This is a genomic window from Pseudomonas sp. IB20 (assembly GCF_009707325.1).
GTDB lineage: Bacteria > Pseudomonadota > Gammaproteobacteria > Pseudomonadales > Pseudomonadaceae > Aquipseudomonas.
Genome location: NZ_CP046103.1, coordinates 4,174,744 through 4,232,414, shown reverse-complemented (window position 1 = coordinate 4,232,414; position 57,671 = coordinate 4,174,744). Strand labels below are relative to the sequence as shown.

General features: G+C 60.9%; 47 protein-coding genes, 2 tRNA genes and 2 pseudogenes (2 of these 51 only partly in view). 29 read left to right on the top strand and 22 right to left on the bottom strand.

Annotated elements, in window-relative coordinates; translation table 11 throughout:
• Positions 1-1,479, top strand: the 3' portion of a protein-coding gene (gene guaA / locus GJU48_RS19700; RefSeq protein WP_094949445.1) for a glutamine-hydrolyzing GMP synthase. It extends 99 nt beyond the left edge of the window; only the last 1,479 of its 1,578 coding nucleotides appear in the window; its start codon lies off the left edge, out of view; the stop codon is at positions 1,477-1,479.
• A gap of 255 nt (positions 1,480-1,734) precedes the next feature.
• Here the strand turns inward: guaA and GJU48_RS19695 are convergent, their stop codons facing one another.
• Positions 1,735-1,920, bottom strand: a complete 186-nt coding sequence (locus GJU48_RS19695; RefSeq protein ID WP_256671162.1) for a hypothetical protein — start codon at positions 1,918-1,920, stop codon at positions 1,735-1,737.
• Between the two features lie 20 nt (positions 1,921-1,940).
• Entirely contained in the window at positions 1,941-2,645 is a 705-nt protein-coding gene (gene treR, locus GJU48_RS19690) for a trehalose operon repressor (protein ID WP_094949447.1), read from the bottom strand.
• Between the two features lie 253 nt (positions 2,646-2,898).
• Between treR and treP the strand changes: the two genes are divergently transcribed.
• From treP to GJU48_RS19665, 5 genes are all read left to right on the top strand, one after another.
• Entirely contained in the window at positions 2,899-4,341 is a 1,443-nt protein-coding gene (gene treP, locus GJU48_RS19685) for a PTS system trehalose-specific EIIBC component (RefSeq protein ID WP_094949448.1), read from the top strand.
• Positions 4,342-4,456: 115 nt separating this feature from the next.
• On the top strand, positions 4,457-6,103 hold the full coding sequence (gene treC / locus GJU48_RS19680; RefSeq protein WP_094949449.1) for an alpha,alpha-phosphotrehalase: 1,647 nt from the start codon (positions 4,457-4,459) through the stop codon (positions 6,101-6,103).
• A 72-nt stretch (positions 6,104-6,175) separates the two neighbouring features.
• Entirely contained in the window at positions 6,176-7,396 is a 1,221-nt protein-coding gene (locus GJU48_RS19675; protein ID WP_094949450.1) for a maltoporin, read from the top strand.
• A 165-nt stretch (positions 7,397-7,561) separates the two neighbouring features.
• On the top strand, positions 7,562-10,093 hold the full coding sequence (gene ptsP / locus GJU48_RS19670; protein ID WP_094949451.1) for a phosphoenolpyruvate--protein phosphotransferase: 2,532 nt from the start codon (positions 7,562-7,564) through the stop codon (positions 10,091-10,093).
• Between the two features lie 2 nt (positions 10,094-10,095).
• The gene (locus GJU48_RS19665) at positions 10,096-10,374 is read left to right on the top strand and encodes a PTS transporter subunit EIIB (RefSeq protein WP_094949452.1); all 279 of its coding nucleotides are present in this window, start codon (positions 10,096-10,098) and stop codon (positions 10,372-10,374) included.
• A gap of 134 nt (positions 10,375-10,508) precedes the next feature.
• On the opposite strand, the gene mltF is transcribed toward GJU48_RS19665, so the two are convergent.
• Positions 10,509-11,969: a membrane-bound lytic murein transglycosylase MltF gene (gene mltF / locus GJU48_RS19660; protein ID WP_094949453.1), complete on the bottom strand. Its 1,461-nt coding sequence runs from the start codon at positions 11,967-11,969 to the stop codon at positions 10,509-10,511.
• Between the two features lie 286 nt (positions 11,970-12,255).
• On the opposite strand from mltF, the gene purL reads away from it, so the two are divergent.
• From purL to GJU48_RS19645, 3 genes and pseudogenes are all read left to right on the top strand, one after another.
• On the top strand, positions 12,256-16,152 hold the full coding sequence (gene purL, locus GJU48_RS19655) for a phosphoribosylformylglycinamidine synthase (protein ID WP_094949454.1): 3,897 nt from the start codon (positions 12,256-12,258) through the stop codon (positions 16,150-16,152).
• Positions 16,153-16,156: 4 nt separating this feature from the next.
• Positions 16,157-16,468: a Nif3-like dinuclear metal center hexameric protein gene (locus GJU48_RS19650; RefSeq protein WP_094949455.1), complete on the top strand. Its 312-nt coding sequence runs from the start codon at positions 16,157-16,159 to the stop codon at positions 16,466-16,468.
• A gap of 232 nt (positions 16,469-16,700) precedes the next feature.
• Positions 16,701-16,796 (top strand): annotated as a pseudogene (locus GJU48_RS19645) (IS3 family transposase); the annotation flags it as partial.
• A 108-nt stretch (positions 16,797-16,904) separates the two neighbouring features.
• Here the strand turns inward: GJU48_RS19645 and nagE are convergent.
• The 7 genes from nagE to GJU48_RS19610 form a co-directional block, all read right to left on the bottom strand.
• Positions 16,905-18,611: an N-acetylglucosamine-specific PTS transporter subunit IIBC gene (gene nagE / locus GJU48_RS19640; protein ID WP_094951931.1), complete on the bottom strand. Its 1,707-nt coding sequence runs from the start codon at positions 18,609-18,611 to the stop codon at positions 16,905-16,907.
• Between the two features lie 27 nt (positions 18,612-18,638).
• Positions 18,639-21,149: a phosphoenolpyruvate--protein phosphotransferase gene (gene ptsP / locus GJU48_RS19635; protein ID WP_094951932.1), complete on the bottom strand. Its 2,511-nt coding sequence runs from the start codon at positions 21,147-21,149 to the stop codon at positions 18,639-18,641.
• 29 nt (positions 21,150-21,178) lie between these two features.
• Positions 21,179-22,201: an SIS domain-containing protein gene (locus GJU48_RS19630; protein ID WP_094951933.1), complete on the bottom strand. Its 1,023-nt coding sequence runs from the start codon at positions 22,199-22,201 to the stop codon at positions 21,179-21,181.
• On the bottom strand, positions 22,182-23,288 hold the full coding sequence (gene nagA, locus GJU48_RS19625) for an N-acetylglucosamine-6-phosphate deacetylase (protein WP_094951934.1): 1,107 nt from the start codon (positions 23,286-23,288) through the stop codon (positions 22,182-22,184). The genes GJU48_RS19630 and nagA overlap by 20 nt, the downstream gene beginning before the upstream one ends.
• Positions 23,289-23,298: 10 nt before the next feature.
• Entirely contained in the window at positions 23,299-24,057 is a 759-nt protein-coding gene (locus GJU48_RS19620) for a GntR family transcriptional regulator (protein ID WP_094951935.1), read from the bottom strand.
• Positions 24,058-24,320: 263 nt separating this feature from the next.
• Positions 24,321-24,824, bottom strand: a complete 504-nt coding sequence (locus tag GJU48_RS19615) for a L,D-transpeptidase family protein (protein ID WP_094951936.1) — start codon at positions 24,822-24,824, stop codon at positions 24,321-24,323.
• Positions 24,825-24,864: 40 nt separating this feature from the next.
• On the bottom strand, positions 24,865-25,413 hold the full coding sequence (locus GJU48_RS19610) for an NUDIX hydrolase (protein ID WP_094951937.1): 549 nt from the start codon (positions 25,411-25,413) through the stop codon (positions 24,865-24,867).
• Positions 25,414-25,558: 145 nt separating this feature from the next.
• Here GJU48_RS19610 and GJU48_RS19605 point away from each other — a divergent pair, with 145 nt between their 5' ends.
• The 5 genes from GJU48_RS19605 (at position 25,559) to purT (ending at position 28,816) form a co-directional block, all read left to right on the top strand.
• A complete protein-coding gene (locus tag GJU48_RS19605; protein ID WP_094951938.1) occupies positions 25,559-26,161 on the top strand; it encodes a CoA pyrophosphatase in 603 nt (200 codons plus the stop codon).
• A 36-nt stretch (positions 26,162-26,197) separates the two neighbouring features.
• On the top strand, positions 26,198-26,722 hold the full coding sequence (locus GJU48_RS19600; RefSeq protein WP_094951939.1) for a gamma carbonic anhydrase family protein: 525 nt from the start codon (positions 26,198-26,200) through the stop codon (positions 26,720-26,722).
• Positions 26,719-26,934 (top strand): DUF1289 domain-containing protein, encoded by a 216-nt coding sequence (locus GJU48_RS19595; RefSeq protein ID WP_094951940.1) that lies wholly within the window; start codon positions 26,719-26,721, stop codon positions 26,932-26,934. Before GJU48_RS19600 ends, GJU48_RS19595 begins: the two co-directional genes overlap by 4 nt.
• A 163-nt stretch (positions 26,935-27,097) precedes the next feature.
• Positions 27,098-27,565 carry a VUT family protein gene (locus GJU48_RS19590; RefSeq protein WP_056858699.1) on the top strand — a complete coding sequence of 156 codons (468 nt, stop codon included), beginning with the start codon at positions 27,098-27,100 and terminating at the stop codon, positions 27,563-27,565.
• Between the two features lie 69 nt (positions 27,566-27,634).
• Positions 27,635-28,816, top strand: coding sequence for a formate-dependent phosphoribosylglycinamide formyltransferase (purT, locus tag GJU48_RS19585; protein ID WP_094951941.1), 1,182 nt, complete (start codon positions 27,635-27,637; stop codon positions 28,814-28,816).
• A 121-nt stretch (positions 28,817-28,937) separates the two neighbouring features.
• Here the strand turns inward: purT and GJU48_RS19580 are convergent, their stop codons facing one another.
• The 3 genes from GJU48_RS19580 to GJU48_RS19570 form a co-directional block, all read right to left on the bottom strand.
• Positions 28,938-30,248 (bottom strand): MFS transporter, encoded by a 1,311-nt coding sequence (locus GJU48_RS19580; protein ID WP_094951942.1) that lies wholly within the window; start codon positions 30,246-30,248, stop codon positions 28,938-28,940.
• Between the two features lie 370 nt (positions 30,249-30,618).
• Positions 30,619-31,857, bottom strand: a complete 1,239-nt coding sequence (locus tag GJU48_RS19575; RefSeq protein ID WP_094951943.1) for a transporter associated domain-containing protein — start codon at positions 31,855-31,857, stop codon at positions 30,619-30,621.
• A 12-nt stretch (positions 31,858-31,869) separates the two neighbouring features.
• Positions 31,870-32,682, bottom strand: a complete 813-nt coding sequence (locus tag GJU48_RS19570) for a cytochrome C assembly family protein (protein ID WP_094951944.1) — start codon at positions 32,680-32,682, stop codon at positions 31,870-31,872.
• Between the two features lie 234 nt (positions 32,683-32,916).
• Here GJU48_RS19570 and ffh point away from each other — a divergent pair, with 234 nt between their 5' ends.
• The 12 genes and pseudogenes from ffh to GJU48_RS19510 all read left to right on the top strand — a co-directional run bounded on the left by ffh (position 32,917) and on the right by GJU48_RS19510 (position 42,717).
• Positions 32,917-34,293 carry a signal recognition particle protein gene (ffh, locus tag GJU48_RS19565; protein ID WP_010207982.1) on the top strand — a complete coding sequence of 459 codons (1,377 nt, stop codon included), beginning with the start codon at positions 32,917-32,919 and terminating at the stop codon, positions 34,291-34,293.
• Between the two features lie 250 nt (positions 34,294-34,543).
• Positions 34,544-34,795, top strand: a complete 252-nt coding sequence (gene rpsP, locus GJU48_RS19560) for a 30S ribosomal protein S16 (RefSeq protein WP_003238923.1) — start codon at positions 34,544-34,546, stop codon at positions 34,793-34,795.
• A gap of 5 nt (positions 34,796-34,800) precedes the next feature.
• A complete protein-coding gene (gene rimM / locus GJU48_RS19555) occupies positions 34,801-35,337 on the top strand; it encodes a ribosome maturation factor RimM (RefSeq protein WP_094951945.1) in 537 nt (178 codons plus the stop codon).
• A complete protein-coding gene (trmD, locus tag GJU48_RS19550; protein ID WP_016977714.1) occupies positions 35,319-36,092 on the top strand; it encodes a tRNA (guanosine(37)-N1)-methyltransferase TrmD in 774 nt (257 codons plus the stop codon). The genes rimM and trmD overlap by 19 nt, the downstream gene beginning before the upstream one ends.
• Positions 36,093-36,137: 45 nt before the next feature.
• Complete coding sequence (rplS, locus tag GJU48_RS19545) at positions 36,138-36,488, top strand: 50S ribosomal protein L19 (RefSeq protein ID WP_003175895.1); 351 nt, start codon at positions 36,138-36,140, stop codon at positions 36,486-36,488.
• Positions 36,489-36,569: 81 nt separating this feature from the next.
• Positions 36,570-36,983: an acyl-CoA thioesterase gene (locus GJU48_RS19540; protein ID WP_094951946.1), complete on the top strand. Its 414-nt coding sequence runs from the start codon at positions 36,570-36,572 to the stop codon at positions 36,981-36,983.
• A gap of 139 nt (positions 36,984-37,122) precedes the next feature.
• Positions 37,123-38,019: a site-specific tyrosine recombinase XerD gene (gene xerD, locus GJU48_RS19535; protein ID WP_094951947.1), complete on the top strand. Its 897-nt coding sequence runs from the start codon at positions 37,123-37,125 to the stop codon at positions 38,017-38,019.
• 152 nt (positions 38,020-38,171) lie between these two features.
• Positions 38,172-38,909, top strand: a complete 738-nt coding sequence (locus tag GJU48_RS19530; RefSeq protein ID WP_094951948.1) for a thioredoxin fold domain-containing protein — start codon at positions 38,172-38,174, stop codon at positions 38,907-38,909.
• Between the two features lie 122 nt (positions 38,910-39,031).
• A complete protein-coding gene (locus GJU48_RS19525) occupies positions 39,032-40,336 on the top strand; it encodes a homoserine dehydrogenase (RefSeq protein WP_094951949.1) in 1,305 nt (434 codons plus the stop codon).
• A 60-nt stretch (positions 40,337-40,396) separates the two neighbouring features.
• On the top strand, positions 40,397-41,806 hold the full coding sequence (gene thrC, locus GJU48_RS19520; RefSeq protein ID WP_094951950.1) for a threonine synthase: 1,410 nt from the start codon (positions 40,397-40,399) through the stop codon (positions 41,804-41,806).
• 139 nt (positions 41,807-41,945) lie between these two features.
• Positions 41,946-42,293: pseudogene (locus GJU48_RS19515) on the top strand (hypothetical protein); the annotation flags it as partial.
• A 139-nt stretch (positions 42,294-42,432) separates the two neighbouring features.
• Positions 42,433-42,717: a DUF3509 domain-containing protein gene (locus tag GJU48_RS19510; RefSeq protein WP_094951953.1), complete on the top strand. Its 285-nt coding sequence runs from the start codon at positions 42,433-42,435 to the stop codon at positions 42,715-42,717.
• Positions 42,718-42,899: 182 nt separating this feature from the next.
• Here the strand turns inward: GJU48_RS19510 and GJU48_RS19505 are convergent, their stop codons facing one another.
• Together GJU48_RS19505 and GJU48_RS19500 are read right to left on the bottom strand one after the other, a co-directional pair.
• Positions 42,900-43,784 (bottom strand): TIGR02285 family protein, encoded by an 885-nt coding sequence (locus GJU48_RS19505; protein WP_094951954.1) that lies wholly within the window; start codon positions 43,782-43,784, stop codon positions 42,900-42,902.
• Positions 43,784-44,983 (bottom strand): CaiB/BaiF CoA transferase family protein, encoded by a 1,200-nt coding sequence (locus GJU48_RS19500; protein WP_094951955.1) that lies wholly within the window; start codon positions 44,981-44,983, stop codon positions 43,784-43,786. The genes GJU48_RS19505 and GJU48_RS19500 overlap by 1 nt, the downstream gene beginning before the upstream one ends.
• Before the next feature lie 148 nt (positions 44,984-45,131).
• Here GJU48_RS19500 and GJU48_RS19495 point away from each other — a divergent pair, with 148 nt between their 5' ends.
• Positions 45,132-45,674 (top strand): YaeQ family protein, encoded by a 543-nt coding sequence (locus GJU48_RS19495; RefSeq protein WP_003193952.1) that lies wholly within the window; start codon positions 45,132-45,134, stop codon positions 45,672-45,674.
• Between the two features lie 174 nt (positions 45,675-45,848).
• Positions 45,849-47,558 carry a single-stranded-DNA-specific exonuclease RecJ gene (gene recJ, locus GJU48_RS19490; RefSeq protein WP_094951956.1) on the top strand — a complete coding sequence of 570 codons (1,710 nt, stop codon included), beginning with the start codon at positions 45,849-45,851 and terminating at the stop codon, positions 47,556-47,558.
• Between the two features lie 125 nt (positions 47,559-47,683).
• On the opposite strand, the gene GJU48_RS19485 is transcribed toward recJ, so the two are convergent.
• The 4 genes from GJU48_RS19485 to GJU48_RS19470 form a co-directional block, all read right to left on the bottom strand.
• Entirely contained in the window at positions 47,684-48,970 is a 1,287-nt protein-coding gene (locus tag GJU48_RS19485; RefSeq protein WP_094953857.1) for a virulence factor family protein, read from the bottom strand.
• Positions 48,970-51,612, bottom strand: coding sequence for a bifunctional lysylphosphatidylglycerol flippase/synthetase MprF (gene mprF, locus GJU48_RS19480; RefSeq protein WP_094953856.1), 2,643 nt, complete (start codon positions 51,610-51,612; stop codon positions 48,970-48,972). The genes GJU48_RS19485 and mprF overlap by 1 nt, the downstream gene beginning before the upstream one ends.
• A 279-nt stretch (positions 51,613-51,891) precedes the next feature.
• Positions 51,892-51,968: transfer RNA gene (locus GJU48_RS19475), tRNA-Met, on the bottom strand.
• Between the two features lie 194 nt (positions 51,969-52,162).
• A tRNA-Met gene (locus GJU48_RS19470) sits at positions 52,163-52,239 on the bottom strand.
• A 280-nt stretch (positions 52,240-52,519) separates the two neighbouring features.
• Here GJU48_RS19470 and dinB point away from each other — a divergent pair.
• Complete coding sequence (gene dinB / locus GJU48_RS19465; protein ID WP_094953014.1) at positions 52,520-53,578, top strand: DNA polymerase IV; 1,059 nt, start codon at positions 52,520-52,522, stop codon at positions 53,576-53,578.
• 124 nt (positions 53,579-53,702) lie between these two features.
• Here dinB and GJU48_RS19460 read toward each other — a convergent pair whose 3' ends face one another.
• The 3 genes from GJU48_RS19460 to GJU48_RS19450 all read right to left on the bottom strand — a co-directional run.
• The gene (locus GJU48_RS19460; protein WP_094953013.1) at positions 53,703-54,656 is read right to left on the bottom strand and encodes a hypothetical protein; all 954 of its coding nucleotides are present in this window, start codon (positions 54,654-54,656) and stop codon (positions 53,703-53,705) included.
• A 20-nt stretch (positions 54,657-54,676) separates the two neighbouring features.
• On the bottom strand, positions 54,677-56,392 hold the full coding sequence (locus GJU48_RS19455; RefSeq protein WP_094953012.1) for a proline--tRNA ligase: 1,716 nt from the start codon (positions 56,390-56,392) through the stop codon (positions 54,677-54,679).
• Between the two features lie 74 nt (positions 56,393-56,466).
• On the bottom strand, positions 56,467-57,671 hold the 3' portion of the coding sequence (locus GJU48_RS19450) for an AmpG family muropeptide MFS transporter (RefSeq protein ID WP_155296071.1). It continues 358 nt past the right edge of the window; only the last 1,205 of its 1,563 coding nucleotides appear in the window; its start codon lies off the right edge, out of view — the gene reads right to left on this strand; its stop codon occupies positions 56,467-56,469.

Genomic DNA, 57,671 nt, shown 5'->3' with positions numbered 1-57,671 from the left:
TGCGAACTGCATCCGTTCGACATGGATGACGAAGCGATCCGCGAATTCGCACCTAAAGGCGTCATCCTCGCCGGTGGCCCTGAGTCCGTGCACGAAGCCAACAGCCCGCGCTGCCCGCAAGCCGTATTTGACCTGGGCGTGCCCGTCTTCGGTATCTGCTACGGTATGCAGACCATGGCCGAGCAACTGGGCGGCAAGGTTGAAGGTTCCGAACTGCGTGAATTCGGTTACGCCCGTGTCGACGTGGTCGGCAAGAGCCGCCTGCTGGATGGCATCGAAGACCACATCGACGCCGACGGCCTGTTCGGCCTCGACGTGTGGATGAGCCACGGTGACAAGGTCACCAAGATGCCGGAAGACTTCCACATCCTGGCCAGCACCCCGAGCTGCCCGATCGCCGGCATGTTCAACGACGAGCGCGGCTACTACGGCGTGCAGTTCCACCCGGAAGTGACCCACACCAAGCAAGGCGGGCGCATCCTGTCGCGCTTCATCCTCGACATCTGCCAGTGCGAAGCGCTGTGGACCCCATCGAAAATCGCTGAAGACGCCATCGCCAACGTGCGTGCCCAAGTCGGCACCGACAACGTGCTGCTCGGCCTGTCCGGCGGCGTTGACTCCTCCGTGGTTGCCGCGCTGCTGCACAAAGCCATCGGCGACCAACTGACCTGCGTCTTCGTCGACAACGGCCTGCTGCGCCTGCACGAAGGCGAGCAAGTGATGGCCATGTTCGCCGAGAACATGGGCGTCAAGGTGATCCGCGCCAACGCTGAAGATCAGTTCTTGAACAACCTGGCCGGCGAGTCCGACCCAGAGAAGAAGCGCAAGATCATCGGCCGCACCTTCATCGACGTATTCGATGCCCAGGCCAAACACCTGGACAACATCAAGTACCTCGCCCAGGGCACCATCTACCCCGACGTGATTGAGTCGGCCGGCGCCAAGAGCGGCAAGGCCCACGTGATCAAGTCCCACCACAACGTGGGTGGCCTGCCTGAGGAAATGAACCTCAAGCTGGTAGAACCGCTGCGTGAACTGTTCAAGGACGAAGTCCGCCGTCTGGGCCTGGAACTCGGCCTGCCGTACGACATGGTCTACCGCCACCCATTCCCAGGCCCGGGCCTGGGCGTGCGTATCCTGGGTGAAGTGAAGAAGGAATACGCCGACCTGCTGCGTCGCGCCGACCACATCTTCATCGAAGAACTGCGCAAAGCCGACTGGTACCACAAAGTCAGCCAAGCCTTCGTGGTGTTCCAGCCGGTGAAATCGGTTGGCGTTGTAGGCGATGGCCGTCGTTACGCCTGGGTTGTGGCCCTGCGTGCGGTGGAAACCATCGACTTCATGACCGCGCGTTGGGCGCACCTGCCGTATGAGCTGCTGGAAACTGTCAGCGGCCGTATCATCAATGAGATCGAAGGTATTTCGCGCGTTACTTATGACGTGTCGAGCAAGCCGCCGGCGACGATTGAGTGGGAATGATGGGACGTCCGGCATTGCCCGGCACTATCTAGCAAGAAATGCCCTGGAGCCCGCGTAATTGCGGGCTTTTGGCTTTTTGGGGCTCCCCTGGCTCGCCGATGCTGGCGGTCGAGAAGGCGCAACTGCCCAGCGCTGCTATCGCCGACATCCCTGCGGTGCCATACAGTCCGCATAGATCGCTCAATCCTAACGGATTACCGGCGGCCTTCGCACACCGGTGATTCTCCGATGCGGCCTTCCTTGCACAGGTCAATGTTATCTTACGAGTCTTTCATGTTCGTGCGCAAGTTCGCCGAATTCGCCCACAGGCTCAGCCTTCAGGAACAGGTCTGCTCCACCGTCCTGGTGCAGCCGAAACACGTCCGCCCGCGATTCGCCGATGGCTTGTTGCTCAATCAGCGCCTGCGGGAACTGTTCGCGCCACTTGCTGGGGATATTCACGGTGTTTGCCCTTTTTCGCCTCAGCGCCGCGCGATGTCCGAAAAGTAAAACTTATCCAACGTATGCCGTGATTCGGTGTACTCGAACTGCCGCCCATCCTGCAAAAACGTCTGGTTGCTCACCACGATCACATGGCTTTGGCCATCGAGGTCCAGGTGTGCCTGGTCGTCTTTGCTGCGCGGCAGGGCTTCGATGGTACGTTGGGCGAAGCTGATGTGCAGCTGCAGCGTTTGCTCGATAAACGCGTAGATCGACTGCTCGGCGATGTCGCGGTCAAGGCCTGGGATCAGCTCGGCGACGAAGTGGTTGATGTCGAGGATCACCCGTTTGCCGCCGATGCGCCGTACCCGTTTGATGCGGGTGATCAGGGTGCCGGGTTCGGCTTCGATGTGTTGCAGCAGCGAGCCTTCAAGCGGGAATTGGCTGAAATCGACGACTTCAGTGCGTACGTCATCGCCCAGGTCGGCATGGGTTTCGTGGAAGCTAACGATGCCGCCCAACTGGAACTCGATGGGGTTGGGCGACAACACAAAGGTGCCCTTGCCGTGGATTTTTTGCGCAAACCCACGTTCCTGCAACTGCTCGATCGCACGACGCACGGTGCCACGGCTGGCTTGGTAGGCATCCATCAGTTCGGTTTCGGAGGGAAGGCGCGTGCCGCGTTGCAGGCGTTCGGTGGTGATGCTGGCAAGCAGATCCGTATAGATCTGGTTGTATTTGCTCATGGTTTGGCTCTATGCCCGACTTGATGAAGGTGGACTGCGCAGTTCAAGGCAGGAACCTTAGTGGCAGAGGTGAAGTTTGTCCATTGGACCCACATGGAAGAAAGGGAAATATCTGACTCAAAATTCAGAAATATAAACAATTTGTTACTCGTACAGACGAGTTGTTGATTTAACTCGTACAGACGAGTACTTTTGGCCTCGGCGTGCTGCCAATGACTGCCCCCAAATAAAAAAATTAAAGTGGAAACCAAGCATGAGCCACGACTATTCGACTATTGCCCACCAGATTCTCGAGAACCTCGGGGGCCGCGACAACCTTGAGCAAGCTGCCCACTGCGTGACCCGCCTGCGACTGGCGCTCAAGGACCCGAGTCTGGTCAACAGCAGCGCGTTGAACCAGGTCGACCTGGTCAAGGGCTCGTTCTTCACTGGCGGCCTGTTCCAGGTAGTGATCGGCCCTGGCGAGGTGGAAAAGGTCTACGCCGCCCTGCGCGAACAGACCGGCCTTGCCGCCGCCACCATCGCTGACGTGAAGAAGAAGGGCGCCGACAAGACCAACGCCATGCAGCGTCTGGTGCGCGTATTTTCCGATGTGTTCATGCCGATCCTGCCTGCGCTGATCATCGCCGGCCTGCTGATGGGCATAAACAACCTGATGGGCGCCCAGGGCATGTTCATCGAGGGCAAGACGCTGCTGGAGGCGTATCCGAACCTGGATGGCCTGTGGAGCCTGATCAACCTGATGGCCAACACCTCGTTCGTGTTCCTGCCGGCGCTGGTGGGCTGGTCGGCGGCCAAGCGGTTTGGCGGCAGTGAAATCCTCGGCATCGTGCTCGGCCTGATGCTGGTACACCCCGACCTGCTCAATGCCTGGAACTACGGCAAGGCGGTGGCCGGCCTCGACGGCCAGAGCCTGCCGTACTTCGATATTTTCGGCTGGTTCAAGATTGAAAAAGTCGGTTATCAGGGGCAGATCCTGCCGATCCTGATGGCGGCGTATGTGATGAGCGTCATCGAAAAATGGCTGCGGGCCCGCGTGCCTAACGCGATTCAACTGCTGGTGGTGCCGATCACCACCATCGTCGTGACCGGCGTGCTGGCACTGGCGATCATCGGCCCGATCACTCGTCACCTGGGCATCCTGATTACCGAAGGCGTGGTCACCTTGTTTGACCTAGCACCCATGGTCGGCGGTGCGATTTTCGGCCTGCTGTACGCGCCGCTGGTGATCACCGGCATGCACCATATGTTCCTCGCTGTGGACCTGCAGCTCATCTCTACCCAGGGCGGCACCTTTATCTGGCCGATGATCGTCATGTCCAACTTGGCCCAGGGCAGCGCCGCACTTGGCGTGTTCTACATGACCCGCAATGCGCGGGACAAAAGCATGGCCTCGACCTCGGCGATTTCCGCCTACTTCGGCATCACTGAGCCGGCGATGTTTGGCGTGAACCTGCGCTTCAAATTTCCGTTCTACGCCGCCCTGTTGGGGTCGGCACTGGGCAGCATTTTCCTGTCGCTGAACAAGGTGACCGCCTCGGCCATCGGCGTGGGTGGCTTACCGGCGTTTATCTCAATCCTTCCGCAGTACATCCCGGTTTTTGTCATCGGGATGGTCATTGCGATTGTGGTGCCGTTTGTTCTGACCTGTGCGTTAAGCATGAAAATTGTGCGGCCGGGGTATCGCGTCGCCTGACCGACCGCTTTCGCGAGCAAGCCCGCTCCCACATTTGATCGCATTCCAAGCTGAAGGAGTCTCCATGCAAAACGCAACCCGTCATTTGATCGCATTCCAAGCTGAAGGAGTCTCCATGCAAAACTGGCAACACTCGGTGATCTACCAGATCTACCCTAAAAGCTTCCATAGCCACGCGGGTAACGCCACCGGTGACCTGCTGGGCATCGTGGACAAGCTCGATTACCTCAAGTGGCTGGGCGTGGATTGCCTGTGGATCACCCCGTTCCTGCGCTCGCCGCAACGCGACAACGGCTATGACATCAGCGACTACTACGCCATCGACCCCAGCTACGGCACCATGGCCGACTGCGACCTGCTGATCAGCGAGGCGGCCAAGCGCGGCATCAAGCTGATGCTCGACATTGTGGTCAACCACACCTCCATCGAGCACGAGTGGTTCCAGCAAGCGCGCAGCAGCCTCGACAACCCGTACCGCGACTTCTACATCTGGCGCGACCAGCCGAATAACTGGGAATCCAAGTTCGGCGGTTCGGCCTGGGAATACGAGGCGCAAACCGGCCAGTACTTCCTGCACCTGTTCGACCACACCCAGGCCGACCTGAATTGGGACAACCCCAAGGTGCGCGCCGAAGTGTTCAAGCTGATGCGCTTCTGGCGCGACAAAGGCGTGGGTGGTTTCCGCTTGGACGTGATCAACCTGATTTCCAAACCCGCCGATTTCCCCGAAGACAACACCGACGGCCGCCGCTTCTACACCGACGGCCCGAACGTGCACGAATACCTGCAGGAAATGCACCGCGAAGTCTTCGAGGGGCACGACCTGATCAACGTCGGCGAGATGTCGTCCACCAGCCTGGAACACTGCATTCGCTACTCCAATCCGGCGTCGAAAGAGCTGTCGATGACCTTCAACTTTCATCACCTGAAAGTGGATTACCCGAACCTGCAAAAGTGGGTGAAGGCCGACTTCGATTTCCTGCAACTCAAGCAGATTTTTTCCGATTGGCAACTGGGCATGCAGGCCGGTGGCGGCTGGAATGCGCTGTTCTGGTGTAACCACGACCAGCCGCGGGTGGTCTCGCGTTTTGGTGACGACGGCGAGCACCGTGTGGTCTCGGCCAAGATGCTTGCCACCGCGCTGCACTTCCTCCAAGGCACGCCGTATGTGTACCAGGGCGAAGAGCTGGGCATGACCAATCCGGGCTTCGACAGAATCGAACAGTACCGCGATGTCGAGACCCTGAACATCTTTCGTCTCAAGCGCGATGCGGGTGAATCCGAGGCGTCGAGCATGGCGGCGATCATGCAGAAGTCCCGCGACAACGGCCGCACGCCGATGCAATGGAGCAGCAACGCCAACGCCGGTTTCAGCACGGGTGAACCGTGGATCGGCATCCCGGCGAATGCGCAGCAGATCAACGTCGAGAGCCAACTGGATGACCCGGACTCGGTGTTGCATCACTACCGCGCGCTGATCGCGCTGCGTCGCCTTGAGCCGCTGATCCAGGAAGGCGTTTATCGCCAGTTGCTACAAGACCATCTCCAGGTTTGGGCGTACGTGCGCGAAGGGCAGGGCGAGCGCTTGCTGGTGCTGAATAACTTTTATGCCAAGCCCTGCGAAATCCAACTGCCCCAAGGCGTCATCGACGCGACGAGCGAGCAACGCCTGCTGATCAGCAACTACCCCGACTGCCCGGTGCGTACGCGCACGGTGGTGTTGCGACCTTACGAATCGTTTGTGCTGCACCTCAAGGATTGAGGCCCGCTGTAACCCCCGTATGAGCGTGCGGGGGCGCTTGAAAAAACCATAATAAAAATACCGGAGTGCTTCATGAAAACAACAATAAAGCTGGGCCTCATTGCATCATGTCTTAGCGCACCTTTTGCCGCTCAGGCCCTCGAGTTTGCTGGTTACTTGCGCAGCGGCGCGGGCACTTCAACGGGCAGCGGCAAGCAGCAATGCTTCCAACTGCCGGGGGCGCAATCCAAATACCGCTTGGGCAACGAATGCGAGCAATACGCCGAACTTGAATTGCGCCAGGACCTGCTGACCCTCGACGACGGCTCGGTGCTCAGCGTCGATGCCATGGCATCGCTGTACAACAAGTACGACCGTGCCCTGAAATTCCAGGGCGAAGACAACGGCTCGGCACGCATGCCGCAGATGTATGCGCAGTGGTCCAACCTGCCCAGCCTCAATGGCGGCTCGGTGTGGGCCGGGCGGCGTTACTACAAACGTAACGACATCCATATCTCCGACTTCTACTACTGGAACCAGAGCGCCACCGGCGGCGGTGTCGAGGACGTAAAAATCGGCGACCTCAAATACAGCTACGCCCTGTCGCGCAAAGACAACCTGTACCAGAAGGAATACGCCACCCGCCACGACTTCAACGTCGCGGGCTTCAAGACCAACCCCGGCGGTGAGCTCGAGTTGGGCTTGAGCTACATTGAAAAAGCCGGCGGGCGTGATGCCAACAGTGGCTGGGCGATCACGGCGCAGCATGTGCAAAAAGCTTTCCTTGGCGGTAAAAACAAATTCGCCTTGCAGTACGGCGAAGGCCCCGGCACCGGCTTGGGCTACACCGGTAATACGGCCCTGGATAACAGCAGCAAAAGCTACCGCGCCGTGGAGTTTTTTGACTGGCAGATCACCCCGCGTTTCGGCGGGCAGGTCGAGGCGGTGTACCAGAAAGACATTCGCCCAGGCAGCCAGGACCAGACCTGGATGTCCATCGGTGTGCGCCCGGCGTATGCCATCAGCGAACAGTTCAAGCTGGTCACCGAACTTGGGCATGATCAGGTCGACGCTGCCGGCGGTACGCGCAAGCTGAGCAAATTTACCTTTGCCCCGACCTGGTCGCCTAAAGGCCCAGATTTCTGGGCACGGCCGGAAGTGCGTTTGTACTACACCTATGCAACCTGGAACGAAGCGGCCAAGCGTGCGGCAAATGAACTGGCGGCGGGCTCGGCGTTGTCCGACACCGGCGCCTACGGCACGGCGCGGCATGGCTCGAACGTGGGTGTGCAGGTCGAATACTGGTGGAAATAAACACGGACTCACTGTGGGAGCTGGCTTGCCTGCGATGCGAGCGACTCGGTTTTTCAGTGACACCGAGGTATGACACCGAGGCGATGCTATCGCAGGCAAGCCAGCTCCCACATTGGACCGTTGTTGGCCCTATGATTTTTACAGAACAAAACAGCAGGTGAAGTCATGACCACAACTCAACCCCTGGAACTGCTGGCGCCGCTGTCCGGTGTGCTGCTGGCGCTGGATCAGGTGCCCGACCCGGTGTTCGCCAGTCGCATGATCGGCGACGGCCTGTGCATCGATCCCACCTCGCAGACCCTTTGCGCGCCGTTGGCCGGGGTGATCAGCAGTATCCAGGACAGTGGTCATGCGGTCAGCGTTACCGACGACAACGGCGTCCAGGTGCTGATGCATATCGGCCTGGACACCGTAAACCTGGCGGGCCAGGGCTTCACGCCGCTGGTGAAGGAAGGCCAGCGGGTGGAGGTCGGGCAGCCGCTGATTGAATTCGATGCTGACTACGTGGCGCTCAATGCACGCAGTTTGCTGACCTTGATGTTGGTGGTCAGCGGCGAGCCGTTTACGCTGCTGACGCCGGACGGTGCTCTGGTGGATGTGGGCCAGCCGCTGCTGCGTGTGTCACCTGGCGAAGCTGCTGCAACAGTGGATGAGGAGGAGGGCGATGCACTGTTCTCCAAACCGCTGACCTTGCCCAACGCCAACGGCTTGCACGCGCGTCCTGCGGCGGTGTTTGCCCAGGCGGCGAAGGGGTTCAGCGCGAGCATTTACCTGCACAAGCAAACCCAGAGCGCCAACGCAAAATCCTTGGTGGCGATCATGGCGTTGCAAACCGTGCAGGGCGATTCCTTGCAGGTGAGCGCGGCCGGCGACGATGCCGAAGCGGCAATCAACGCGCTGGTGGCGCTGTTGGCCGAGGGCTGTGGCGAGACAATCGCGCAAACGCGTGAAGTGGTCAAACCTGTCGCGCCGGTATCGTCGGCCACCTTGTTGCGCGGCGTGTGTGCGTCGCCGGGTTCGGCGTTTGGCCAGGTGGTGCAAGTGGCTGAGCCGGAACTGAACATTACCGAAGCCGGGAGTGGCGAGGCGATTGAGCGTGCCGCACTGGCGCGTGGCCTGTTGGCGGCCGCCGAGGCGCTGCAAGCCTTGCAAGCCAAAGCGGCCGGCAGTGCCCAGGCGGAGATTTTTCGCGCCCATCAAGAACTGCTCGAAGATCCAACCTTGCTCGAGCAAGCCCATGCCCAGTTGGCTAATGGCAAAAGTGCTGCTTTTGCCTGGAACCGGGCCACGGTGACCACTGCCACCTTGTTCCAGGGCCTGGGCAATGCACTGCTCGCCGAACGTGCGGCGGACTTGGCCGATGTGGGCCAGCGCGTGCTCAAACTGATCCTCGGTATCCAGGACCGGGCATGGGATTTACCCGAGCAGGCCATCCTGATCGCCGAGCAACTGACCCCGTCGCAAACCGCCAGCCTGGATACGCGCAAGGTGCTGGGGTTTGTCACCGTCGGCGGCGGGGCGACCAGCCATGTCGCGATCCTCGCTCGCGCGCTCGGCCTGCCGGCGATTTGCGGTGTGCCGGTGCACGTGCTGACGCTGGCCAATGGCAAACAAGTCCTGCTCGACGCCGACAAAGGTGAGCTGCACCTGGTGCCGGACCTGGCTGAAATCGAAAAACTGCAGGCTGCCCGCTATCAGCAAATGCAGCGCCGTCAGCGTGAAGTGGCGCAAGCCGCCTTGCCGGCCACCACCCGCGACGGCCATCACGTCGAGGTCACGGCCAACGTCGCGTCGTTGCAGGAGGTCGAGCAATCCCTGGCCTTGGGCGGTGAAGGCGTCGGCCTGTTGCGTTCGGAGTTCCTCTACCTGGACCGCAACCGCGCACCCAGCCCCGAGGAGCAGGCCGGCACTTACACCGCCATCGCCCGCGCCCTGGGCACCGAGCGTAATTTGGTGGTTCGCACCCTGGACGTCGGTGGCGACAAGCCGTTGGCCTATGTACCGATGGAAAGCGAAACCAACCCGTTCCTCGGCTTGCGCGGTATTCGGCTGTGCCTGGAGCGCCCGGAGCTGCTGCGCGAACAGTTCCGCGCGATCCTCGCCAGCGCCGGTTTCGCACGGCTGCATATCATGTTGCCGATGGTCAGCCTGTTGTCGGAGCTGCACCTGGCGCGCAAGATTCTTGAGGAGGAAGCGCTGGCGCTGGGGCTCAAGGAACTGCCAAAGCTGGGGATCATGATCGAGGTGCCGTCTGCGGCGCTGATGGCCGACGTTTTTGCCCCGCATGTGGATTTCTTCTCCATTGGCACCAATGACCTGACCCAATACACCCTGGCCATGGACCGTGACCATCCACGTTTGGCGAGCCAGGCCGACAGCTTTCACCCGTCGGTACTGCGCCTGATTGCCACCACCGTCAAGGCCGCGCATGCCCATGGCAAGTGGGTCGGTGTGTGTGGTGCGCTGGCGTCCGAAGCGCTGGCGGTGCCGGTGTTGATCGGGCTCGGCGTGGATGAATTGTCGGTCAGCGTGCCGCTGATCCCGACCATCAAGGCCACCGTGCGCGAGCTGGACCTGGCCGACTGCCAGAGCATCGCCCGCCAGGTGCTGGGCTTGGAAGAAGCCGCCCAAGTACGCGAGGCCCTGCGCCTGTACCACGCGGCCACTGTTGAAACCTCACCTGTTGTGGAGCACTGAGCATGTTCGAGAAATTGCAGCGGGCGTTCTGGAAAGCCCTGACCCCGGACTTGATTGCCGAGACGGCGGGGACGGCGACCCCGAGTCTGTTGTCGGCCGATGTACTGAAGGCATTGGGCGGCGCGGATAACCTCAAGTCACAACAACGCGTGGCGCTGACGCGGGTGCGTGTGCAATTGCAGGATGCGGGGCGGTTGGATGAACCGGGACTCAAGGCGGCGGGTGTGCCGGGTGTGATGGTATTGACCGGTGGGGTCGTTCATTTGATCACCGGTCTCTAAGCCAAGAGCAGATCTAAATGTGGGAGCGGGCTTGCTCGCGAAGAGGGAGTGTTAGTCACCAGATGTATCGACTGACCCACCGCTTTCGCGAGCAAGCCCGCTCCCACATTAGTTTTGTGATGTTTGGGAGAGCGCTACAGCTTCGGGTTATCTTCCGGCGGCTTGGTCTTATCCACACCCGGCACATGCAAGTTGCCTTCGACCACCTGGTTGCCTTCCAGCTGCGGCTGGGTCACCCAGGTGAGGATGTCGTAGTAACGCCGGATGTTCGCCACAAAGTGCACCGGCTCGCCGCCGCGCGCATAGCCGTAACGGGTCTTGCTGTACCACTGCTTCTGCGACAGGCGCGGCAACATCTTCTTAACGTCTAGCCACTTGTTCGGGTTCAGGCCATCCTTCTTCGCCAACGTGCGTGCGTCTTCCAGATGGCCGGTGCCGACGTTGTAGGCGGCGAGGGCGAACCAGGTGCGATCCGGCTCGGCGATGCTATCGTCCAGCTCATCCTTGATCTTGGCCAGGTATTTGGCGCCGCCCATGATGCTTTGCTTAGCATCCAGGCGGTTGGACACGCCCATCGCCTGGGCGGTGTTCTGGGTCAGCATCATCAGGCCGCGCACGCCGGTCTTGGAGGTGACGGTCGGTTGCCACAGCGATTCCTGATAGCCGATGGCTGCTAATAGGCGCCAATCGACTTTTTCTTTCTTGGCGTAGGCCCGGAAGTCCTTCTCGTATTTGGGCAAGCGTTGCTGCAAGTGCTGGGCAAAGGTGTAGGCGCCGACATAACCGAGTACATCCACGTGCCCGTAATAGCGGTCTTTAAGGCGCTGCAGGGTGCCGTTCTTCTCGACCTTGTCCAGGTAGCTGTTGATCTCGTTGAGCAGGCTGTTGTCGTCACCGGCCGCCACGGCCCAGCTCTGATTGCTGGCATTGCCGAGGTCGAAGGCCACGCGCACGTTGGGGAAGTACACCTGGTTCATCGCGACTTCGTTGGAGTCCACTAGGGTCAGGTCGATTTGACCCTCGTCGACCATGCGCAGTAGGTCGACCACCTCAACGGCGTCGGATTCTTCGTATTCAATCGCAGGGTTCTGCTTTTTAAGCGCCGCCAATTGCTCGGCGTGGATGCTGCCCTTGAGCACCATGATCTTCTTGCCCACCAAGTCTGCCGGAGCAGTAGGCCGGGACTGGCCATTGCGGTAGATGATCTGCGGGGTCACTTCCAGGTAAGGATGGGAGAAACGCACCTGCTGCTTGCGCTGCTCGCTGCTGACCAGGCCGGCGGCAGCCAGAACCGGGCCGTTGGGTTTACCCAATTGGCCGAACAGGTCATCGAGGTTGTCGGCCGTCTCGATCTCCAGCTTAACGCCCAGGTCGTCGGCAAAGCGCTTGACCAGTTCGTATTCGAAACCGGTTTCACCGTTGCGGTCCTGGAAATAAGTAGCGGGGCTGTTCCGGGTAATCACCCGCAATACGCCATCCTCCTTGATTCGCTCGAGCGTGCTGGGTTTATCAACACAGGCGCTGAGCATCAGGAAGAGTCCGGTTGCGATAAGCCATTTGGCGCATCGCGGGCGCAAAGCAGTAGGGGAGAACATCTGCGCAGTATACGCAAACGGCCCACGGCGCCATATCTCGACAGCAGGGGACTTGTCTGCTAGCACCCTCAAAACTGGGCTGCAGCCCGCAGAAACGCGGGTTGGCGAGGGTTTATGACGGTTAAAATAACTGCGCGCCAACCCTTGGAAAACGCCCCGATACCGTGCAAACCCTGCCAACTGACGTTCGGCAGCGGCCAGCCGTGCCGTTTCGGGTGCCGTTGGCGACGGTTTACGCTAGAATGCACGGCCTCAAAGCACACCCCTTCCCGAGGCTGTCCCGAAGATGTTGATCCTGCGCGGCGCTCCTGCCCTTTCTGCCTTTCGCCACAGCAAACTCCTTGAGCAACTGAGCCAAAAGGTTCCAGCGGTTACAGGCTTGTATGCTGAATTTGCTCACTTCGCCGACGTTACCGGCGTGTTGACCGCCGACGAACAGCAAGTGCTGGCACGCCTTCTGAAGTACGGCCCAAGCGTTCCCGTTCAAGAGCCTAACGGCCGCTTGTTCCTGGTTCTGCCACGGTTCGGCACCATCTCGCCCTGGTCGAGCAAGGCCAGTGATATCGCCCGCAACTGTGGCCTGGAAAAAATCCAGCGCCTGGAGCGCGGTATCGCTTTCTACGTCGCTGGCCAGTTCAGCGATGCCGAAGCCGAGCTGATCGCCAGCAGCCTGCACGACCGCATGACCCAGATCATCGTCAGCCAGCTGGAACAGGCTGCCGGCCTGTTCAGCCATGCCGAGCCCAAACCGCTGACCGCGATTGATGTGCTTGGCGGTGGCCGCGCCGCCCTCGAGAAGGCCAACACCGAACTGGGCCTGGCCCTGGCTGAAGACGAGATCGACTACCTGGTCAACGCCTTCACCGGCCTTGCGCGCAACCCGCATGACATCGAGCTTATGATGTTTGCGCAGGCCAACTCCGAGCACTGCCGTCACAAGATCTTCAACGCCAGTTGGGATATCGACGGCCAGAGCCAGGAAAAAAGCCTGTTTGGCATGATCAAGAACACCTACGTGATGCACAGCGAAGGCGTTCTGTCGGCTTATAAAGACAACGCCTCGGTGATCGTCGGCTCCGTCGCCGGCCGTTTCTTCCCGGACCCTGAAACCCGCCAGTACGGCGCGGTGCAGGAGCCGGTGCACATCCTGATGAAGGTTGAAACCCACAACCACCCGACCGCGATTGCCCCGTTCCCGGGCGCAGCCACCGGTTCCGGCGGTGAGATCCGCGACGAAGGTGCGACCGGCCGTGGCGCCAAGCCAAAGGCTGGCCTGACCGGTTTCACCGTGTCCAACCTGCAGATCCCGGGCTTTGAACAGCCGTGGGAAGTGCCGTACGGCAAGCCTGAGCGCATCGTTACCGCGCTGGACATCATGATCGAAGGCCCGCTGGGCGGCGCCGCGTTCAACAATGAGTTCGGCCGCCCGGCGCTGACCGGCTATTTCCGTACCTTTGAACAATCCATCACCACCCCGCGTGGCGATGAAGTGCGCGGCTACCATAAGCCGATCATGTTGGCCGGCGGCATGGGCAACATCCGTGAAGAACACGTCAAGAAAGGCGAGATTCTGGTCGGCTCCAAGCTGATTGTGCTCGGCGGCCCGGCGATGTTGATCGGCCTGGGCGGCGGCGCAGCCTCTTCCATGGCCACCGGCACCAGCTCGGCTGACCTGGACTTCGCTTCCGTACAGCGCGAAAACCCTGAAATGGAACGCCGTTGCCAGGAAGTTATCGACCGTTGCTGGCAGTTGGGTGACAAGAACCCGATCAGCTTCATCCACGACGTCGGCGCGGGTGGTTTGTCCAACGCCTTCCCGGAACTGGTCAACGATGGCGAGCGCGGTGGTCGTTTCGAACTGCGCAACATTCCAAACGACGAGCCGGGCATGGCCCCGCACGAGATCTGGAGTAACGAATCCCAGGAACGCTACGTTCTGGCCGTTGGCCCTGAAGACTTCGCGCGCTTCCAGGCCATCTGCGAACGCGAGCGTTGCCCGTTTGCCGTGGTTGGCGAAGCCACGGCTGAGCCGCAGCTGACGGTTACCGACAGCCACTACGGCAACAGCCCGGTCGACATGCCACTGGAAGTGCTGCTGGGCAAAGCCCCGCGCATGCACCGTTCGGCGGTACGTGAAGCCGAGCTGGGCGATGATTTCGACCCAAGCGCACTGGAATTGGCCGACAGCATCGAACGCGTGCTGCACCACCCGGCGGTTGCCAGCAAAAGCTTCCTGATCACCATCGGCGACCGCACCATCACCGGCCTGGTTGCCCGTGACCAAATGGTTGGCCCATGGCAAGTGCCGGTGGCCGACGTTGCCGTCACCGCCACCAGCTTCGATGTGTACACCGGTGAAGCCATGGCGATGGGCGAGCGCACGCCGCTGGCCCTGCTGGACGCTCCGGCGTCGGGCCGCATGGCCATTGGTGAAACGCTCACTAACATCGCCGCGTCGCGCATCGGCAAGCTGTCCGACATCAAACTGTCGGCTAACTGGATGTCCGCTGCCGGCCACCCGGGTGAAGACGCGCGCCTGTACGACACCGTCAAGGCTGTCGGCATGGAACTGTGCCCGGAACTGGGCATCACCATTCCGGTGGGCAAGGACTCGATGTCCATGGCCACCCGTTGGAACGAAGACGGCACCGACAAGAGCGTTACCTCGCCGCTGTCGCTGATCGTCACCGGTTTCGCACCGGTCACTGACATTCGCCAGACCCTGACCCCGCAACTGCGCATGGACAAGGGCACCACCGATCTGATCCTGATCGACCTGGGCCGTGGCCAGAACCGCATGGGCGCCTCGATCCTCGCGCAAACCCACGGCAAGCTCGGCAAGCACGCGCCGGACGTGGATGACGCCGAAGACCTGAAAGCCTTCTTCGCCGTGATCCAGGGCCTGAATGCCGACGGCCACCTGCTGGCATACCACGACCGTTCCGATGGCGGCTTGCTGACCAGCGTTGTAGAGATGGCGTTTGCCGGTCACTGCGGCCTGAACATCGTGCTCGACAGCGTTGCCGAGGATGCTCGCGAAATCAACGGCATCCTGTTCAACGAAGAGTTGGGCGCCGTGATCCAGGTTCGTCAGGACGCTACCCCAGACGTACTCGCACAGTTCAGCGCTGCTGGCCTGGACGACTGCGTGGCGGTGATCGGCCAGCCGATCAACAACGGTGAAATCAATATCTCCTTTAATGGCGATACGGTGTTTGCCGGCCAGCGCCGCTTGCTGCAGCGCCAGTGGGCTGAGACCAGCTACCAGATCCAACGCCTGCGTGACAACGCCGACTGCGCCGAGCAGGAATTCGACGTGATCCTGGAAGAAGACAACCCGGGCCTGAGCACCAAGCTCAGCTTCGACGTCAACCAGGACATCGCCGCGCCTTACATCAAAAAAGGCATTCGCCCACAAGTGGCGGTACTGCGTGAGCAGGGCGTCAACGGCCAGGTGGAAATGGCGGCTGCGTTCGACCGTGCCGGCTTTAATGCGATCGACGTGCACATGAGCGATATCCTCGCCGGTCGCGTTGACCTCAACGAGTTCAAAGGCCTGGTGGCCTGCGGCGGTTTCTCCTACGGCGACGTGCTGGGTGCCGGTGAAGGCTGGGCCAAGTCGGCCCTGTTTAACAGCCGTGCCCGTGATGCGTTCCAAGGTTTCTTCGAGCGCAACGACAGCTTCACCCTGGGTGTGTGCAACGGTTGCCAGATGATGTCCAACCTCAGCGAACTGATCCCAGGCAGCGAGTTCTGGCCGCACTTTGTGCGTAACCGTTCCGAGCAGTTCGAAGCCCGTGTCGCCATGGTGCAGGTGCAGGAATCCAACTCGATCTTCCTGCAAGGCATGGCCGGTTCGCGCATGCCAATCGCCATCGCCCACGGTGAAGGCCATGCCGAGTTCGAAAGCGAAGAAGCCCTGCTCGAAGCTGACCTGTCCGGCTGCGTGTCGATGCGTTTCGTCGACAACCACGGCAAGGTCACCGAAAGCTACCCGGCCAACCCGAACGGCTCGCCGCGCGGGATCACCGGCCTTACCAGCCGCGACGGCCGCGTGACCATCATGATGCCGCACCCGGAGCGTGTATTCCGCGCTGTGCAGAACTCATGGCGCCCGGAAGAGTGGAACGAAGACGGCGCCTGGATGCGCATGTTCCGCAACGCGCGCGTGTGGGTGAACTAAGGCGGTGTACAAGCTCAGCTTCTTTGTGCCCGATAGCTTTGTTGAGACGGTGAAAACCGCCGTCTTCGCAGCAGGCGGCGGGCGCATCGGCCACTACGACAGCTGCGCCTGGCAAGTGCTGGGCCAGGGCCAATTTCGCGCATTGGACGGCAGTCAGCCGTTTATCGGGCAAGTCGGCCAGGTTGAAGTGCTGGAAGAATGGAAAGTTGAGCTGGTGGTGGCGGATGAGTTGATCGTGGCGGTTGTAGCTGCGTTGAAACTCAGCCATCCCTACGAGACACCGGCGTATGAGGTGTGGCAGCTGGCGGATTTTTGATCCGACGGCGGTGAAACGAGAAACCCGCTGGGCCTTCACGGACAGCGGGTTTTTTGTGCCTGGAAAACAGAAACCCCCTACAGAGGCTAAGTCGCCAGCGACGGTAGTGTGCCGCGCAGGTGCTTCGAGACAGCGCATCCGCATCGGCGGCCGCGTGGATGTCTCGGGCTTAGACCCAGTCGAGAAGGTGTTCCTACATGAAGAAAAACCAGTGGATCGCAGGCAGTGCTCGGATAAGTACATCCATTACTACAACCATAAGCGAATCAAAACGAAGCTTGGCGGACTGAGCCCTGTGGCTTACAGAACCCGGTCCGCGGTAGCCTAACCATTAGCTGTCCAACTTTTGGGGCGCACTTCACATTGCCAAGTCGGGCACGGATCAAAATGTGGGAGCTGGCTTGCCTGCGATGACGCCACTTCAGGCCGTGATGATTTACGCCCTGACGCCGACCTCACGGCCACTGACCAACCGCTCCAGCGCCTCACCCAACCCCGATGCCTTGTCACCAATCAACAGGTGCCAAACACCGCTGTCCAGCTGGCTCACACCCTGGCAGCCCAGCGCCGTGAGTTCAGCTTCTGACAACACCGAATCATCCCCCAACTCCACCCGCAGCCGGGTCATCGCCACGGCGTCCAGTTGCCGTACATTCCCTCGGCCACCCAAAGCGCTCAGCCATTTCTCGGCTTCTTGCACATTCACTGCAACTGGCTTATCCACAGGCGCGACCGTCACAGGTGCAGCGGCAACAAACGATGGCATCGCCAGGCGGATCTCATCGGCAATGCTGTCGGCCATCGGCCCGACCACCACCTGCAAGCTCCCGCCATTACCCGGCCGTACCACGGCCATGGCGCCGAGGGCTTTAAGCTCTGCATCTACCGCCTTGTTGCGATCCACCATGTCCAACCGCAGGCGCGTGGTACAGGCGCCGACACTCAGCAAGTTAGCCGCACCGCCCAGCGCACGGATATATGCACTGGCCCGCTGGTTATCACTCATCGCCTCGGCCTGCACCACCTGGATGTCTTCACGCCCAGGCGTCTTGAGGTTGAAGCGGCGGATGCAGTAGTTGAACACGCTGTAGTAGATCAGCGCGTAAGCCAAGCCGACGGGGAACACCAGCCAACCGTTGGTGGACTTGCCCCAGCCCAGCACCATGTCGATAAAGCCACCGGAGAAGGTAAAACCGAGGTGGATGTTGAGCATATTGGTCACGGCCATCGACAGGCCGGTAAGCACCGCGTGAATCAGGTACAAAAACGGCGCAAGGAACATGAACGCGAACTCAATCGGCTCCGTCACGCCGGTCAAAAACGAGGTCAGCGCCATCGACAGGAAAATCCCGCCCATGACTTTGCGGCGTTCCGGCAGGGCGTTGCGGTACATCGCCAGGCACGCGGCGGGCAAGCCGAACAGCATCACCGGGAACATGCCGGTCATGAACTGGCCACCTTTGGGGTCGCCGGCGAAGTAGCGGGTCAGGTCGCCAGTCACCACGGCGCCGGTCGCCGGGTCGGTGAAGGTGCCGAACACGAACCACGCCATGTTGTTGAGGATATGGTGCAGGCCGGTGACGATCAGCAGGCGGTTGAACACGCCGAACACGAAGGCGCCGAAGCTGCCGCTTTCCATCAGCAGCACACCGAAGCTGTTGATGCCGTGCTGGATCGGCGGCCAGATCAGGCCGAAGATCACACCCAGGGCCACCGCCGAAAAGCCGGTGACGATCGGCACAAACCGTCGCCCGCCAAAGAAAGCGAGGTACTCCGGCAGCTTGATGTCCTTGAAGCGGTTGTACAGCCCACCGGCCATCAAGCCGCTGGCGATACCCGCGAGCATGCCCATGTTGATGCTGGTGTCCATTACCTTGAGCGTGGAGACCATCACCAGGTAACCAATCGCCCCGGCCAACCCTGCCGTGCCGTTATTGTCGCGGGCAAACCCCACGGCGATACCGATGGCGAAGATCAACGCCAGGTTGGCGAAGATCGCTTGCCCGGCGTCGTGCATCACCGCGATGTTGAGCAAGTCGGTGTCGCCCAGGCGCAGCAAGAGGCCGGCGATCGGCAGGATCGCGATCGGCAGCATCAGCGCGCGGCCCAGGCGTTGTAAGCCTTCGATAAAATGTTGGTACATGGCGTGTCTCCCTTTTTCTTGTTGTTGTCAGCTCAGCGGCCAGTGGTGTTGACAGGCTTGGCGAACCGCCTTCGCGCTGCTCAGGTCGAGCAGGCCCAGGCCGAGTTGCCGGCATTGAGCCGCGTCCAGGTGGCGGACGCGGTCCTTGATTTCTCCAATTTGCGGCGGGCTCACCGACAGCTCGCTGACGCCCAGGCCGATCAGCACTGGCGTGGCCAACGGGTCGGACGCGAGGGCGCCGCAAACACCCACCCAACGCCCATGTTTAGCCGCACCGGCGCAGGTCTGTGCGATCAACCGCAGCAGCGCCGGGTGTAAGGCATCGACCCGTGCGGCGAGGCCTGCGTGGTCGCGGTCCATGGCCAGGGTGTACTGGGAGAGGTCATTGGTGCCGATGGAGAGGAAGTCTGCATACAGCGCAAGCTGCTCGGCCATCAGCGCGGCGGCGGGTACTTCGATCATCACGCCCAGCTCCGGGCGCTGGGTCAGCCCCAGCTCGGCACACAACTCATCCAGGCGCTGGCGGATCTGCAGCAGTTCATCCACTTCGCTGACCATCGGCAGTAAGATGCGGCAACGTTCCAGCGGGCTGACTTGCAGCAGCGCGCGCAGCTGCTGGTCGAGCAATTCGGGGCGCACCTGGGCCATGCGAATACCGCGCAAGCCCAACACCGGGTTGGCCTCCACGGGCAGTGGCAGGTAGTCGAGCTGCTTGTCGCCGCCCACGTCGATGGTGCGGATGATCACTGCCTTGTCGCCCATAGCATCCAACACGGCTTGATAGGCCTGGCGCTGTTCCTGTTCGTCCGGCGCGGTGCGGCGGTCGACGAAGAGGAATTCGGTGCGCAACAGGCCGACGCCATCGGCGCCGTTTTCAAACGCCACTTGGGCCTCGGCGCTGGAGGCGACATTGGCGGCGACTTCGATGCTGATGCCATCGGTGGTGCGCGCCGGTTCCTGCGCTTGGGCTTGCTGTTGCTGGCGGCGCAGTTTCTGTGCATCACGAATCTGGTGCACTTCGGCGTGGCGCGCGTCGCTGGGCGCAAGTTCCAGGCGCCCATTGACCGCGTCGAGTACCACGCGCTGGCCTTGCGGCACATCGAGCACGTCTGCGCCCAACGCCACCACACAAGGCAAGCCTTTGCCGCGGGCCAAAATGGCCACGTGGGAGGTGGCGCCGCCTTCGGCCATGCAGATGCCGGCGGCCTGTTGCGTGCTCAGTTGCAGCAGGTCGGATGGCGTCAGTTCATGGGCGCTGACAATCGCCCCGGCAGGCAACTCGAAGTGCCAGGCCTCGCCCAGCAGTGCGCGCAACACCCGCTGTTGCAAGTCGCGCAGGTCATTGGAGCGCTCGGCGAACAGCGGTTTGCCCAACGCCAGCAACACCGCGCATTGCGCCTGGATCGCATCGCGCCAGGCGTGGGTGGCGGCGCTGCCGTGTTCGATGGCGGCGGTGGCCGCTTCCAGCAGGGCCGGGTCTTCCAGCAAGGCGAGGTGGGCGGCGAAGATCTCTTCTTCTTCGATATTTTTGCGTTGGCGGGCGTGGTCCAAGGTGTTGCGGATCTCGCCGCGCACTTGCTCAAGGGCCGTGTCCAGCCGTTGCAGTTGTTCGTCGGCCGAGTGGTTGCCGGCGTCTGCCGGCAGTTCAATACCGGTAAGGCGGAACAACGGCCCACACACCAGGCCCGGTGCAGCACATACGCCTTGCAACACGCCGACTTCGGTATTCGCACGGCGCGGAGCCACGGCCACCGGCGCGTGGTGTTCTTTACTGACGGCCACGGACAGCGCGGCAACCAACGCCTGCAACGCCGCCTCGCAATCCTTGCCGCGACAGGTGACGCGCACCTCGTCGCCTTCACCGATCCCCAGCCCCATCAAGCCAATCAGGCTGTCGCACGGCGCGGATTTGCCGGCGAAGTGCAACTGCGCCTGGCTGCTGAACCCTTGGGCGGTTTTGCGGACCAGCGCGGCGGGGCGCGCATGCAAACCGCCACGGTGAGTAATGCGCACGCTGGCGCGGACTTCGGTGACCGAGTTATCCACAACCGCCTGCGCCGTTGCCGCCGAGCGCGCCACGATGTGCAGCAACGGCTCACCGACCTTGACGGTTTTTCCTGCCACCGGCCGCAGCTCGAAGCGCTCGCCATTGGTCAGGATAATCAGGCTGACCAGGCTTTTGCACTGGCGCGCAATCCGGTCCAGGTCAAACTGCACCAGGGCCTGGCCCTTGCTCACCCGTGCGCCTTCCTTCACCAGCAGCGCAAAGCCTTCGCCATTCAGCTCCACCGTGTCGATGCCCACGTGCATCAGCACCTCGGCACCGTTCTCGGCGCGAATGGTTACAGCATGCCCGGTGCGGGCGACGTGGATGATCACGCCGTCGCAGGGTGCGTGCAGGCAATCGTTGAGCGGGTCGATGGCGATACCGTCGCCCATGGCGCCGCTGGCGAACACTTCGTCGGGAACGTTGCCCAGGGTCAGCACCGGGCCACTGAGTGGGGCGCTTAGGGTCAATTCATTATTGTTGTTGGACATGGGCACGGTACTCATCAGGAAAACGCGACTCAGTGAGTGCGGGTAACTTTGCTCAGGTGGCGCGGCTGGTCCGGGTCCATGCCCCGGGCTTGAGCCAGGCCAGCGGCCATTACGTAAAAGCTTTGGATCGCCAGGATTGGGTCCAGGCTTGGGTGTTCGGCGCGGCTCAGGGTCAGGTCGCGTTCGGCGATATCGTCCGGCGCAGCCAGCAGCACGCGGGCGCCGCGTTGGCGCATGTCGGCGGCCAGGCTCAACAGGCCGGGCTGTTCGGCACCGCGTGGGGCGAATATCAGCAGCGGGTAGTTCTCGTCGATCAGGGCCATCGGCCCGTGGCGCACTTCGGCGCTGCTGAAGGCTTCGGCCTGGATCGCCGAGGTTTCCTTGAGCTTGAGCGCAGCTTCCTGGGCGATGGCAAAACCGGCGCCACGGCCGATCACCATCAATTGCTGGCAACCGCGCAAGGCCTCGATGGCGCTGCTCCAATCCTGTTTGGCCGCTGCCCGCAATTCATCGGGCAGGGCGCGGCAGGCTTGCAGCAAGTCGGCTTCCTGGTTCCAGTGGCCGATCAACTGCGCGCTGGCGCTGAGGGTGGCGATAAAGCTTTTGGTCGCGGCCACGCTGAGTTCCGGCCCGGCGCACAGTGGCAGGTGGAATTCGCAGGCGGCTTCCAGCGGTGACTCTTCGGCGTTGACCAGCGAAATGCTCAGGGCACCGCGTTTGCGCAACAGGCGCAGGCTGTTGACCAGGTCCGGGCTTTGCCCCGACTGCGAGAAACCAAACGCCACCTGCCCACTGACCTTCAACGGTGCTTGCAACAAGGTCACCACCGACATCGGCAACGACGCCACCGGGATGCCCACGTGCTGCATGGCCAGGTAGGCGAAGTAGCTGGCGGCATGGTCCGAGCTGCCACGGGCGATGGTCATCGCCACTTGCGGTGGCTGACGGCGCAGGCGCCCGGCGATCTCTTCGAGCATCGGGTCCAGGCGTTGCAGTTGCGCCGCGACGGCATCACAAGAGGCCAGGGCCTCTTCAAGCATTTTTGAAGTCAATGGTTTCTCCTTCGACCATTACGTCGGTGAGGTGCAGGGAGCGGTCCAGGCGCACGCAGTCGGCAAAGCTGCCGGGTTGCAGGCGCCCGCGTTCTTCCAGGCCCAGGTAGTCCGCAGGAAATTGCGACAGGCGTTGTGAGGCTTCGTTGATGGGCAGGCCGATTTTCACCAGGTTGCGCAGCGCCTGATCCATGGTCAGGGTGCTGCCGGCCAAGGTGCCGTCAGCCAGGCGTACGCCGCCCAGGCATTTGGTCACGGTGTGGCTGCCCAGCTTGTATTCGCCGTCGGGCATGCCGGCGGCGGCGGTGGAATCGGTGACGCAGTACAGGCACGGGATCGAACGCAGGGCCACGCGCATGGCGCCGGGGTGTACGTGCAGCAGGTCGGGGATCAACTCTGCGTACTTGGCGTGGGCCAAGGCGGCGCCGACGATGCCCGGCTCGCGGTGATGCAGCGGGCTCATGGCGTTATACAAATGCGTGAAGCTGGTGGCGCCGGCGGCGAGGGCGGCGACGCCTTCTTCATAGCTGCCTAGGGTGTGGCCGATCTGCATGCGCACGCCGCGTTGGCTGAGGGCGCGGATCAGGCCGTCATGCCCGGCGATTTCCGGGGCGATGGTGATCACCCGGATCGGCGCCAATTGCAGGTAGGCTTCCACTTCGGCCATCAGCGCGGTGTGCGCGAAGTTGGGTTGGGCGCCGAGTTTGCCTGGGTTGATGTAAGGGCCTTCCAGGTGTACGCCGAGTACGCGAGCGCTGCCGGTTGGGCGCTGTTCACAGAAAATGCCGAGCTCACCGAGCACGCGGGTGATTTCGTCCACCGGTGCGGTCATGGTGGTAGCCAGCAGTGACGTCGTACCAAAACGCACGTGGGTGCGGGTGATGGTCTCGAAGGCTGCCACGCCTTCCATGATGTCTTTGCCGCCACCGCCGTGTACGTGCAGGTCGATGAAACCTGGCAGCAGGTAGGGTAGTTCGTTGTCAGCCGGGTCGCACGGCGTGCCGTCGATGGCGACCACCTTGGCGTGTTCGTGCACCAGGCGGCCGCGAATCCAGCCGCTGGGCGTGAGGATATTGTCTTCGGACATGGGCAGTTCTCTAAATTCGCAGTTCGGCGCAATAGTCATGGCGGCGCAGCTCTGCGACGAAGTCGTAGTAGTCGTTGCGGCAGTAGGTGTCGGTGATTTCAATCGGGGTGTTGTCGGCGGTGTAGCCGACCCGCGTCATCAGCAGCATGGCGGTGCCGGGGGCAATGCCCACCAGCTTGGCGAACTCATCCGAGGCGTTGATCGCCTGGATATGCTGCAGGGCACGCACGATAGGCTTGCCGATGCTTTCCAGGTATTCGTACAGCGAATTGCCGATGGCTTGCGGGTGCGGCAGCACCGAGGCGGGCATGGCGGTCATTTCAATTGCCATCACCGTGTCATCGGCCTTACGCAGACGTTTGAGGCGCGCGACTTTGTCGGTAGGCGACAGGCACAGGCGGATCAGCTCTTCGTGGGTCGGCGGGGTGATGTCGCGCTCCAGCCATTGGGACGTGGGCACAAACCCCTTGAGCCGCAGCATTTCACTGAAGCCCGACAGGCGTGACAGCGGTTGTTCCAGGCGCGGCGTGATAAAGGTGCCGGAGCCTTGGCTGCGGCGAATCAGCCCTTGGGCAAACAACACTTCCAGCGCTTTACGCGCGGTCACCCGCGAGATGCTCAGTTGCTCGCTGAGGGCACGTTCCGAGGGCAAAGCCTGCTCGGATTTCCACTGGCCGGCATGGATCGCCGCTTCAAGGTTGCGGGCCAGTTGCAGGTACAGCGGCGTGGATTGTTTGTCGTCGGGGCGCAGCGTCTGGATGGGGTTCATCTGTGAAGTTTCCGATGCGGTTATTGGAGTGTTGTCGCCCGGTAATGGCCGGAAATTAATACCACTTAAATACCATGTCAATGCTGCCAAAACGGTGCGGAACCCGGTTTTAGGGCGCTTCATTTGTGCCTGGTATCAAGTGGTATTAGAGAGGTCTGTATCGCGCGCAGAACTACGCAGCCCGGCGCGGTGAACTGGTATTCACCGGCAGGCGCTGCCAAGGGCAGGAATTATTTTCAGATTATTTTACCAACGGTAGGTGTTTACGGCCGAATCTCGATCAGGGTGCCGTCTTTGACCAAGTTCCAGACTTCGCGCATGTCCACGTTGCGCATGCCGATACAGCCGTCGGTCCAGTCCAGGGTGTGGAACCACTGCTCCGGGTATTCCTCGGTGTCGGGGGTGCCGTGGATCATGATCATGCTGCCCGGTTTCACGCCTTCACGGCGCGCGCGCGCGGAGTCGCTGATATTCGGGTAGGAGATGTGCATGGCGAGGTTGAAGCGGTCGCTGGTTTTGCGCCAGTCGATCCAATACAAGCCTTCCGGCGTGCGGCGGTCGCCTTCGAACAGCTTGGTGCCCTTGGGGTTTTTGCCGAGCGAGATGCGATAGGTCTTCAGCGGCTTACCGTCGTTGATCAACTGCAACTGGTGGGCCGACTTGAGCACCAGGACTTTCTCGACAGGTTTGCCGCCCAGGGTTTCCACCGTGGAGGCCGAAGACAGGGTAGCGAACGACAGGCAGATAAAAGCGAGCAACCAACGCATTAAAACGGTTTCCCTTGTTAGACGGTGCTGCCTGGAATTGTTATGTGGCCGGCCGCGTCATCGGCGGCACCGACTCGCTGCGTACCGGGAACAGCTGTTGTTTACGGTCGGCGAAGAAGCATTCTAAGGTACGCCCGACCGTGCGGAAAGCCAGCTCTGACCAAGGGATGTCGGCTTCATCGAACAGCTTCACTTCAAGGCTTTCGGGGCCGGCGGCGAAGTCCAGGTCGACCAGTTCGGCGCGGTAGAAGATATGCACCTGGCTGATGTGCGGCACGTCGATCAGGGTGTAGAGGCTCAGGTTGCGCACGTGGGCGCAGGCTTCTTCCAAGGTTTCGCGCATAGCGGCCTGTTCCACGGTTTCGCCGTTTTCCATAAAGCCTGCGGGCAGGGTCCAGTAACCCAGGCGCGGCTCGATGGCACGGCGGCACAGCAGCACTTTATCGCCCCAGACCGGCACGGTGCCGGCGACGATATTGGGGTTCTGATAGTGGATGGTTGAGCAGTGATCACACACATAGCGCAGGCGTGCGTCGCCTTCGGGAATGCGCTGGGTAACCGGTTTGCCGCACTGGCTGCAGAAGTTCATGCTGGGGTTCCTGGAGAGTGGGCCTATCTTGGCTTGGCGGGCAGGGCCCTGCAAGTTGTCGTTTCGCGACATGCGCAGGGTTTGGGGTTGGGTGCCTGCCAGCTTTGGTGCATGATGCAAGGTAGCCAACAGACCGAGATGACTCATGCTGGACGAGCTACTTCGCCGGGTAAGCAACCACACCCCTCATCGGCTTGAAACTGACGGGCGTTTCCCCGAGGCCGCCGTGTTGGTGCCAATCACCCGCAGCGACGAACCTGAGCTGATCCTGACCCTGCGCGCCAGCGGCCTGTCGACCCACGGCGGCGAAGTGGCGTTCCCGGGCGGGCGGCGTGACCCCGAAGACCCGGACCTGATCTTTACCGCGCTACGTGAGGCCGAAGAAGAAATCGGCCTGCCGCCCGGCCTGGTGGAAGTCATCGGCCCGTTGAGCCCACTGATCTCCTTGCACGGCATTCGTGTAACGCCCTATGTCGGTGTTATCCCCGATTACGTCGAATACCTGGCCAATGACGCCGAAATCGCCGCCGTGTTCAGCGTGCCCCTGGAGTTTTTCCGCCAGGACCCGCGCGAACATACCCACCGCATCGATTACCAGGGCCGCAGTTGGTATGTGCCCAGCTATCGGTTTGGCGAATACAAGATCTGGGGGCTGACGGCGATCATGATTGTCGAGCTGATCAACCTGCTCTATGACGACGCCAAGATCAGCCTGCACCAGCCACCCAAGAGCTTCATCAATACGTAAGCCATCGTTTGAATGGCACCGCCGTGAGGACACACCATGAAATACCGCCTGGGCGACGCCCGCGTCGAGACTCATCCGCACAGCTGGGTGGCGCCGAATGCCACGCTGGTCGGCAAGGTCAAGCTTGAAGAGGGCGCCAACGTGTGGTTCAACGCGGTATTGCGTGGCGACAACGAGCTGATCCTGATCGGTAAGAACAGCAACGTGCAGGACGGCAGCGTGATGCACACCGACATGGGCTACCCGCTGACCCTGGGCACCGGCGTGACCATCGGCCACAACGCGATGCTGCACGGTTGCACCGTCGACGACTACAGCCTGATCGGCATCAACGCGGTGATCCTCAACGGTGCCAAGATCGGCAAGCATTGCATCATCGGCGCCAACTCGCTGATCGGCGAAGGCAAGGAAATTCCCGACGGTTCGCTGGTAATGGGCTCGCCGGGCAAGGTGGTGCGTGAGCTGACCGAGGCGCAAAAACGCATGCTCGAAGCCAGCGCCGCGCACGATGTGCATAACGCGCAGCGCTATGCGCGCGATTTGGTTGAGCAGGAAGAATGAACCCGATTGAACGCCCCATCGCCTCGCCGTGCGTGAACATTTGCGCGCTGGATGATGACGACATTTGCACCGGTTGCCAGCGTACGGTGGATGAGATCACGCGGTGGAGCCGCATGGACAATGCCGAGCGCCGGGTGGTGCTGGGGTTGTGCCATGAGCGGGCGAAAGTAAGTGGGTTGGTGTGGATGATGCCGGGGAAATCGGGCGCCTGAACCACCGCTATCGCAGGCAAGCCAGCTCCCACAGGTGGCCGCGTTTAACCTGTAGGAATGCGGCCAAAATGTGGGAGCTGGCTTGCCTGCGATGAGGCCCGGCGAGACGACATATTTCCAAATGTGAAGTAACCTGTGCCGATTGCTCACAGGTCCATCCGCCATGCTCTTCCTGATCGCCTACATCAGCAGCGTCGTGCTGATCAACTTCGCCTTTTCCACCGCCCCGCACCTGGATGTCATCTGGTCGGCTTGGGGTGGCCTGGTGTTTATCCTGCGCGACATGGTGCAAACCCGCTTCGGCCATGGCGCAATCATCGCCATGCTGGCGGCGCTGGTGCTGTCGTATATCACCTCTGACCCGTCCATCGCCCTAGCCAGCGCCACGGCATTTGCGGTGTCCGAGTGCATTGACTGGCTGGTCTTCAGCATTACCAAGCGCCCGTTGCACGATCGCCTGTGGATAAGTTCGGCGCTGAGCATTCCCCTTGATACCTTCATTTTCTTCGGCCTGATCGGTGCCCTGACACCGGCGGTCGCGGGCACTGCATTGGTGTCGAAATTCGCCGGGGTCACGGTGGTGTGGCTGATCATGGCCTGGCGTATGCGCAAACGCGCCGTCGCCAACTGAGGCCAATTCTTACAGTTCATGTAAAATGCCGGCCTTTCTCCCCATGATCCGCTCCCCTGAGGACCTGAGATGACCCGAATCGGAACTCCACTGTCGCCAACCGCGACCCGCGTTTTGCTGTGTGGCTGCGGTGAGCTGGGCAAGGAAGTGGTAATCGAACTGCAACGCCTGGGCGTTGAAGTGATTGCCGTGGATCGCTACGCCAACGCCCCGGCCATGCAGGTCGCGCACCGTAGCCATGTGATCAATATGCTCGACGGCGCCGCCCTGCGTGCCGTGATCGAAGCCGAGAAACCGCACTTCATCGTGCCGGAAATCGAAGCCATCGCCACCGCTACGCTGGTGGAGCTGGAGGCCGAAGGCTTCACCGTGATCCCGACCGCGCGCGCCACCTCGCTGACCATGAACCGTGAAGGCATCCGTCGCCTGGCCGCTGAAGAGCTGGACCTGCCGACCTCGCCGTACCACTTCGCTGACACCTTCGAAGACTACAGCAAGGCCGTGCAAGACCTGGGCTTCCCGTGTGTGGTCAAGCCGGTGATGAGCTCCTCGGGCAAGGGCCAGAGCCTGCTGCGCAGCGCTGATGATGTGCGCAAAGCCTGGGATTACGCCCAGGAAGGCGGCCGTGCTGGTAAAGGCCGGGTGATCATCGAAGGCTTTATCGACTTCGACTACGAAATCACCCTGCTGACCGTACGCCACATCGGTGGCACCACCTTCTGCGCGCCGGTCGGCCACCGTCAGGAGAAGGGCGACTACCAGGAATCCTGGCAGCCGCAAGCCATGAGCCCGATTGCCCTGGCGGAATCCGAGCGGGTTGCCAAAGCCGTGACCGAGGCCCTGGGTGGCCGTGGCCTGTTTGGCGTGGAATTGTTCATCAAGGGCGATCAGGTGTGGTTCAGCGAAGTGTCGCCGCGCCCGCATGACACCGGTTTGGTGACGCTGATTTCTCAGGATCTGTCGCAGTTCGCGCTGCACGCTCGCGCCATCCTGGGCCTGCCGATTCCGTTGATCCGTCAGTTCGGGCCTTCGGCTTCGGCGGTGATTCTGGTGGAAGGGCAGTCGACCCAGACCGCCTTTGCCAACCTCGGCGCGGCCTTGAGCGAGCCGGACACGGCGTTGCGTCTGTTTGGTAAGCCAGAAGTCAATGGTCAGCGTCGGATGGGTGTGGCGTTGGCGCGGGATGAGTCGATTGAGGCGGCTCGGGCTAAGGCGACTCGTGCTTCGAAGGCTGTTGTTGTAGAGCTGTAACCCCACGCAGATCGTTCCCACGCTCTGCGTGGGAATGCAGCCCCGGATGCTCTGCGTCCCAAGGCGTGACGCGGAGCGTCACAAGAGGCGTTCCCACGCCGAGCGTGGGAACGATCTGCGCTCAGGCGACCTTGTTCAAATCGTTATCCCGCGTCTCTTTCAGGCACAGCACAGCAATCAAGCTGAGTAACGCTGCCGCCGACACATACCCGCCGACATAACTCAGCCCGCCCATCGCCACCAGCTTGGTCGCGAAGAACGGTGCCGCCGACGCCCCGACGATCCCACCCAGGTTATACGCCGCCGAAGCACCGGTATAACGCACGCGCGTGGGGAACAGCTCCGGCAGCATCGCGCCCATCGGGGCGAAGGTCACGCCCATCAGGAACAGCTCCAGCGCCAGGAACAACGCCACCGCCCAAGTCGAACCGTGGGTGAGCAGCGGCTCCATGGTAAAGCCCGACAGAATGGCCAGGACCGCGCCGACGATCAGCACCGGCTTGCGCCCGTAACGGTCACTGGCCAAGGCCGCCAGCGGTGTAGCCAAGCCCATGAACAGCACCGCAAAGCACAGCAAACCGAGGAACGTCTCGCGGCTGTAGCCCAGCGTCGACACGCCATAACTCAGGGAGAACGCGGTGGTGATGTAGAACAGCGCATAACACACCACCATCGACGCGGCGCCCAGCAGCACTGGTAGCCAATGCTGGCTGAACAACTCCACCAACGGCACTTTCACCGGGGCTTCTTTGGCCACGGCGTTGGCGAATACCGGGGTTTCATGCAGTTTAAGGCGTGCATACAGGCCGACCATTACCAGCGCGGCGCTGAGGATGAACGGAATACGCCAGCCCCAACTGCGGAACTGTTCGTCGTTCAGGCTCATGGCCAAGATCAGGAACAGCCCGTTGGCCGCCAGAAAGCCAATCGAGGGGCCCAGTTGTGGGAACATGCCGAACCAGCCGCGCTTGCCCTTCGGCGCGTTTTCGGTGGCCAGCAACGCCGCGCCGCCCCATTCCCCGCCAAGCCCCAGGCCCTGGCCGAAACGCAGCACACACAAGAGGATCGGTGCCCAGGCGCCGATGCTGTCATAGCCCGGCAGCAGGCCAATCAGGGTGGTACACACGCCCATCAGCAGCAACGATGCCACCAAGGTGGATTTACGCCCGATACGGTCACCGAAGTGGCCGAACAGCGCCGAGCCCAGCGGGCGGGCGATGAAGGCGATGCCGAAGGTCAGGAACGACGCCAGCATCTGTGCGGTGCCAGAGGTCTGCGGGAAGAATACCGGGCCGATCACCAGCGCCGCAGCGGTGGCATAGATATAGAAATCGTAGAACTCGATGGCGGTGCCGACGATGCTCGCCGTGGCGACCCGTGCGGTCGAGTTGAGCGGGGCGGCGGTCGCGGCCTCGTTATAGGTGGTGCTCATGGAGGTATCCCTGACGGTCATTGCGCGTTTGGACGCGGATTATTATTGGTCGAACACCCATGGATCAGGGGCGTAGGCGGGGCGGCTCGGGATGGGAGCAAACACCGGTAAGACATGGTAACGCAGTGCCTGGACGCGCTGAGTGCGGGTAGCACGCGGTCGGGCGGGGCTTGGGTAAGCCGTGCCGATTATAGGAAGGGGGTTGCGGATCCAACAAGGGGTGCTGGCACGCAGATAAGCTAAATGTGGGAGCTGGCTTGCCTGTGATACAGGCGCCCCGGTGCATCAGGAGTACCGAGGTGATGCCATCGCAGGCAAGCCAGCTCCCACACAAGCCTGCTCCCACATTGGAGTGTGCTGTGCCAGAACGTTATGCGGCGACCGGCACGCGGCTGGTGTGCCAGATCAGCACCTTGCTCACGCGGTTGTCCTCGGTCTCAAGGATTTCCAGGCGATAGCGGCCGATTTTCAGGCACACCGCGCAGTCAGGAATGGTCTCCAGCGCCTCGGTGACCAAGCCATTGAGGGTCTTGGGGCCGTCGCTGGGCAGGTGCCAGCCCAGGCTCTTGTTCAGTTCGCGGATCGAAGCGGCGCCGTCGATGATGTAGCGGCCATCCGGCTGCGCTTCGATATGGGGGTTGTCCGCCGCCTGATCGCTTTCGAATTCACCGACGATCTCTTCGAGGATGTCTTCCAGGGTGACAATACCGAGCACTTCGCCGTATTCGTCCACCACCATGCCCAGGCGCCGCTGCTGCTTGTGAAAGTTCAGCAATTGCAGTTGCAGGGGCGTGCTTTCGGGGACGAAGTAGGGCTCGTGGCAGGCGGCGAGCAGGGCTTCTTTGGTCAGGCTGGCGTCGGGCAGCAGGTGCTGGATCTGCCGCGTATTAAGCACCGCTTCGACTTGGTTGATATCGCTGTGGAACACCGGCAGGCGGGTGCGCTGGGAGGTGCGCAGTTGCTCGATGATCTCTTCGATCGAGTCATCCAGGTTGATGCCGTCCACTTCGCTGCGCGGCACCAGAATGTCGTTGACCGTGATGTTGTCGAGGGCATGGATGCCGGGCATACCGGGCGTGCGATTGTCGTCGGCCTCGGACTCCGGTTCGTCGTCATGGTCAGGCAGCGGCTCGTCGCTCTTTTTCACCACGCCGGATTTACGCGCGAATGGGCGCAGCAGCAACAGGCTGATGCCATTGAGCAGCCAGGCCACGGGGTAGAGCACTTTCAGCGGCACGCCCAGCAGGGTGTTGCCAAAGCCCAGCACGGCATGCGGGTGGCGAACCGCGAGGGCGCGGGGCAGGTAGTCGGCGAGCACCAGCAAGATTGCGCAGGAGATCAGCCAGCCGAGCCACGGGCCGTTCAAAGCCCAGGCGTAGATCGCCAGCAGCGTGCAGAGAATTACCACGGCGGCGCGACACAGGCTGTTGCACAGAATCAGGCTGTGACGCGGGAAGTTCAGGCGGGCGGCGGCCTTGTCGCCCTGGCGTGTACCGGGGCGCAGGGCCAGCAAGTGTTGTTGCGCGGCTTCGATGGCGGTAAACAGCGCCGCCCATAACACCAGCAAGGCGATTACGGCGAGCATCGGCCCAAGGGGCAAGTTGTTCATGATCGCTGCCCGTCAGATATGCAGGATGTATTCGCGAACCAGCTTGCTGCCGAAATAGGCCAGCATCAGCAGGCAGAAACCGGCCAGGGTCCAGCGGATCGCCTTGTGCCCACGCCAGCCGAGGCGGTTACGCCCCCACAGCAACACGCTGAACACCACCCAGGCCAGGCACGCCAGCAGGGTTTTGTGCACCAGGTGTTGGGCGAAGAGGTTTTCGACGAACAGCCAGCCGGAAATCAGCGACAGCGACAGCAGGGTCCAGCCGGCCCACAGGAAACCGAACAGCAGGCTTTCCATGGTTTGCAGCGGCGGGAAGTTCTTGATCAGCCCGGACGGGTGCTTGTTTTTAAGCTGGTGGTCCTGCAGCAGCAGGAGCAACGCCTGGAACACCGCGATGGTGAACATGCCGTAGGCCAGGATCGACAACAGGATGTGGGCGAGGATGCCCGGCTCCTCGTCGATCACCTGCACGGTGCCGGTCGGGGTGAATTGCGCCAGCAGCACCGTCAGCATTCCCAGCGGGAATAGCAGCGCCAGCAGGTTTTCCACCGGAATGCGGTAGCAGGCCAGCAGGGTTAGCGCGATCACGGCAGCAGCGATCAGGCTGGCGGCGCTGAAAAAGTCCAGGCCCAGGCCAACCGGCGTCATTAGGTGGGTGAACAGGCTGGCGGCGTGGGCCAGCAGGGCCACGACGCCAAGGCTCACCAGCAGGCGTTTGTCCGCCTTGGTGCCTTGGGCCAGGCGAGTGCCCTGATAGAGAGTCGCAGCGGCATACAAGAGTGCGGCGGCGAGGCTGGGTAGCAAACTGGGTGACAAGGGGACCATAAATCCTGATAGACAAGCCCGAAAGGCGCTGAGTTTGGCACACACCAACGCTGCACGAAAGACTCCCGGGCCAGACAGCGGGTGTGCACAGGCGCAGTCTTCGCTATAATCCGCGACCTGCCCACGCCGCAGGCTCGCCGAGCGCTGTTTTTAATAGCGATTTACCACAGCCTGGGCTGCCATTACCTCGGTCTACCAATGCATTTCGATGAATAGGGCCTGAAAGGATCGCGCATGTTTGAAAACCTGACTGACCGTCTCTCGCAGACGCTGCGCCACGTAACCGGCAAGGCCAAGCTGACCGAGGACAATATTAAAGACACCCTGCGTGAAGTACGCATGGCGTTGCTGGAAGCCGACGTGGCCTTGCCGGTGGTGAAGGACTTCGTCAACTCGGTCAAGGAGCGTGCGGTCGGCACCGAAGTGTCCCGCAGCCTGACCCCGGGCCAGGCCTTTGTGAAGATCGTGCAGGCCGAACTCGAAAGCCTGATGGGCGCGGCCAACGAAGATTTGAACCTCAGCGCCGTGCCACCGGCCGTCGTGCTGATGGCTGGTTTGCAAGGTGCGGGTAAGACCACCACCGCCGGCAAGCTGGCGCGCTTCCTTAAAGAGCGCAAGAAGAAATCCGTGATGGTGGTGTCGGCCGACGTGTACCGTCCGGCGGCCATCAAGCAGTTGGAAATGCTCGCGGGCGAAGTGGGTGTGACCTTCTTCCCGTCCGACCTGAGCCAGAAGCCGGTCGACATTGCCAACGCGGCCATTAAAGAAGCCAAGCTGAAATTCATCGACGTGGTCATCGTCGATACCGCCGGTCGCCTGCACATCGACGAAGAGATGATGGGCGAGATCAAGGCGCTGCATGCGGCGATCAACCCGGTCGAGACGCTGTTCGTGGTCGACGCCATGACCGGCCAGGATGCGGCCAACACCGCTAAGGCCTTCGGCGACGCACTGCCGCTGACCGGCGTGATCCTGACCAAGGTTGACGGCGACGCCCGTGGCGGCGCCGCGCTGTCGGTACGCGCCATCACCGGCAAGCCGATCAAGTTTATTGGTATGGGCGAGAAGAGCGACGCGCTCGAGCCGTTCCACCCTGAGCGGATCGCCTCGCGTATCCTCGGCATGGGCGACGTGCTCAGCCTGATCGAGCAGGCCGAAGCCACGCTCGACAAAGACAAGGCCGACAAGCTGGCCAAGAAGCTGAAGAAGGGCAAGGGCTTCGACCTCGAAGACTTCCGTGACCAGCTGCAACAAATGAAGAACATGGGCGGCCTCGGCGGCCTGATGGACAAGCTGCCGAACATCGGCGGTGTGAACCTGGCGCAAATGGGCAATGCCCAGGGCGCGGCAGAGAAGCAGTTCAAGCAGATGGAAGCCATCATCAATTCCATGACCCCGGCCGAGCGCCGCGACCCTGAGCTGATCAGCGGTTCGCGCAAACGTCGGATCGCCATGGGCTCCGGCACCCAGGTGCAGGACATCGGTCGCTTGATCAAGCAGCACAAGCAGATGCAGAAGATGATGAAGAAATTCTCCGCGAAAGGCGGAATGGCCAAGATGATGCGCGGCATGGGCGGTATGTTGCCCGGCGGCGGCATGCCGAAAATGTAAAGTATTCGAGCGCAAGCACGCTTGCGCTCCGACCCACAAGGAAGTGGGATCTCCAGCAAACCCGCCATTGGCGGGAGCTGACTCGCCGTTTTAACCGACGGCTCTATAGCAGATCTGAGTGGCACGCTGATAGGCGCCAGAAAAAGACATTTGCAAAAGTCCGGATATTCCTTAGAATATGCGGCCTTTCGGGCACCTATGCCCGCTGTGCATTTAGATTTGCAGCACCGACTACAGGAACGATGTTCACATGCTAACAATCCGTCTTGCCCTTGGCGGCTCCAAAAAGCGCCCGTTTTACCACTTGACCGTAACTGACAGCCGCAACCCACGTGACGGCTCTCACAAGGAACAAGTTGGCTTCTTCAACCCGATCGCTCGTGGTCAAGAAGTTCGTCTGTCCGTGAACCAAGAGCGCGTAGCATACTGGCTGAGCGTTGGTGCACAACCGTCTGAGCGTGTTGCTAAGTTGTTGAAGGACTCGGCTAAGGCCGCAGCCTGAGCAATATGAACGCGACGCCAGCTGTTGCTGATGATTTGATCGTTATCGGCAAGATTTACTCTGTTCATGGCGTTCGCGGCGAAGTGAAGGTGTATTCCTTTACTGATCCGACTGAAAACCTGTTGCAGTACAAAACCTGGACGCTCAAGCGCGAAGGTAGTGTGAAACAGGTCGAGCTGGTCAGTGGACGCGGGAGCGATAAGTTCCTGGTCGCAAAGCTCAAGGGTCTTGATGATCGTGAAGAAGCGCGTCTTCTGGCCGGTTATGAGATCTGCGTGCCGCGCAACCTGTTCCCTGAATTGACCGACGGCGAGTACTACTGGTACCAGCTGGAAGGTCTGAGGGTTATTGATCAACTCGGGCAATTGCTCGGGAAAATCGATCATCTTCTGGAAACCGGCGCCAATGATGTAATGGTGGTCAAGCCTTGCGCTGGCAGCCTGGATGATCGCGAACGCTTGTTGCCGTATACCGAGCAATGCGTGTTGGCCGTCGACCTGGCAGCGGGCGAGATGAAGGTGGAATGGGACGCGGACTTCTAAGCGTGGCTAATTTGCGCATTGAAGTGATCAGTTTGTTTCCCGAGATGTTCTCCGCCATCAGCGAGTACGGCATCACCAGTCGGGCGGTGAAACAGGGGCTGTTGCAGCTCACCTGTTGGAACCCGCGAGACTACACGACAGATCGACATCACACTGTGGATGACCGCCCATTTGGCGGTGGCCCGGGCATGGTGATGAAGATCAAGCCCCTGGAAGACGCGTTGGTTCAGGCCAAGGCTGCCGCCGGGGAGAAGGCGAAGGTAATTTACCTGTCCCCTCAAGGCCGTCAGCTGAAACAGGCTGGGGTCCGCGAACTGGCGAATGAGGAAGCACTGATTCTGATTGCCGGTCGCTATGAAGGCATTGACGAGCGGTTTATTGAAGCTCATGTCGATGAAGAGTGGTCGATTGGGGACTATGTCCTGTCTGGCGGCGAGCTGCCGGCGATGGTCCTGATAGATGCGGTTACACGACTGCTGCCTGGAGCTTTAGGGCATGCGGACTCCGCGGAGGAAGATTCCTTCACGGATGGTTTGCTGGATTGCCCGCACTACACCCGACCGGAGGTGTATGCGGATCAGCGTGTTCCCGACGTATTGCTAAGTGGCAATCACGCACACATCCGGCGTTGGCGTTTACAGCAGTCCCTTGGTCGGACCTATGAACGACGCGCCGATCTTCTGGAAAGCCGCTCGCTTTCTGGAGAAGAGAAGAAGCTGCTCGAGGAATACATCCTCGCGCGGGACGATAGTTAACAACGTATCGATGGTAGGTCCGACGACTTACCTTAGGAGCACAGCATGACTAACAAAATCATCCTTGCACTCGAAGCAGAGCAGATGACCAAAGAGATCCCTACCTTTGCCCCGGGCGACACTATTGTCGTTCAGGTGAAAGTGAAGGAAGGCGACCGTTCGCGTCTGCAAGCGTTCGAAGGCGTGGTAATCGCCAAGCGTAACCGTGGTGTGAACAGTGCTTTCACTGTTCGTAAAATCTCCAACGGTGTTGGCGTAGAGCGTACTTTCCAGACCTACAGCCCGCAAATCGACAGCATGGCCGTTAAGCGTCGCGGTGACGTACGTAAAGCCAAGCTGTACTACCTGCGTGACCTGTCCGGTAAAGCAGCTCGCATCAAGGAAAAACTGGCTTAAGTCCAGCTTCCCGATGCAGAAAAAAGCAGCCTACGGGCTGCTTTTTTGTGCCTGAAATTTGTCCATTGCCGGTATTTGCCCATGACCACCCGCCTCGAAGAAATCCAGCGTCGCACCGACCTGTCCGTGACCCACGTGACCAAGGCCGTGTTTCCGCCGACCACCAACCACCACAACACGCTGTTCGGCGGCACTGCGTTAGCCTGGATGGACGAAGTGTCGTTCATCACCGCTACGCGGTTTTGCCGTTTGCCGCTGGTGACGGTCTCCACCGATCGTATCGACTTTAACCATGCGATCCCGGCCGGCTCCATCGTTGAGTTGATTGGCCGTGTGATCAAGGTGGGCAATACCAGCCTCAAGGTCGAAGTCGAAGTGTTTGTTGAAAGCATGAGTGCTGATGGCCGCGAAAAAGCCATCCAAGGCGTGTTTAGCTTTGTCGCGATCGATGCCGACAAGCGGCCGGTGCCGGTGTTGCCTGGGTTTGTGGGCTGATCCGAGACCGAGTCGCAGCCATCGCAGGCACGCCAGCGCCCACAAGGAAATGCATCAGGCGGAAATGCATTTTCAGTGTGGGAGCTGGCGTGCCTGCGATAGGATCTACCAGCCACCACCTTCATTCGCCTGAGCCCCTATGCCCGCCATTGACCACCCTTTGATCGACCGCTTCCTCGACGCCCTCTGGCTGGAAAAAGGCCTGTCGGACAACACCCGTCAGGCCTATCGCAGCGACCTGGCGCTGTTCAATGGCTGGTTGCAGGAAAAAAACCTCGAACTGATCAATGCCGGTCGTGAGCTGATCCTCGATCACCTGGCCTGGCGCTTGGAACAGAACTACAAACCGCGCTCCACGGCGCGCTTTCTCTCCGGCGTGCGTGGCTTTTATCGCTACCTGCTGCGGGAAAAACTCATCGCCGTCGACCCAACTCTGCAAATCGACATGCCGCAGCTGGGTCGGCCATTGCCCAAATCCCTGTCGGAAGCCGACGTCGATGCCTTGCTCTCCGCCCCCGACCTGAGCGAAGCCATCGGCCAGCGCGACCGCGCCATGCTCGAAGTGCTCTACGCCTGCGGCCTGCGTGTGACCGAGCTGATCAGCCTGACCCTGGAGCAAGTCAACCTGCGCCAGGGCGTGCTCCGGGTGATGGGCAAGGGCAGCAAGGAGCGCTTGGTACCCATGGGCGAGGAGGCGATTGTGTGGGTCGAGCGCTACATGCGTGATGCCCGCGGTGAGTTGCTCGGTGGACGGCCCAGCGATGTGCTGTTCCCCAGCTTGCGCGGCGAGCAGATGACCCGCCAGACCTTCTGGCACCGTATCAAGCACCAGGCCAAGGTGGCTGGGATCGGCAAGGCGCTTTCGCCGCACACATTGCGCCACGCGTTTGCCACCCATTTGCTCAACCACGGTGCGGACTTACGCGTCGTACAAATGCTGCTGGGTCACAGTGACTTATCCACAACCCAGATCTACACCCACGTGGCACGCGCACGCTTGCAGGATATGCACGCCAAGCACCACCCACGCGGATAAAATAATGTCGGAAAAGGCCCTATTTACCCACTGCAGTCTGCCCTGCGGCCCAACTGTGGTAGGCTTTGCCGGTTAGCAAAGGGGACGGCCTCAGCCCGTATTTCCAGATCGGTGTTCCACACCCGTCCCTGTATCTGCCTTCAGGAGTTCCCATGCGCTTGACCCAGATTATTGCCGCCGCAGCGATTGCGTTGGTTTCCACCTTTGTTGTCGCCGATGACGCCGCCGAGCAAACGATTCGCAAGAGCTTGGCCAACCTGGCGCTCGACACGCCAATCGAAAGCATCAGTGCCAGCCCGATGGCGGGCCTGTATGAAGTCAAGCTCAAGGGCAGCCGCGTGCTGTACGCCAGCGCCGATGGCCAGTACATCGTCCAGGGCTACCTGTTCCAGTTGAAAGACGGCAAGCCGGTCAACCTGACCGAGAAAGCCGAGCGCCTGGGCGTGTCCAAGCTGATCAATGGTATTCCGGTGGCTGAAACCGTGGTTTATCCGGCCATCGGCGAGACCAAGACCCACATCACCGTGTTCACCGACACCACCTGCCCGTACTGCCACAAGCTGCACGCCGAAGTGCCTGCGCTGAACAAGCTGGGTGTGGAAGTGCGTTACGTAGCGTTCCCGCGCCAGGGCCTGGGCTCGCCGGGTGACGAACAGTTGCAGGCAGTCTGGTGCTCGGCCGATAAGAAAGCCGCCTTGGACAAAATGGTCGATGGCAAGGAAATCAAGGCGGCCAAATGCGCCAACCCGGTTTCCAAGCAGTTTGCCTTGGGCCAGTCCATTGGTGTGAACGGTACACCGGCCATCGTGTTGGCTGACGGCCAAGTGATTCCGGGCTACCAGCCGGCGCCACAAGTTGCCAAACTGGCACTGGGTGCGAGTAAGCAGTAATCGTCGAGCCTTTGACGATCTTGCCCCGTCGAACAGTCGGCGGGGCATTAATTGAGAGCCGCAGTTGTGCGGCTGTTTTTCACGGCCGGCCTTGAGTCGGCCGTTTCATGGGGAGTTCTTCAGTGAAACCGGTCAAAGTAGGCATCTGTGGGTTAGGGACCGTCGGTGGCGGCACCTTCAACGTACTTCAGCGTAATGCTGAAGAAATTTCCCGCCGTGCAGGGCGTGGGATTGAAGTGGCGCAAATTGCCACGCGTACGCCAAAGCCTCAGTTCCAAACGACCGGTATTGCGATTACCAACGATGTCTTCGCCGTGGCCACCAACCCTGAAATCGATATCGTCATCGAACTGGTCGGCGGCTACACCGTGGCCCGTGATCTGGTGCTGCTGGCCATCGAGAACGGCAAGCACGTGGTTACCGCCAATAAGGCGCTGATCGCCGTGCACGGCAACGAGATCTTCGCCAAGGCGCGCGAGAAGGGCGTGATCGTTGCGTTCGAAGCCGCCGTGGCCGGTGGCATCCCGGTGATCAAGGCGATCCGTGAAGGCCTGTCGGCCAACCGTATCAACTGGGTAGCCGGCATCATCAACGGCACCGGTAACTTCATCCTCACTGAAATGCGCGAGAAGGGCCGTACCTTCGAAGACGTGCTGGCCGAAGCCCAGGCCCTGGGTTACGCCGAGGCCGACCCGACCTTCGACGTGGAAGGCATCGACGCTGCGCACAAGCTGACCATCCTGGCATCCATCGCCTTTGGTATCCCGCTGCAGTTCGACAAGGCCTACACCGAAGGCATCACCAAACTGACCACTGCCGACGTGAACTACGCCGAGGCCCTGGGCTACCGCATCAAGCACCTGGGCGTGGCGCGCAGCACTGCGGCCGGTATCGAGTTGCGTGTGCACCCGACGCTGATCCCGGCCGACCGCCTGATCGCCAACGTCAACGGCGTGATGAACGCGGTGATGGTCAACGGTGACGCTGCCGGTTCTACATTGTTCTACGGCGCCGGCGCCGGCATGGAGCCAACCGCTTCCTCGGTGATCGCCGACCTGGTGGACGTGGTTCGCGCCATGACCAGCGACCCGGAAAACCGCGTGCCACACCTGGCTTTCCAGCCGGATTCGCTGTCGGCTCACCCGATCCTGCCGATCGAGGCCTGCGAAAGCGCCTACTACCTGCGCATCCAGGCCCAAGACCATCCGGGCGTGTTGGCTCAGGTCGCAAGCATCCTCTCGGAGCGCGGTATCAACATCGAGTCGATCATGCAGAAGGAAGTCGAGGAGCAAAACGGCCAGGTGCCGATGATCCTGCTGACCCACCGCGTGCTCGAGCAGCACATGAACGATGCCATCCGGGCGCTCGAATCTCTTCAGGGCGTGGTTGGGCCGGTCGTTCGTATTCGCGTCGAACATCTAAATTAATTCAGCTGCAAGCGCCAACTAAGCTCATAAGCTTGAAGCCCAAACCGAAGGTTTGCCCCTATGCGTTACATCAGCACCCGCGGCCAGGCACCGGCCCTGAATTTCGAAGACGTTTTGCTCGCCGGCCTTGCCACTGACGGCGGCCTGTACGTGCCGGAAAACCTGCCACGTTTTACTCAGGAAGAAATCGCTTCGTGGGCTGGCCTGCCATACCACGAGCTGGCGTTCCGGGTGATGCGCCCGTTCGTCACCGGCAGCATTCCGGATGCGGATTTCAAGAAGATTCTGGAAGAGACATACGGCGTGTTTTCCCACAGCGCCATTGCCCCGTTGCGCCAACTGAACGGCAACGAGTGGGTGCTTGAGCTGTTCCACGGGCCAACCCTGGCGTTCAAGGACTTCGCCCTGCAACTGCTCGGTCGCCTGCTCGATTACGTGCTTGAAAAGCGCGGCGAGCGCGTGGTGATCATCGGCGCTACCTCAGGTGATACCGGCTCGGCGGCCATCGAAGGCTGCAAGCATTGCGAAAACGTCGACATCTTTATCCTGCACCCGCACAAGCGCGTGTCGGAAGTGCAGCGTCGCCAGATGACCACCATTTTTGGCGAGAACATCCACAACATCGCCATCGAAGGCAACTTCGATGACTGCCAGGAAATGGTCAAGAACAGTTTCGCTGACCAGAGCTTCCTCAAAGGCACGCGCCTGGTCGCCGTAAACTCGATCAACTGGGCGCGGATCATGGCCCAGATCGTTTACTACTTCCACGCAGCCCTGCAGTTGGGCGGCCCGGCACGTTCGGTGTCGTTCTCGGTGCCAACCGGCAACTTCGGCGACATCTTTGCTGGCTACCTGGCGCGCAACATGGGCCTGCCGATCAACCAGTTGATCGTCGCCACCAACCGCAACGACATCCTGCACCGCTTCATGAGCGGCAACCAGTACGTCAAGGAAACCCTGCACGCCACGCTGTCGCCGTCCATGGACATCATGGTGTCGTCGAACTTCGAACGCCTGCTGTTCGACATGCACGGTCGCAACGGCGCCGCGCTGGCCGAGCTGATGAGCAGCTTCAAGAGCGGTGGCGGCTTCAGCGTCGAGCAAGAGCGCTGGACCGAAACCCGCAAACTGTTCGACTCCTTGGCGGTGGACGATGCACAGACCTGTGAAACCATTGCTGAGGTCTTTGCGCAGACCGGCGAACTGCTGGACCCGCACACCGCTATCGGCGTGAAGGCCGCACGCGAATGCCGACGCAGCCTGGACATCCCGATGGTGATCCTCGGTACGGCTCACCCGGTCAAGTTCCCGGAAGCGGTAGAGAAGGCGGGTGTGGGCAAAGCGTTGGAATTGCCGGAGCACTTGGCCGACCTGTTCGAACGCGAAGAGCGCTGTACGGTGTTGGCCAATGACTTGAAGGCCGTGCAGGCGTTTGTCAGCCAGCATGGCAACCGCGGCAAGCCACTCTGACCCAGCGGTTTTGCGTGGTGGACCAAGCCCGTCTTCGTGACGGGCTTTTTCATTCTGGCGAGCCATACTTGCGCGGCGACTGACAAGAACAATCAAGGAAACCCAACCGGTGAGTATATCGACCCGAGCACGCGTGTGGATGACGTGCGTGTTGTTGCTATTGCCGGTCTCGGCAAGCCTGGCCGCTGTCAGCCTGCCGTTCAAACTGGTGCCGGCGTTTATAGCCATGGAGCCCATGCCCCTGACGGCCAGCGAGCAACAATGGCTTGCAGCGCATCGGCCATTAAAGGTGGGCATCTCGATTGATGACTATCAACCGATTGATATCACACGCGACCGCAATCGCTACCAAGGCATCAGCGCCGATTACCTGAGCCTGATCGGCGCGCGTTTGAATGCGCCGATGCAAGTACTGGGTTTTTCCGAACGGGCGCAGGCGGTAGAAGCGTTGCGGACCGGTGCCATCGATATCCTCACCAGCGCCAATGCGCGCTGCTGGTTCACGTCACTCCCTGACGACCCCATAAAGACGATAAAGCGAACTTTCCTACGTCATAACCAGTCACTTAGGATAGAGGCAGCTGCCGTTGAAACGATTGTTCCCGAACTATTGAGTGGTGATCGAGATGGAAAGTATCAGCCTATTGCTCGAAGAAGCACTGAGCCCTTATCAGGTGACATTGACCACCGCAGGTGTGCAGGGCGAATGCCTGGTGACCGTTAAGAACCCGGCCGGCGCCATCGTTGTCGAGCGTGAAGTCGACCGCGCGCAATTGACTGATAAACGCGTGCTGGTGGATGTGGTGGATTGCCTGCTGCGCGACCTGAAAATCGCCGAAGGGCGTCTGGAGCCTTCCGTCATCGCGGCATTGCGCAACGCTGCCCAGACGCGCAATGGCGCCGCTGCATGAAGAATTGTTTATCTAGGGAAACTTCCTACAGCATGGCCGGTCAGATTTTGTAACAGCAAGAGCGAACATTGTGCTCCGGTGTTTGTGGCTTGTTGTACTGGTCTTTGTAGGCCACGTTTAACCCCGAAGTGTCTCCCCACTCTTCGGGGTTTCTTTTTGCCTGCGATTTGCCTTGTGATTGCTCAGCGCTCCGGCGAATCCTGGAAAAAGCTCGGGTTGTCGCGCAAATACTGCTCGCGCATGACCGGGTCCAACCACAACAAGTAGGACTGCAGAAGCTGTTCCTGTGGGATTTCGCGTAGTACCTGGTCGATCCGCGCGATCGCCTGGCGACCTTGGGGCGTGTCCGAGCAACCGATATGCGTACGCTGGTAAGGCGCTGAGCCCTTGATGGGATAGAACATCAAGTCCTGCGGCGCAATGCCCTGCTGTGTGGCGTGATAGCGGATTTCCGGCCAGTAGCCCAGCACCGCTTCCAGCCGCCCAAGGCGCTGCATTTGCAGCAGACTGCCAAGCGCGTCATTGCCGTAATGCAGTGCCAGGATGTGTGAGTCGACGCCTTTTAGCTGTGCATCGATGACCGGGCCGTAGCTGCGTTCGGCGGTCGCGCCAATGCGTGCTTTATGCGAGTCGAGAAAGGCTTGCAGGTCAAATTGGCCCTCGGCAATAAAGGGCGCCATTTGCTGATACTGGCTTCGTCGCAGGGTCACCCCGTTGCTCGCCACCACGAAGGCCTGGGCCGAAAACACAACGTATGTCGCGCGTTCCGGCGTCCATAGCAGCGCCGGGTCGCAGGTCAGCGAGGCTGCGCGCAGCATTTGAATGCTGCGGGCGCGGTTGACGTGCATCATGGTATGACGGTACTCCGGCAGGCGCTCGCTGAGTATCGGTAGCAACTGATCCAGTACGCCCTGGCCTTTTTTTGGCCCCTCGAAGATGGTCACTGGCGGCAGGTCGCGCAGCAGCCAGGTCAAGGTGTCCTGAGCATGCGAGGTGAGCGGCCATACGCCGAATACTGAGCCGAGCAGGCACAGCTGAATGAACCGACGCGTGCGCGGGTGAGCCATCAGATCGCGCCGTCCTCACGCAAGCGGGCAATGGCGGCCGTGTCATAGCCCAACGCATTGAGCACTACGCTGTTGTGTTCACCCAGTTGCGGGCCGACCCACTCACAACTGCCTGGCGTGTCCGAGAGCTTGGGCACGATCCCCGGCATCTTGAAATCCTTGCCGCCCGGCAACTTGGCCTTCAGAAACATTTCCCGCGCCAGAAACTGCGGGTCACCGAGCATGTCTTCGGCGCTGTAGATACGACTGGCCGGGACCTCAGCCTTGTTGAGCTGCTCAACCACTTGCTCCAGCGGCAGTGAGTTGACCCAGCGGTCGATCACGCCGTACAGCTCGTCACGGCGGCTGTCGCGCCCGTCATTGCTGGCCAAGACCGGGTCATTGGCCAGGTCCTCACGGCCAATCGCCGACATGAAACGCTTGAAGATCGCATCGCCATTGGCGCCGATTTGCACGTGCTTGCCATCGGCACTGGTATGGATCGACGAAGGCGTGATGCCGGGCATGATGTTGCCGGTGCGCTCGCGGATAAAGCCGAACACGTCGAACTCCGGGATCATGCTCTCCATCATTGCGAAAATAGCTTCATACAGCGCCACGTCCACCACCTGGCCAAGCCCGCCGTTGACCTCGCGGTGACGCAGCGCCATCAGCGCGCCGATCACCGCCCACAAGGCGGCGATCGAATCGCCGATGGAGATCCCGGTGCGTACCGGCGGGCGGTCGTCAAAACCGGTGATATAGCGCAAACCGCCCATCGACTCGCCCACCGCGCCGAACCCCGGCTGGTCTTTCATCGGCCCGGTCTGGCCAAAGCCCGAAAGGCGCACCATCACCAGCTTGGGGTTCAGTGCATGCAGGGTTTCCCAGCTCAGGCCGAGTTTTTCCAGTACGCCGGGGCGAAAGTTTTCGATCAGGATGTCGGCGTCTGCCAACAGCTGTTTAAGGATCGCCAGGCCATCGGGGTGCTTGAGGTTGAGGGTCAGCGACTGCTTATTGCGCGCCTGCACAAACCACCACAGCGAGGTGCCCTCATACAGCTTGCGCCATTTGCGCAACGGGTCACCGCCGTCCGGGGATTCAACCTTGATCACCTCTGCGCCGAACTCGGCGCAGATTCGCGACGCAAACGGGCCGGCGATCAGGGTGCCCAGTTCGATGACTTTCAGGCCGGCAAGCGGTTTGGCATTAAGCGACATGAGGATCCTTAGCAAGCGTGGGCGGTGGTGTGATGCCTTTTAACATAGGCGAGCCCCCTTGGGATAAGGATGATGCAGCGCAGTATTCGTTGATTGGCCCCGCCATCGGTTAGACTGGCCGCCTTTCCCTGTCTCTAGAAGCCCGTTCATGGCCCAGCCGTCCACGACCTACAAATTCGAACTCAATCTCACCGACCTCGATCGTTCGGTGTACGAGAGCGTCAAACAGACCATCGCCCGCCACCCTTCGGAAACCGAAGAACGCATGACCGTGCGCCTGCTGGCCTATGCCCTCTGGTACAACGAGCAACTGGCGTTTGGTCGTGGTCTGTCCGATGTGGATGAACCAGCCCTGTGGGAAAAAAGCCTGGATGATCGGGTTCTGCACTGGATTGAAGTCGGCCAGCCTGACGCCGACCGCCTGACTTGGTGCTCGCGCCGTACCGAACGCACCAGCCTGCTGGCCTATGGCAGCCTGCGTGTATGGGAAGGCAAAGTGGTGCCGGTGGCCAACAACCTGAAAAACGTACACATCGCCGCCGTGCCGCAGGAAGTCCTCGAGACCCTGGCCAAGGACATGCCGCGCGTGATCAAGTGGGACGTGATGATCAGTGAAGGCACGATTTTTGTGACTGATGATCGCGGCCAGCACGAAGTGCAGCTGCAATGGCTGGTTGGCGAGCGCGGTTGAAAACTGTGGGAGCTGGCTTGTGTGGGAGCGGGCTTGCTCGCGAAAGCATCAACGCGGCGTAACTGCTTGACCGAGGCGCCTGCATCGCAGGCAAGCCAGCTCCCACATTTGATCCACTGCATTTTCAACATCCCTGTTTAACCGTTGTATTAGAAGAGAAGCACCCGCCACCTCATGCGTATCGATCCTCGCCCGTTGCCCGCCGTCCTGCCGTTTCTCGGTGAACTGCCACCGCTGTTGACCCGTCTCTACGCCGCGCGCGGGGTGCAGTCTGAAGCCGAGCTGGACAAGAGCCTGGCGCGGTTGATTCCTTACCAGCAGCTCAAGGGCATCGATGCCGCGGTGGACCTGCTGGTGACGGCCTTGGAGCAGCGCCAGCGCATTCTCATCGTCGGTGACTTCGACGCCGATGGCGCCACTGCCAGCACGGTGGGCACCTTGGGCCTGCGTTTGCTCGGTGCGGCGCATGTCGACTACCTGGTGCCCAACCGCTTCGAGTACGGCTACGGCCTGACCCCGGAAATCGTCGCGGTGGCGCTGCAGCGCGAGCCGCAGTTGCTGATTACTGTGGATAACGGTATTTCCAGTGTCGAAGGCGTGGCGGCGGCGAAGGCGGCCGGTTTGCAGGTGTTGGTCACCGACCACCACTTGCCGGGCGATGAGTTGCCGGCGGCAGACGCCATCGTCAACCCGAACCAGCCCGGCTGTGAGTTCCCCAGCAAGGCGCTGGCCGGCGTCGGCGTGATCTTTTACGTGTTGATGGCTTTGCGTGCGCGGTTGCGCAGCCTGGGCTGGTACGACAACAAGCCGCAGCCGAACATCGGCGAATTGCTTGATCTGGTGGCCTTGGGCAGCGTCGCTGACGTGGTGCCCCTGGACGCCAACAACCGCATCCTCGTCCATCAAGGCCTGGAACGCATTCGTGCCGGTCGTGCGCGGCCGGGCATCAAGGCGATCCTCGAGGTCGCCAAGCGCGACCACGCGCGCATCACCTCTACCGATCTCGGTTTCATTCTCGGGCCGCGCCTGAATGCCGCCGGGCGCCTGGATGATATGAGCCTGGGCATCGAATGCCTGCTCACCACCGACTTCGCCGCCGCGCGGGAAATGGCGGCGCAACTGGACGGTATGAACCAGGACCGCAAATCCATCGAACAGGGCATGCAGCGCGAGGCGCTCGCCCAGCTCAAGGATTTGCCGGTGGAATCGATGCCGTACGGTTTGTGCCTGTTCGACCCGGAATGGCACCAAGGCGTGATCGGCATTCTGGCGTCGCGGATGAAAGAGCGGTATTTCCGCCCGACCATCGCCTTTGCCGACGCCGGCGACGGCCTGCTCAAGGGCTCAGGGCGCTCTGTGCAGGGTTTTCACATCCGTGATGCCCTGGCGGTCGTTGCCAGCCAGCATCCCAACCTGATCGCCAAGTACGGCGGTCACGCCATGGCGGCGGGTCTGACGTTGCCCGAGGCGAATTTCCCACTGTTTGCCGAAGCCTTTGACGCTGAAGTACGTCGGCAACTGCGTGAAGAAGACCTCACCGGGCGCTTGCTGTCTGACGGCACCTTGGCCGTGGAAGAGTTTCACCTGGAACTGGCGCGCGCATTGCGGCATGCCGGGCCGTGGGGGCAGCATTTTCCAGAACCGTTGTTTCACGGCGTGTTTCAGTTGGTCGAACAACGCGTAGTGGGCGAGCGGCACCTGAAAGTGGTGCTCAAGAGCGAATGCGGGTCAGTGAAGCTTGATGGCATTGCGTTTGGTGTGGACCGTGAAGTCTGGCCGAACCCGACGGTGCGTTGGGTGGAGTTGGCCTACAAGCTGGACGTGAACGAGTTCCGTGGGCAGGAAACTGTGCAGTTGATGATTGCGCATATCGAACCGCGCTAGTTATTCGGCACGCCGCAAACAAATGTGGGAGCGGGCTTGCTCGCGAAAGCGGTGGATCAGTCACAGCACGACCCGTATTCGCGAGCAAGCCCGCTCCCACATTTGGTTTTGCATACAGCCTAGAGTTACTCGGCTTTGTCCTTGGCCTGGTGCTTCACGATGATGTCTACCAGCCGCTGCGCCAGCGCCGGGTAGTTTTCATCAAAGTGATGCCCGCCTGGCAGCTTCACCGCTTCGCCAACAGCGGTCTTGTCGGTGCAGCCACTCTCGTCGACTTCTTCGGCGCCGTAGATGCACACCACTTTGTCAGCCGGCAGCTTGGCCATTTCCGGGCCGGTCGCGGCTTCTTTGCCGGCGTTGCCCAACCAACCTTCCACTTCGATTTCAAAGCTACCGGTACGTGCGAACGCCAGCAGGATGATTGCATCCACGCGCTGCTGTTCGTTTTCCGGCATGCGGTTGTAGATCGCCGGCAGTACGTCAGCGCCGAACGAGTAGCCGGTCAGGACGAAGCGCTTGGTGCCCCATTTCTGCCGGTAGTGCTGCATCAGTTCGGTAAGGTCTTTGGCGCTCTGTTCCGGGGTCTTGTGCTGCCAGTAGTAGCGCAGGGTGTCGATGCCGACCACCGGGTAGCCGATCTTGGCCATTTCACCGGCCACGTCACGGTCCAGGTCACGCCAGCCGCCGTCACCGGAGAGGAACAGGGTAACGGTGTCCTTGGCTTGGCCCGCCGGCACTTCCACCACAGGAATCGCCAGGCCGGCGTTGTCCGAACCGACCAATTGCTTGCGCAGTTCGTTGTTCAGCACTTGTGGGTAATGAATGTCGTAGTCGCTGATGCTGGTGGTCGCGCGCGGAGTGTCGCGTACGAAACTGGCGCTTTCATCGTCAGGGTTATCGTTCCACGCCACCAGCCAGTTGCCATGGGCGGAGGTCTTCGGCAGCGGGTCCTTGCAGCCTTCCTGTACCAGGGCGAAGCCGACGGAGATGGCGTTGGCCTTGTCGTCGTTCTGTGTGGCCAACCAGCGCCAGGCGAGCGCAGCGCCAGGGCCGATGCCGCTGACCAGGGTCGCCGGGCCTTTAAGCTGGGCCAGGGCGCTTTGCAGCGCTTGTTCCTGCAGCTTGCAGTCATCTTTTGGCAGGACCACTTGAACGATTTGAGCTGCGCCGCCCTTGCTCAGGGCAATCAACTGGCTGTCGGTCAGGGTTTCATCGGCCATCACGGCCACCGCCACACGGGCTTTTGCCGAGCCGTTAGGCGTTACACGGGTCATCACCGAGCCGTCAGCCTGGGGCAGTTGCTCCAAGGTCGGTTGCGGGGCAGGGCGGTTCCAGTACCAAAAGCCACCCGCCGCGATCAGCGCGAGCAGCACTACAAAGGCCAACACATACCGCCAGGAGCGTCGAATCATCAGCGTTTCACCAATCCAGTCAAGCCGCCCGCAATCAGGGCAGCGGTATCGGCCAGTGCCACCAGCGGATCAAGTCCTGCGGGCACGGCCATATAGCGGGGTTCCCAGTCAGGCTGGAACTTGTCTTTAAAGCGGCGCAAACCTTGGAAGTTATACAGTTGCTCGCCACGGCGGAACACCATTGAGCCCAGGCGTTGGGTCAGTGGGGCGCCACGGCGGGGTTGCAAGCCCGACAATGGCACCATGCCGAGGCTGAAGCGGGCGTAGTCGTGGTTCTTATAATGTTGAATCAGGCCAACCATCATGAATTCCATGGTCAGCTTCGGCGCGTCCGGGTGCGCACGCATCAGGTCGAGACTGGCCAGGTCGTGGTTGTAAGTCTCGAGCAAGTTGGCGAAGGCCACCGGGCGCCCTTCGAAGCGAATGATCGCGATGCGAAAGTGCTTGAGGTAGTCGTCGCTGAAACGGCCTAGCGAAAAGCCCTTTTCCCGCACGTTCTTGCCCGTCAGCCAGGCATCGGAGATGACTTTGAGTTCATCCATCGGCGCCTGGCCCGGGTCGAAGATCTCCAGGGACAGGCCGTCCCGGGTGCCACGGTTCCAGGTGTAGCGCAAATCCTTCATCTCTTTGCCCTTGGCTTCCAGGTCAAAGCGTTTCAGGTCGACGCGGGCTTCTTCACCCAGCTTGATCGCGGTGAGGCCAATGTCCATGTAGTACGGCAGGTTCTCGGCGCGTACCTGGTAGAACACCGGGCGCGCGTGATGGATGTCGCACAGGTCACGGAACTGCCAGATCATCTCGGCGCGCGGTTGGGTCGGGCCGATTGGGTCATACAAAGCCACCAGGCTGCGCCCGCGACGGGCGTACATCAGGAAGGCTTCATCGTTGGGGTGGAACAGCAGCGCCTTGTCACCGGTCAGTGCCAGGCCGCCGTCGGGTTGGGACGAGGCCATCAAGATCTTGGTGGCGCGTTCCAGTTCATCCGGGGTCGGCAGGTGGATCACCGGGCGCGCGGTGCGCAGCAACCAGGTCAACGAGACGATCACCAGCAGCACCGCCGCACCCAGCAACGAGCGCAGGCCGCGTGGGGCGTTGGCATCCAGGGTGAACTGCCACCACAGCTGATGGCTGTAGGGTACGTCTTGATAGGCAAACAGCAGCAGCCAGATCGAGGCCCCCAGCACGCACACGCTGGCCACCAGGTAGAGCGGCGAGAACGGCAGCTCGGTCAGGCGGCTGGCGCGGTAGAACGAGCGCCGGAAGATCGCCAGCAGCACGGCGGTCATGATCATCAGGCTGGCTTCTTCCCAGTCGAAGCCTTTAAGCAGCGAGAGCAGGGCGCCGGTCAGCAGCAACACCATGGTCAGCATCCAGGCGGCGGATAAACGCCGACGCAAACCTTGGGCAAGCAACAGGCACAGCACGCCGATCAGGCTGGCACCAAAGTGCGAGGCGTCAATCAGGCGGTGGGGAATCAGGAAGCCGATGTTTTCCAGGCGTGAGTCGATTTCCGGCGTTGCGCCGGAAAACAGCAGGACCACGCCGGACAAAAAAACCAGTACGGCCAGCACCGGTGCGGCCAAGCCTGAGGCCACCCGCAGGCTTTGCTGGGTCTGGAACAGGCGCTGGGCTTCGTTGACCAGCAGGAACACACAGGCGATCAGCAGCGGCAGTACCACATAGATCATCCGGTACAGCAGCAGGGCGGCGGCCAATGGCGCGGCGCCCAGCTTGTCGGCAAAGGCGGCGAGCAGAATCGCTTCGAATACACCCACGCCGCCCGGTACATGGCTGAGCACACCGGCGGCCAGGGCCAGCAGGTACACCAGAAGGAAGGGGCCGAACGGCGGCGCTTCCGGCAGCAGCATATAAAGGACGGTGGCGGCGGCGGCGACGTCCAGTGCGGTAATCACCAGTTGCAGGAGCGTCAGGCGCCGGCCGGGCAGGCGCAGCGTGCGGCGACCCGCCTTGACCAGCAGGTTGTCCGGGTAGGGTTGTTCCGCCAGGCGGCGGCGATAGATGCCGATGCACAGCGCGACCGACAGCAGCAGCACCGCACCCGCAATGCCACCCAGCAAACCTTGCGACAGGTGCAGGTAGGTCGATGCTGCCGGCAAGTTGCTCAGCGTGGCCAATGCAGCCAGCGGCGGCAGGGCGCAGCCCAAGGCCAGGCTGGCGAACACGGTCATGTGCGCGACTTCTGAAGCCCCGATGCCATGGCGTGCATATAAACGGTAGCGCACCGAACCGCCGGAGAGCATCGACAGGCCAATGGCATTGCCGATGGCAAAGGCGGTGAAGCCACCCAGGGCCAAGGTTTTGGCGGGCAGCTTCACCCCGGCATAGCGCGCGCCGGAGAACTCATAGCCCAACAGAATGATGAAACCGATGACCGCCGCCGCAAACGCACCCAGCAGGGCGGGCTTGGGCACTTCCAGGATCGAGTCGTGGAGAGCGTACAGGTCCAGTTCCAACAGCAGGTGTCGGCAGGCGATCAGGGCGATTGCGAACAGCAACAGGGTAACGGCCAACCCGATGGGCTGACGGTATTTGCTCAACAGATCCAGCCAGCGCAAACGGGCGGGTGTGATCGGTTGTGTCGCTGTGACGGTGTCTTGTGGTTCAGACGAGTTGGCGCGCATCAATCACCTCGTGGATTGTGCGCGACAGGATGGAGGTATCCAGCCAAGTTACCAATCCCTATGGACAAAATAATTACAAATATTAACGCGTATCGCCGGGTGCGGCGACTGCGGCCATTGGTCGTAGAGGGTAGCGCTTGAGCATTGAGCATAGCGTGCAATGAGATGGACTCTACAAACCGTATACGGTTTCATGAAAGATGCCATGCCATTGTTTCAGAAGAACTTTTTCGCCAGATACAAAAAAGGCCACTCTTTCGAGTAGCCTTTTTTGATGTTTGGTTGCGGGAGCCGGATTTGAACCGACGACCTTCGGGTTATGAGCCCGACGAGCTACCAGACTGCTCCATCCCGCGTCTGTGGGCGGCATTCTACAGCGCAACGACGAGGTGTCAACCGTTAATCGGCCGATGGGTCAAATTAGTGTGAATTAGTGGCTCAAGCGACCTAAGTTCTCGGGGCAGCCCGTCGTGAAGTTCACGCGCTCTGGTCTTTAGAAAATAGACGCGCACAAAAAAGGCCACTCTTTCGAGTAGCCTTTTTTGATGTTTGGTTGCGGGAGCCGGATTTGAACCGACGACCTTCGGGTTATGAGCCCGACGAGCTACCAGACTGCTCCATCCCGCGTCTGTGTGTCGGCATTCTACAGAGGAACGCAGGTGTGTCAACCTGTGAATAGAAGAAAAGCGCTTGTGGTTCAACCGCTTAGCTCTCCAAAGCGTGCCTTGGAAGGGCTCGGGGCCAGTCGGGCCGAGGGTTTCAGCTCTATCGATGGGCTGATTTCGATTGAAAAAATAAATTCATCTGCGATATTTCCCACCGTTCAAACGGAAGATTCAAACTACTGGTGCTATATACAGGTGTGAGTGCGATACTGGCCGCCCGTTGGATTACACCCTCTGTTTATATGACGCAGCGCAAAATCATCCACGTCGACTGTGATTGCTTCTACGCCGCCATCGAGATGCGCGACGACCCGAGCCTGGCGCAAAAGCCCCTGGCGGTTGGCGGCTCGGCGGACAGAAGAGGGGTGATCGCTACCTGCAACTATGAGGCGCGGGCGTATGGCGTGCGGTCAGCCATGTCGTCACGCCACGCCTTGAAGCTGTGCCCGGACCTGACCATCGTTAAGCCGCGCATGGATGCCTATAAGGAAGCGTCGAAGGAAATCCAGACGATCTTTCGTGATTACACCGACCTGATCGAACCGCTGTCACTGGACGAAGCCTTCTTGGACGTCTCTGACAGCCCGCATTTTGGCGGCAGTGCCACGCGTATCGCCCAGGACATTCGCCGTCGGGTCTCCAACCAACTGCACATCACCGTGTCAGCAGGTGTTGCGCCGAACAAGTTCCTGGCCAAGATCGCCAGCGACTGGAAAAAGCCCAACGGCCTGTTTGTGATCACCCCGGACCAGGTCGAAGACTTCGTGTCCCAGTTACCGGTAAACAAGTTGCACGGCGTCGGCAAGGTCACCGCCGACAAGCTGGCGCGCCTGGGCATTGAAGACTGCCTGCAATTGCGTGAGTGGAACAAGCTGGCGCTGGTGCGTGAATTCGGCAGTTTTGGCGAGCGGCTCTGGAGCCTAGCCCGTGGGATTGATGACCGCGTGGTGCAGAACGATAGCCGCCGGCAATCCATCAGTGTGGAAAACACCTACGACGTGGACCTGCCGGATCTCTCAAGTTGTTTGGCGAAGCTGCCCGAGCTGATGGAAACCCTGGCCGGGCGTATGGCGCGCATCGACAGCAGCTATCGGGCGGGCAAGCCGTTCGTCAAAGTGAAGTTTCATGACTTTACCCAGACCACCTTGGAGCAAGCCGGGGCAGGGCGGGATCTGGAGAGTTATCAACAGCTGTTGACCCAGGCGTTCAATCGCGGCGGCAAACCGGTGCGGTTGCTGGGGATTGGGGTGAGGTTGCTCGACCTAAGCAGCGGTAATGAACAGCTCGAGTTCTCCTGGTAGAAACCCAAAACCAACTGTGGGAGCAGGCAAGCCAGCTCCCACAGGTGATTTCTGTGAAACCCAAAACCAACTGTGGGAGCAGGCAAGCCAGCTCCCACAGGTGTATTTCGGTGTTCTCGGGAATTCAGCGAGCCCCAGGATCCGCCACCAATCGCCCCGCATCCTTGGTCAGCGCCTGCAGAAACTCCTGCTGCAACTCGGGATCATTGCGGGTCAGTTCGATCAGGCTTTGTTCCAGCTCACTGGCTTCTTCTTCCAGGCCCAGTTCCGACAGACGCTTGACCCTGTGCACCCACTGGTTGACTTCGTCATCTTCCAAGTCGTCGTAAATCAGGCCATGGGCTTCCAGCAACTTGCCGCGCAGGGTGTTGCTGATCGCCAGGGTGGAGTCCGAATGCACGTCGTCCTGGCCATCTTCCACGCTGATCTTTAGGGTCGTGACGCGGTTCAGGTCCTGCTCGGCAAATGGGCTGTCCAACAGGTTCAGGCGCAGTACGCCGTTGCGGTCGGTGGTCAGCTCATGGGTCTGCTTGCCGGCGGTGACCTGTACCGGGCGTTCGCTCCAGGGCAGGCTCGAATACTCCGTGCGCTTGTCGCGCTGGACTTCATCAATGCCGGCCAGGTTCTGTTGCGCACGGCCGTGGGATTGCACGTTCATGAACGGGTTAATGCCGTCCACGCCGTAGCTCAGCCAGTCGCGGGTCATGCTGGTGGGCAGGTTGCCGAGGGCGAAAATGTTCGCCACGTTGGCCCCCGCGCCCGCCACCAAAGCGACCGCGCCCAGTGGCATCTCGTAGAGTTTGCGCCAGGGTTGGTAGGGCGTGTAGCGATCGTAACGGCGGGTGACTTCGAATTCGGTGACCTCAAAGGTCTTCTGCTCGTGAATGCGAACCCGGCGTTGCGGCAGTTCCAGCACTTTGGGTTCGCCTACATCGATCTGCAGGCTGTGATCGAGCAACTTACGCTCGATCCGCTCCTCGTGCTCACTGCGTTGCGACATCTGGTTGGCGCAGCCGCTGACCAGCAGGGCGCCGCACAAGGCGGCGCCCCCCAGGGCTCTGGTGTTTCGCTTGAACATGACTTCTCTTGATCTGATTTTCAGCGACGAATACGCGCCTGAAGGAAAGACAGCACGTCAGCCACCGGCAACGGTTGGGCTTCGGCTTCGGTCCGGCTCTTGTATTCCAGATTGCCATCGGCCAGGCCGCGGTCACTGACCACTATCCGGTGCGGGATGCCAATCAGTTCCATGTCGGCGAACTTGATGCCCGGGCTGGTTTTCTTGTCCCGGTCATCCAGCAACACTTCAAAACCGGCGGCCGTGAGTTCGGCATACAGTTTGTCGGTGGCTTCGCGTACTTGCTCGGTTTCGTAGCGCAGCGGTACCAAGGCCACTTGGAACGGCGCCAGGGCGTCACTCCAGATGATGCCTTTCTCGTCGTTGTTCTGCTCGATGGCAGCAGCCACCACGCGGGACACGCCAATGCCGTAGCAGCCCATGTCCAGGGTGATCGGCTTGCCGTTCTCGCCCAGCACTTCGCACTTCATCGCCTTGCTGTACTTGTTGCCCAGCTGGAAGATGTGCCCGACTTCGATGCCGCGCTTGATTTCCAGGGTGCCCTTGCCATCCGGGCTTGGGTCGCCGGCCACTACATTACGCAGGTCGGCCACGGTCGGAACCGGCAGGTCACGTTCCCAGTTCACGCCAAAGTAGTGCTTGTCGTCGATGTTGGCGCCGATACCGAAGTCGCTCATCAGCTCGACCGAACGGTCGATGATGATCGGCAGCGGCAGGTTCAGCGGGCCGAGCGAGCCGGCACCGGCGCCAATGGCGTCGCGCAGTTCGGCATCGCTGGCCATGACCAGCGGGCTGGCCACGCCAGGTTGCTGGGCAGCCTTGATTTCGTTGAGCTCGTGGTCGCCACGGATCACCAGGGCGATCAGCTTGCCTTCTTCTTCGGCGCGCACGATCAGGGTCTTGATGGTCTTTTCAATCGGCAGATTGAATTTTTCCACCAAGGCCGCGATGGTCTTGGTATCAGGTGTGTCCACCAGGCGCAGCGCTTCAGCCGGTGCTGGGCGGGAAGTCTCGCGTGGCACGGCTTCGGCTTTCTCAATGTTCGCCGCGTAGTCGGAACCGTTGCTGAACACGATATCGTCTTCGCCGGAGTCGGCCAGCACGTGGAATTCGTGGGAGCCGGCGCCGCCGATGGAACCGTTGTCCGCTTCAACCGGGCGGAATTTCAGGCCCAGGCGCGTGAACACGTTGCAGTAAGCCTTGTGCATGCGGTCGTAGGTGACCTGCAACGAAGCTTGGTCGGCGTGGAACGAATAGGCGTCCTTCATGATGAATTCGCGGCCGCGCATCAAACCGAAGCGTGGGCGGATTTCGTCACGGAATTTGGTCTGGATCTGATACAGGTTCAGCGGCAGCTGTTTATAGCTGCTCAGCTCGTTGCGCATCAGGTCGGTGATCACTTCTTCATGGGTCGGGCCAGCGCAGAAATCGCGGCCATGACGGTCCTTGAAGCGCAGCAACTCAGGGCCGTACTCTTCCCAGCGCCCGGATTCCTGCCACAGCTCAGCCGGTTGGGTGCTCGGCATCAACACTTCCAGAGAGCCGGCGGCGTTCATTTCTTCGCGAACGATCGCTTCGACCTTGCGCATCACCTTCAAGCCCATGGGCAGCCAGGTGTACAGGCCGGAGGCCAGTTTGCGGATCATACCGGCGCGCAGCATCAGCTGATGGCTGATCACAACCGCGTCGGAAGGCGTTTCTTTCTGTGTGGCGAGCAAATATTGACTGGTACGCATGGTAGGCCGTTGTCGGTTGCTTGGACTTGAAATGACTTGGGATTGTACGGGCGCAAACTGCTGGAGTACAGGTATCAGAATACAGAGGGGTCTGTGGGAGCGGGTTGGTCCTCAGTGGGCGGGTTCAAACGAATTCGTCGATTTTCCTGAAACCAATGCAACGCAATCAGGAACAGCGTCGGCACACCCAGCAAACAGGTAATCATGAAGAAGTTGTGATACCCGAACTTCTCCACCATCACCCCCGAATAGCCGCCAATCAGGCGAGGCAGCAACAGCATGATCGAGCTGAGCAGGGCGTATTGGGTGGCGGAGAACTTGAGGTTGGTCAGGCTCGACAGGTAGGCGACGAACGCCGAGGTGGCCAGGCCTGAGCTGAAGTTGTCCAGCGAGATGGTGAAAATCAGCATCTGCAGGTCGGGGCCCATGTCGGCGAGCGCGACAAACAGCAGGTTGGTGCCGGCCGAGGCGATGCCGCCGATAAACAGGATCGGCAGGATCCCGAAGCGCACAATCAACAGGCCGCCCATACCGGCGCCGAGCAGGGTCATGATCAGGCCGAAGATCTTGCTGACTCCGGCAATCTGGTCCTTGGTAAAACCCTGGTCGATGTAGAACACGTTGGCCATCACGCCCATCACCGTGTCGGACATGCGATAGGTCGCAATCAGCCCGAGCAGCAGCAACGCCTGCCAGCGGTAGCGCAGGATAAAGTCGTTGACCGGCGTCAGCACCGGCGCCAGCCCCCGGCGACCCATGGCCGACAGGCACAGTGCGGTGAGGATGATATAGAGGATGGCGCGCAGGAACGCGCGGTCTTCCATCAGCAGCTCCCACAGGCTCACGCCGTGGAACAGCACGCTGGCGAAGTCGGTGTTGTACAGCTGGGTGAACATCGCCGGGACCGACACCAGCAGCACGATCAGCACAAATACAGAAACAAGCTGATGCGCGAAGCTGTAGCGGCCGGCCTGCAACTGGGTGCGCAGTGGCACATTGGGCTCGCGCATGAAGAAGGTGGTCAGCAGCGCCGGGATCATCAGCAAGCCGAACAGCACGTAAGTGCCGGTCCACGCCGAGTGTTTATAGTTGAAGCCGGTGGAGCCGAAGCCTTCGGCGAAAAACAGTGCACCCGCCGTGGCCAGCAGGGCGGCGATGCGGTAACCGGACATGTAGCTGGCAGCCAGGGCCGCCTGGCGACTGTCGTCGGCGATTTCCAGGCGGTAGGCATCCACCGCGATGTCTTGGGTGGCCGACGCGAAGGCGACGATTACGGCAA

Bases quoted from the DNA above. Each gene is read 5' to 3' on its own strand.
- treR (WP_094949447.1), bottom strand. From the start codon at position 2,645: ATGAGCAAATACAACCAGATCTATACGGATCTGCTTGCCAGCATCACC.
- treP (WP_094949448.1), top strand. From the start codon at position 2,899: ATGAGCCACGACTATTCGACTATTGCCCACCAGATTCTCGAGAACCTC.
- treC (WP_094949449.1), top strand. From the start codon at position 4,457: ATGCAAAACTGGCAACACTCGGTGATCTACCAGATCTACCCTAAAAGC.
- GJU48_RS19675 (WP_094949450.1), top strand. From the start codon at position 6,176: ATGAAAACAACAATAAAGCTGGGCCTCATTGCATCATGTCTTAGCGCA.
- ptsP (WP_094949451.1), top strand. From the start codon at position 7,562: ATGACCACAACTCAACCCCTGGAACTGCTGGCGCCGCTGTCCGGTGTG.
- GJU48_RS19665 (WP_094949452.1), top strand. From the start codon at position 10,096: ATGTTCGAGAAATTGCAGCGGGCGTTCTGGAAAGCCCTGACCCCGGAC.
- mltF (WP_094949453.1), bottom strand. From the start codon at position 11,969: ATGTTCTCCCCTACTGCTTTGCGCCCGCGATGCGCCAAATGGCTTATC.
- purL (WP_094949454.1), top strand. From the start codon at position 12,256: ATGTTGATCCTGCGCGGCGCTCCTGCCCTTTCTGCCTTTCGCCACAGC.
- nagE (WP_094951931.1), bottom strand. From the start codon at position 18,611: ATGTACCAACATTTTATCGAAGGCTTACAACGCCTGGGCCGCGCGCTG.
- ptsP (WP_094951932.1), bottom strand. From the start codon at position 21,149: ATGTCCAACAACAATAATGAATTGACCCTAAGCGCCCCACTCAGTGGC.
- nagA (WP_094951934.1), bottom strand. From the start codon at position 23,288: ATGTCCGAAGACAATATCCTCACGCCCAGCGGCTGGATTCGCGGCCGC.
- GJU48_RS19620 (WP_094951935.1), bottom strand. From the start codon at position 24,057: ATGAACCCCATCCAGACGCTGCGCCCCGACGACAAACAATCCACGCCG.
- GJU48_RS19615 (WP_094951936.1), bottom strand. From the start codon at position 24,824: ATGCGTTGGTTGCTCGCTTTTATCTGCCTGTCGTTCGCTACCCTGTCT.
- GJU48_RS19610 (WP_094951937.1), bottom strand. From the start codon at position 25,413: ATGAACTTCTGCAGCCAGTGCGGCAAACCGGTTACCCAGCGCATTCCC.
- GJU48_RS19605 (WP_094951938.1), top strand. From the start codon at position 25,559: ATGCTGGACGAGCTACTTCGCCGGGTAAGCAACCACACCCCTCATCGG.
- GJU48_RS19600 (WP_094951939.1), top strand. From the start codon at position 26,198: ATGAAATACCGCCTGGGCGACGCCCGCGTCGAGACTCATCCGCACAGC.
- GJU48_RS19595 (WP_094951940.1), top strand. From the start codon at position 26,719: ATGAACCCGATTGAACGCCCCATCGCCTCGCCGTGCGTGAACATTTGC.
- GJU48_RS19590 (WP_056858699.1), top strand. From the start codon at position 27,098: ATGCTCTTCCTGATCGCCTACATCAGCAGCGTCGTGCTGATCAACTTC.
- purT (WP_094951941.1), top strand. From the start codon at position 27,635: ATGACCCGAATCGGAACTCCACTGTCGCCAACCGCGACCCGCGTTTTG.
- GJU48_RS19580 (WP_094951942.1), bottom strand. From the start codon at position 30,248: ATGAGCACCACCTATAACGAGGCCGCGACCGCCGCCCCGCTCAACTCG.
- GJU48_RS19575 (WP_094951943.1), bottom strand. From the start codon at position 31,857: ATGAACAACTTGCCCCTTGGGCCGATGCTCGCCGTAATCGCCTTGCTG.
- GJU48_RS19570 (WP_094951944.1), bottom strand. From the start codon at position 32,682: ATGGTCCCCTTGTCACCCAGTTTGCTACCCAGCCTCGCCGCCGCACTC.
- ffh (WP_010207982.1), top strand. From the start codon at position 32,917: ATGTTTGAAAACCTGACTGACCGTCTCTCGCAGACGCTGCGCCACGTA.
- rpsP (WP_003238923.1), top strand. From the start codon at position 34,544: ATGCTAACAATCCGTCTTGCCCTTGGCGGCTCCAAAAAGCGCCCGTTT.
- rimM (WP_094951945.1), top strand. From the start codon at position 34,801: ATGAACGCGACGCCAGCTGTTGCTGATGATTTGATCGTTATCGGCAAG.
- trmD (WP_016977714.1), top strand. From the start codon at position 35,319: ATGGGACGCGGACTTCTAAGCGTGGCTAATTTGCGCATTGAAGTGATC.
- rplS (WP_003175895.1), top strand. From the start codon at position 36,138: ATGACTAACAAAATCATCCTTGCACTCGAAGCAGAGCAGATGACCAAA.
- GJU48_RS19540 (WP_094951946.1), top strand. From the start codon at position 36,570: ATGACCACCCGCCTCGAAGAAATCCAGCGTCGCACCGACCTGTCCGTG.
- xerD (WP_094951947.1), top strand. From the start codon at position 37,123: ATGCCCGCCATTGACCACCCTTTGATCGACCGCTTCCTCGACGCCCTC.
- GJU48_RS19530 (WP_094951948.1), top strand. From the start codon at position 38,172: ATGCGCTTGACCCAGATTATTGCCGCCGCAGCGATTGCGTTGGTTTCC.
- thrC (WP_094951950.1), top strand. From the start codon at position 40,397: ATGCGTTACATCAGCACCCGCGGCCAGGCACCGGCCCTGAATTTCGAA.
- GJU48_RS19510 (WP_094951953.1), top strand. From the start codon at position 42,433: ATGGAAAGTATCAGCCTATTGCTCGAAGAAGCACTGAGCCCTTATCAG.
- GJU48_RS19505 (WP_094951954.1), bottom strand. From the start codon at position 43,784: ATGGCTCACCCGCGCACGCGTCGGTTCATTCAGCTGTGCCTGCTCGGC.
- GJU48_RS19500 (WP_094951955.1), bottom strand. From the start codon at position 44,983: ATGTCGCTTAATGCCAAACCGCTTGCCGGCCTGAAAGTCATCGAACTG.
- GJU48_RS19495 (WP_003193952.1), top strand. From the start codon at position 45,132: ATGGCCCAGCCGTCCACGACCTACAAATTCGAACTCAATCTCACCGAC.
- recJ (WP_094951956.1), top strand. From the start codon at position 45,849: ATGCGTATCGATCCTCGCCCGTTGCCCGCCGTCCTGCCGTTTCTCGGT.
- GJU48_RS19485 (WP_094953857.1), bottom strand. From the start codon at position 48,970: ATGATTCGACGCTCCTGGCGGTATGTGTTGGCCTTTGTAGTGCTGCTC.
- mprF (WP_094953856.1), bottom strand. From the start codon at position 51,612: ATGCGCGCCAACTCGTCTGAACCACAAGACACCGTCACAGCGACACAA.
- dinB (WP_094953014.1), top strand. From the start codon at position 52,520: ATGACGCAGCGCAAAATCATCCACGTCGACTGTGATTGCTTCTACGCC.
- GJU48_RS19460 (WP_094953013.1), bottom strand. From the start codon at position 54,656: ATGTTCAAGCGAAACACCAGAGCCCTGGGGGGCGCCGCCTTGTGCGGC.
- GJU48_RS19455 (WP_094953012.1), bottom strand. From the start codon at position 56,392: ATGCGTACCAGTCAATATTTGCTCGCCACACAGAAAGAAACGCCTTCC.